The sequence below is a fragment of the Alcanivorax sp. genome, from assembly GCF_002733835.1.
Lineage (GTDB): Bacteria > Pseudomonadota > Gammaproteobacteria > Pseudomonadales > Alcanivoracaceae > Alcanivorax.
On record NZ_NVWY01000039.1, the window covers coordinates 1 to 47327 of the forward strand.

Below are 47327 nucleotides of genomic sequence, written 5' to 3' on the forward strand. Positions count from 1 at the left end.
CATATCGCCGATGGTAGTGTGGGGCTTCCCCATGTGAGAGTAGGTCATCGTCAGGCTCTTAAACCAAAAAAAAGACCCCCGCCACGAAAGTGACGGGGGTTTTTTGTATTCAGGGTTTGGACATCCCTGCTCAACCCCGCGCTATTACATTCAAAGCCTCCCTGTAATACGTTTGCCAAAAAGACCCGCCAGACTGCGCTGACGTTCAATGCTGCGGAGTCGCCATGTTGTTGTATACAGCTGTTGCTATCCCTTTTGTTGCCTTGTTCATTTATCGGTACCGCAAGCTGATGTATCACTTCCGCGTAGTGGAGTCCGGCAAGCTTTACCGTAGTGGCACTCTGGGGCCGGTTGGGTTACGTATCATGCACCGGGTGCTGAAAATCAACACTATCGTTAATTTGCGCCTGGAGTCTGAGTACAGCAAGAATGGGTGGTATGCACGGCAAGAGGCATACTGTCGTCGCCATGGGTTGAATCTGGTTAATATTCCAATGGCTCAGGACACTCCGCCAACAGAAGCGCAGATTCTGCAATTAATGGGGGAAATTGACCGCACGGGAAGCCGTTGCCTGGTGCACTGCGAGATGGGGGTTATCCGTACCGGCATGATGGTTGTGGCAGTAGCAACCCGCCGCTACGGGGTAAAGGATCTGGCGGTGTGGGAACACTTTCCCTTGTATGGCCACAAGCTGGATCAACGCCGGCAGAAAGTTCGCGAGTTTGTTCAGCGTTGTGGCGGCTCTCAGCAGGCATCAGCCTAACAGGGGGCTGCGCTCTGGCAGATACAGGCGCAATGCATTCGGAATGGCACGGATGCGAAAGGTGGTACTCTGTATGGGTTCGCCGTCCAGATTCAGGTTCATTGAGGTGGGGGTCTCAATGTGCATCTCACTGAGTCGGGTGCGTACAAAAAGGCCTTCCTGGCTTGGGTCTTGACGGGCCTCGCTGTCGAACAGTTCTTTTACGCCGGCGAGCAAGTCCATGTCGGCGGGCAAGATTGCCACATCGAACAGGCCATTATTAATCAGTGCATCGGGACATAACCGCTGTCCACCACCAGCTTGGCGGCCATTGCCCAGACCCAGGGCGAGGAATTCACCTTCCCATTCGAAGTCTTCACCCTTGAAGTGCCCTTTGGCTGATTCGATTTCCGGGAAGCGGGTTAGCCCGGTGAGCAGGTAGGCTGCACCACCAAGCATCTTTTTTAAATCTTCCGACGTCTGGGTCGTCACTTCTGTACCGAAACCGCCGGTAGCCATGTTGAGGAAATAATGGTCGTTAACCTGTATGACGTCGCAGGGCTGCGGAATATTCTCGAGCAAGGACAGGCTGGCTGCAGGTTCCACAGGGATCTCAGCAGCAGTCGCAAAATCGTTTGCTGTGCCGAGGGGGAGGATTGCCAGTTCCAGATCCTTTTGACCACTCTCCATCAACGCCTGGGTAATGTCGCGTACGGATCCGTCACCGCCCCCGGCAATGATGGTGGTAAAGCCGTTATTCAGCGCTTCGTGCACATAGCGTTCCGCGTCGCCGGCTTCCCAGGTGACTCGAACAGCCAGCTCATGGCCCTGATCACGCCAGTCCATAACCGCATCGCGAACTGTCTGATTAGCGGCTTGTTTGCCGTGGAGGATCAGTAAGGCTTTCTTGCTCATGATGTAAACCCTGTGGTTGGCGGATGCCATAGAGTAAAGCACTGCGCGTGACTGGCGCATGATTTAGGGGGCAAGTTAACAATCCTTGATAATCGCGTAGTGATAATGATTGCTATTAGCTATTGTTGAGATATAGGAATAGCATTTCTCTATAGGGATAGGGTTGGCGATGATAATCGAAAAGGAGGGCATGTTATGGCCAAGACAATCAGTTTCGGAGCAATGCATATTTCGGTGGCGTTTCTGGTCGTCTGGGCGATGACCGGTGACTGGCGTATCGGGGGTTTGACCGCGTTGGTGGAGCCATGTGTGAATACGGTGGCCTATCACTTTCACGAAAAGGTCTGGAAGCGCCACAGGAGTAGTGAGGGGGTGAGCGGAACGGTCATGGCTTAGGATAAACTCGGTGTTTACTCTGTGATGACCGTTGGTTAAGCTACCGCAAAGTATACATTGTAAGGGGTATTTGTCAGGTGCAGACAGGAAGCAGTGACATTGATGCGATTCGCCAAGTGGTGAATCAGGTGTTGGAAGTGCATGCCCGCGAAGAAGGGGGGCAACGCTCCCAGGCGCGGGCGGAGATCCTTATCCATTCCATGCAGGTTTTTGCCCAGCGCGGGTTGCAGCGCACGACAGTTCAACACCTGCTGGATGCTTCTGACGTGTCACGCCGTACTTTCTACAAGTACTTCCGCAACAAGATGGATGTGCTGGAAAGCATTTACCGTATTTTTGTGGATAACATGCTGCTGCACTTCCACAAAGAGGTGAAGCAGGCATCGTCTGCCAATGACATCATCCGCAACACTACCAAGGTGTATTTCGATTACCACGTGAGTATGGGGCCGGTGATCAAGCTGATGATGGAAGAGGCTCGCTCTTCTGATTCAGCCCTTGCGCCACACCGTACTCGCGCACAAACCCTGGCATCGGAAGTGCTTGCGGTACAGATTAACCGCTTTACCGGCAAGAACTACGAACCACTGGTTTTTCTGACCATGCTCTGGATGCTGGAAAACTACTCGTTGTACATCTTCGAGGACGGAGGGTTTTCCCAGGAGCGGCTGGATCAGTGTTTGCGCGTGGCGGTGGGGGTGGCTGAATCCCTGGTGCTGGGTGAGGTTACGCCGGGCATGCTGGAGCGCCCGGCGTCGTAAGGTTTCTGTCGAGCCGGGTTACTCAGGCTTGACGAATTTGAGTGTCATTCGGTCGCTCTCCCCAATCGCTTCATAAGTGTCCCGGTCCTTGTCGCCGAGCCTCAGGCTGGGGGGAAGAGTCCAGACCCCGGCAGGATGGTTGGCCTGATCCTTGGGGTTGGCGTTAATTTCCGATTGATCTACCAGTTTGAACCCGGCCTGTTCGGCCTGGGCAATCACATACCCTTCGCTCATGTATCCCGTTTCGATCTGCCTTTCCAGTGGCCGCACTTCCGGTGCGCGATGCTCAACCACGCCGAGAATGCCGCCGGGTTTGAGGGCCTGGTAAAAACTGGCAAACACGGCTTCGGTCTTGCCGGCCTTGGCCCAGTTATGCACGTTGCGAAAGGTTAGAACGCGGTCTACTGTGCCCGCCGGGGCGATAACGGTGTAGCTGGGAGGGTTGAGCGCGGTGACGCGGACGTGATCGTAGATCTCCGGGTGTTCTGCCAGTTTGGCCTTGAACTGGGTTACGGAGCGGCGATAGAAAGGGATGTCGCTGTCTTCAGGGAAGTGGGCGGCGTAATAAGTGCCGGACTTGTAAAGCCAGGGCGCGAGAATCGACGTGTACCAGCCGCCACCGGGCCATATTTCCACCACAGTCATGTCCTTTTGGACATCGAAGAAATTCAGGGTTGCTACCGGATGGCGGTATTCGTCACGGGCCTTTTCCTGCGGGGTGCGGTGGGGGGGCATCGGTCAGCTGACTCAGTGTTCCTGCGTGAATCAGGGTGGTGGAAAGCAACGCGGTGAAGATAACCATAAGGCGCATGATCTCGACTCTTCCTATCTGAGGCCGCGGATCAACACCTTCATGTAGTCTGCGGCTTGTTGTTCCAGGCTGCCCTCTCCTGTGAGGGCCCATGTATACGTGGTTCCGGTGACAAGGTTTACCATCATCAGAATCGTATCGCGAGTGGGAAGGGCAACGAAATAGCCGTCTTTGCGCAGCTCATTGAAAAACGCGTCAGCCAGCGGGAGGTTTTGTTCCATCAGGGCCAGGTACTGGCGCTGGATGTCGCCCATGAAATCACCTGCCTCCTGAATCAGTACCCGGGAAAAATCCTGATTCTGTTCCAGGTAGCGTGCCACTGCACGGCACAGGCTTTCGAGGCGCTCCAGTGGGGGCGAGACGCTGATCAGTTCGGAGAGGATCAGGTCGCGTATGGTATTCAGGTTTTCCTTCACAATGGTTAGCAGCAAGGCTTCCTTGGAAGGAAAGAATTTATAGATGGTGGCCTTGCCCACGCCGGCCCGCTCGGCGATGGTTTTCACCTCTGCACTGCGGAAGCCTTCGCTGGCGAAGACTTCCTGGGCGCAGGTGAGTATGCGGGCGCGGCGGGGATCATCCATGATGGCCGTCCTTACAGGTATTTGATTTTTTCCAGCTGCTCTTCGAGCTTGGCTAGCTGGGAGCGGTAGTCGTCCAGCTTGGCTTTTTCCTTGTCCACCACGGCTTGGGGGGCCTTGTCGACAAACTTGGGGTTCTTCAGCTTGCCTTCTGCGCGGCCCACTTCTTTGCGCAGCTTGTCGGTCTCTTTGGACAAGCGTTCGATCTCCGCTTCCTTGTCGATCAGCCCGGCCATGGGTACCAAAATCTCCATGTCGCCTACCAACGCGGTGGCGGAGGCAGGGGCGGAGTCTTCCGCTGCCAGCCAGGTAATGGATTCCAGTTTGGCCAGTTTACTCAGGAAGACGCGGTTGGCGTCCAGCAGGGCCTGGTCGGAGTCTTTGCCGTTATGCAGATAAATTGGCAACGCCTTGCCTAGCGGGATGCCCATCTCGCCGCGGATGTTGCGCACTGCAGTGATAACGGCCTTGACCCATTCCGCGCCGGTTTCCGCCTCTTCATCAATCTTGCTGGCGTCGCTGGCCGGGAAGGCTTGCAGCATGAGGGTGTTCCCGCTCTTGCCAGCCATGGGGCCAATCTTCTGCCAGATTTCTTCAGTGATGAAAGGCATGAAAGGGTGGGCCAGGCGCAGAATGGCTTCCAGCACCGTGACCAGAGTGCGGCGGGTGCCACGTTTCTGGGCAGCGGAGTACTCGTCACCCCAGAGCACCGGCTTGGAAAGCTCCAGATACCAGTCACAGTATTCATTCCAGATGAATTCATAGGCGGCATGGCTGGCCACGTCGAAACGGAAGTTGTCCAGTGCGTCGCTGACGTCCTGCTCGGCCCGTTGCAGGGTCGAGATAATCCAGCGGTCCGCCAGGGACAGCTCGATGTCGCTGTCAGCAGCGACGCCACAATCTTCCCCTTCGGTGTTCATCATCACATAGCGGGCGGCGTTCCAGATCTTGTTACAGAAGTTCCGGTAGCCTTCGATGCGGCCCATGTCCCACTTGATGTCCCGGCCGGTGGAGGCCAGTGACAGGAAGGTAAAACGCAGAGCATCGGTCCCGTAGGGATTAATCCCATCCGGGAAATCCTTGAGGGTGCGCTTGGTAATCTGCTTTTCTTTCTGCGGCTGCATCAGCCCTTTGGTGCGTTTGTCGATCAGCGCATCCAGGGTAATGCCGTCGATCATGTCCAGCGGGTCGAGCACATTGCCCTTGGACTTGGACATTTTCTGGCCGTCGTTGTCGCGCACCAGGCCGTGTACATAGACCTTCTTGAAGGGCACCTGATCGGTGAACTTCAGGGTCATCATGATCATCCGGGCAACCCAGAAGAAGATGATGTCGAAGCCGGTAACCAGCACATCGGTTGGGTGGAAGGTGCGCAGGGCATCGGTGTCTTCCGGCCAGCCCAGGGTGGAGAAGGTCCACAGGGCGGAGCTGAACCAGGTGTCGAGCACGTCGTCGTCCTGGCTCAATGGCGTGTCACCAAGATTGTGTTCGGCGCGGACTTCTTCCTCGCTGCGGCCCACATAGACATTGCCGTCAGCGTCGTACCAGGCCGGGATGCGGTGGCCCCACCACAGCTGGCGGGAAATACACCAGTCCTGCAGGTCACGCATCCAGGAGTAGTACATGTTTTCGTAGTTCTTGGGCACAAACTGGATGTCGCCGTTTTCCACCGCAGCGATGGCAGGCTTGGCCAGCTCTTCCACGGCCACGAACCACTGGTCGGTGAGGTAGGGTTCGATGACAACGCCGGAGCGGTCGCCACGGGGCACCTGCAGGGTGTGGTCGGCGACTTTTTCCAGCAGGCCCAGGGCGTCCAGATCGTCGACCACCTTCTTGCGTGCATCCACACGGTCCATGCCGCGATAGGCTTCCGGCACTTCGTCATTCAGCGCTGCATCAATGGTCAAGATGTTGATCATCGGCAGGTCGTGACGCTTGCCCACTTCATAGTCGTTGAAGTCATGGGCCGGGGTGATCTTCACACAGCCTGAGCCGAAGTCCGGGTCCACGTAATCGTCGGCGATGATGGGGATGTCGCGATCAGCCAGTGGCAGGCGAATGGTCTTGCCGATCATGTCCTTGTAGCGCGGGTCTTCCGGGTGCACGGCCACGGCGGTATCGCCGAGCATGGTCTCCGGGCGGGTGGTGGCGACCACCAGGTGGCCGGAGCCATCAGACAGCGGATAGCGGAAGTGCCACATGTGGCCCTGTTCTTCCACGTTCTCCACTTCCAGGTCGGAGATGGCGGTGTGCAGGGCAGGATCCCAGTTGACCAGCCGCTTGCCGCGGTAGATCAGGCCTTCCTTGTGCAGGCGCACAAAGACTTCGCGCACGGCGTTGGAGAGGCCGTCGTCCATGGTGAAGCGCTCGCGGGTCCAGTCCACGCTGGCGCCCATGCGGCGTAGCTGGCGGGTAATGGTGCCGCCGGATTCGCCTTTCCACTCCCAGACTTTCTCAAGGAATTTCTCACGGCCCAACTCGTGGCGGTTGGTGCCTTCGCCGGCCAGTTTGCGTTCCACCACCATCTGGGTGGCGATGCCGGCATGGTCGGTGCCCACCTGCCACAGGGTGTTGCGGCCCTGCATGCGGCGGTAGCGCACCAGGGTGTCCATGATGGTGTCCTGGAAGGCGTGACCCATGTGCAGGCTGCCGGTCACATTGGGGGGCGGGATCATGATGCAGAAGGAATCACCCTGGCCGCTCGGCTTGAAATGACCGGCCTTTTCCCAGTGTTCATACCAGGATTGCTCGATGCGATCGGGTTGGTAGGTTTTGTCCATGATCACCGCTTCTAAACAAGAAAAAATGAGGGCGAATTATAGCGAAGCGGGGCGGGTTCGTCGCGGGTTGTGAGAAAACGCCTGGCGCTGGGCGCCGGATGCCTGGCGAGGCAAACAGAAACGGCGGCTCACTTTCACAAAGGCGCCTGGGCTGAGGTGAGTCAGGCTTTCCGGCGCAGGGCCGCGCGCAGCTTCAGGCGCAGGGCCTTTTCGAGCTTGGGCAGGGCCTCGGCCACCAGTTCGTCAATGGCGGCGTCGATATCGCTGTTGGTCAGCGTCGGGCGCGGTGCCGGCGCTTGCTGTGGGGCAGGTGTGGGCACGGACGGTGCTGGAGACGCTTGCGGGTTGCCTGGTTCTGGGTGGCCAGACAGGAATGGATTGGCCCGTTCGCTGGCGAGCTGCCGGATCCGTTGAGAGTCCGGAGCTGAGGTGTCTGCTGAGGGTTTCAGCAGGGGCGGCTGAGTCGGGCTGTCAGCATCATCCAGCAGGGACTGAACATCATCCAGTTCCTTGAGTAGCGCGTGTTTTGCCGTCTCCTTGTTGTTGCTCATCGCCGTGTCGCTCGCAGTGGTCAGCCCAGTTCATGAGTGGTGACGGGAAAGCCCCGGTCCCGATAGAAGCGGAAGCGTTCGCGCCCCTTTTGTCGTTCGGTCTCGGCGCCGCTGATCATTTCCGCCACTCGCTGAAAACGTGACGAAAAGTCCGGAACCTGGTCGGTGAGGTTGATCAGTACATCGTGATGATGGCCGGGGTCGTCGCCGAACCCGAGCAATACTGGTGCCTGGCCTTCTCCGCCCAGGGCGTGGGGCAAGAAACCTGTTGCAGGAGATTGCCAGAATTGCGCGTCCACTTGCCGTGCATGGGCCTCATTCTGGCAATGCACATAGACCTGGCGGCCCTGTTTCAATGCTTTGTCGGCAATCCGCCAGGCCAGCGCCTGGCGCACACCGTCTCCGGCCTTGCTGCTGAGATAGAAGGTGACTTCGGTCATGGCAATAAGCCTGACGCTCGACGCCGGACGCCTGACGCGGGTGGTTTTGTCAGGCGTTCGGCATCAAGCATCAGGCGTTGTCCATCAAATAGCGGGTGAGCATGGGCACAGGGCGGCCGGTGGCGCCTTTGTTCATGCCGCCGCTGACCCAGGCGGTGCCAGCGATGTCCAGATGCGCCCATTTCACGTCTTTGGTGAAGCGGGACAGGAAGCACGCGGCGGTGATGGAGCCGGCCTTGGGGCCGCCAATGTTCTGCATGTCGGCGAAGGGACTGTCCAGCTGGCTTTGGTACTCGTCCCACAGGGGCATGGGCCAGCCGCGGTCGCCGGTTTCCTTGCCCGCGGTGAGCAGGGCTTCGCTGAGTGCATCATCGTTGGCGTAAACCGCCTGGGCATGGGCGCCCAGTGCCACCACGCAGGCGCCGGTGAGTGTGGCGATGTCGATGACGGTATGTGGCTTGTGCTTCTGCTGCACATAGGTCAGCGCATCACACAGCACCAGACGGCCTTCTGCATCGGTGTTGAGGATCTCCACGGTCTGCCCGGACAGGGTCTTGACGATGTCCCCGGGACGGGCGGCCCGCCCGTCCGGCATGTTTTCTGCGGCGGCCACGACGGCGACCAGATGGATCGGCAGGCCCAGCTCACACACGGTCTTTACGGAGCCGAAAACGCTGGCGGCACCGCCCATGTCGTATTTCATTTCATCCATGGTGGCACCGGGTTTCAGGGAGATGCCACCGGTGTCGAAGGTGATGCCTTTGCCCACCAGAGCAACGGGGCCTTGTTTGGTCGGTTTGGCGCCTTTGTACTCCATCACGATGATCTGGCCCTGGCGTTCGGACCCTTTGGCCACCGCATGGAAGGCGCCCATGCCCATTTTTTCCGCCTGTGCCTGGCTCAGCACTTTCACGGTAAGTTTTTCGTAGTCCTTGGCCATGTCGCGGGCCACGCCGCTCAGGTATTCCGGGTAGCAGTCATTGGGGGGCAGGTTGCCCAGATCCCGGGCCAGATTGACCCCAACACCGACCGCCTTGCCGGTTTTGTGTGCCTTGGCAAGCGCAGGTTCTTTACCCGCGTGACAAAAGGTCAGTTTGGCCAGTTTGCTGGCCGGTGCCGGATTGCTGCGGTAGGCGTCGAAACGGTAGGTGTTTTCTTCCACTACCCGACTGCCTTCGCGAACTTGCCATTCCTGTGTTTGGGGCAGGGAGTTATCCAACAGCCACAGGGCCTGTTTCACCGGGGCGGCGGTCAGGGTTTTGGTCGCTTTTTGTACCAGGGAGAGCCAGCCCTGGTCACTAAGCGGGCTATCGCCGGTGCCGACCAGCAGCAGGCGGGCCGCGTTGACGCCAGCGGGGGTATGCAGCCAACTCATTTGACCTTTGCTTGCGCTGAAATCGCCGGCCTTCATGAACTGGGCAATGTGTTCGCGGGTGCTGTCGGGCAGGGCTTCGGGAAGATCATTTTTCTTGCTCAGCAGTACGACCAGGGCGTCTGCCTTGCTTTTTTCCAGGGGCTTGTTGCTTACTGCGAAGTCCATGCTGTCTCCAGATCAAGAAAAGGGTGGGGCGCGGTTCACCCGATAAATAAAGGAAATAGTGGGCCGTCACGCGCGGAAACGCAATCCGTTCAGCGCTATCCACCGGTGGCCTTGTTCACACGGGATTATCACCTTGGTCGAGCACTCAGTTACACTAGGTGGCATTCACTGCTGCCGCAGGCGTTTTTGCCCGGCGGTGTGTGCCGGGCTGTGGGTTATTCACCTGCCGTTATTGTGCCCGGTGCGTTTTGCAGACAGCAATGAGTGGGCCTGCCCTTGATTCTTCATCGATATATTAACCGGCAAGTGTTCATGACCACGGTACTGGTCACCTTTATTCTGGTGATGGTGCTGGTCAGTGGGCGCTTTATCAAATACCTGGCGGAAGCCGCGGCCGGTGAAATTGCCGCCGATGCCTTGTTCCTGGTGATGGCGTTCCGCATGCCGGAATTCCTGCAGATGATCGTTCCTCTGAGCTTGTACATCGCCTTGCTGCTGGTGCTGGGGCGCATGCACATGGACAACGAAATGGTGGTGCTGCAGGCCGGTGGGCAGGGTAACGGCCGGGTGGTGCGTTCGCTGGTGGTGCCCATCTTGATGGCCACCACTCTGGTGGGCATGTTTTCTCTCTACGTCACGCCGCGCGGGGATGCAGAGGTAAACCGGATTTTTGAGGAGCAAAAGGACCGATCGGTGCTGGAGCTGCTTACCCCGGGGCGGTTTCACGTCAAAGGTTCCAGTGATTCCCAGCGCGCCACCTATGCGGAACACCTGAACCGGGAAAAGGGGGTTCTGGAAAGTGTATTCGTAGCCGATGCCCGTTTTGAAAGCCAGGGCGAGGCCGGTCGCTTGCTCACCGTCTGGGCGAAAAGCGGCAAGCTGGTGGTGGAAGAGGGCATCAGTTACCTGCTGCTGACGGACGGTTTCCAGTATCAGGGCAAGCCGGGCCAGCTGGACTACAAGGAAGTGGGCTTCAAGGAAGCCCGTGTGCGTATTGGTGGCGAAAAAACCGATAGTCGCCCCCCCAAAGTGCGGGGGCGCTCTACCCAGGAGCTGGTGGATCAGCGAGCCGACAACAAGGCGGCGCTGGCGGAGCTGCAGTGGCGCCTCTCGCTGATTCTCACCGTGCCGATCATGGCGCTGGCGGCGATTCCGCTGGCGCGGGTCAATCCGCGGCAAGGCCGCTTTTATCGTCTTATTCCCGCGGTACTGGGTTATATGTTGTACGTGGGCATGTTGCTGGTATGTCGCAGCGCCATTGAAGACCATAAAGGGGCGCTGCCCTGGTACCTGAGCATGATCTGGATCCACCTGAGCGCTGGGGCGGTGGTCTTCCTGCTCTACTTTGGCCGGCGCCTGTTCCGGCGGAGGGCGCGCTCATGAGATTGCTCAAGCGTTACTTCTGGCGGGCGGTGATGATTCCGACTCTGGCCATACTGTTTATTATTGTCGGGCTGGATTGTCTGTTCGGCTTTGTTTATGAGCTGGAGTTTCTCCGCGGCAATTATCAGGTCATGGAAGCGTTGCAGTTTATCCTGACTACCACGCCGCGACGCTTTTACGAGTACATGCCCATGGCCATTTTGCTGGGCACCCTGATTGGTCTGGGGCTGCTGGCCAATAGCGGTGAGCTGTCGGTGATTCGTGCGGCCGGGGTTTCCACCCTGAAAGTGAGCTGGCTGGTACTGCGCCCGGTGTTGATGCTGATCATCCTGTCGATTCCCCTGGGCGAATACCTGACGCCTTACAGCGAGCAGGTGGCGCAGAGTAACCGTTCCATGGCTGAGGGGGGCGGTGAAGCGTTGCGCTCCAAGTACGGCTACTGGCATCGGGAAGGGCCGGAATTTATTCATATCAATGCCGTGCAGCCCAATGGTGTGCTGCACGGTTTGACCCGCTATCGCTTCAGTGATGGCCAGAAACTGACAGAAACCCAATATGTGGAGCGGGCGATCTATCAAGGGGATTTCTGGTCGCTGGAGGGTATCCACGGCACCCGGCTGTTCGAGGATCACGCTGAAACCTACCAGAAAGATCAGGGCGAATGGCAAACAGAACTGACGCCGCAGCTGCTCAGCATCGTGGTGCTCAAGCCGGACAATCTGGCGCTGGTCAAGCTGCTGGAATATACCCGTTACCTGAAGCGTCAGGGTCTGGAAACCGCAGACTATATGCTTAGCTTCTGGCAGAAACTGTTCATGCCGCTGGCGACCATTGGCATGGTGCTGATCGCCATCTCCTTTGTGTTCGGCCCCTTGCGGGAAGTGACCATGGGCCTGCGGCTGACGGCGGGTATCGTCGCCGGGTTGATCTTCCATTACGGCCAGCAATTCTTCGGCCAGTTGTCGCTGGTCTTCCATACTGACCCGCTTCTGGCCGCCATCCTGCCGCCGTCCCTGTGTCTGGTGCTGGGTATCTGGCTACTGCAGCGAGTGCGATGAGATGAGCTGCTGGCGGGGGCTGGGACGCACCCATGCAGGCCGCCGGTCGGCCAATGAAGACGCGCTGGTGTGCCGTGACGGCGAGGGCCTGTGGGCCGTTATTGATGGCATGGGCGGGCATGATGCCGGCGACCTTGCCGCCACCATGATCCGTCATGCACTGGAAAATCTTGCCCTCGGGGGAGGTATTGCCCACCGGTTGCTGGCGGTGGATGCCGCCCTGCAAAGCGCCAACCATGCCATCCGTCACCACGCCGCCATGCACCTGGGAAGCAAGCCCATGGGGGCGACGGTTGTCGTGCTGCTGATTCATGATGGCGAGGCTGGGGTGCTGTGGGCCGGCGATGCCCGGCTTTACCGGCATGACCCGTCGCGCACCAGTGCCATCACCAAGGACCACACCCCTGTGCAGGCACTGGTGGACGCAGGTGAGCTCAACGAAGAAGAGGCCATGTGCCATCCCCGTAGCCACGTGATTTATCAGGCCATTGGTAATGGCGACAAGCTGAAACTGGAACAAATCCGGTTTGCGGTAGAGGCTGGCCAGCAATTCCTGCTGACCACCGATGGCGTGCATTCTGTGCTGCGGTTGCCTGAGATACATCAATTGCTGGTCGAGGGTGCCAGCGAGTCCGCCATTCTCAAGGCGGCCTTGAATGCGGGTAGCCGGGATAACGTGACCGCGATCAAAATTGCTTTCGGTTAACGTAAAGGCTGGAAAAGCCGTGAAGGGCTGGTATACTCGCGCCCCACTGCCAGAGTGGTGGAATTGGTAGACACGACGGATTCAAAATCCGTTGCCTTCACGGGCGTGCCGGTTCAAGTCCGGCCTCTGGTACCAAACAATAAAAGAGCCCGCTTCCAGCGGGCTTTTTTATGTCGGGCGTCTCCGGGCTCTCGATAGCTCAAACTCGTCTGTCCAGGAGAGTGTCATGACCGAATATGCCCCGCCCGCCGGTTTGCTTAAGCGCTTGATGGCGCTGGTCTATGATGGCTTTCTGGTGCTCGCCTTGTGGTTTGTGACTACGGGTATCTTCGTGCTGGTCTATCCCAAAACCGGGTTGCCGATGGAAGATATTAATGGCGTCACCCGCGCTGCGCCGGACTACCTGAAGGGGATTCTGCTGCCGCTGCTGCTGGTGGAAACCTGGTTGTTCTATGCCTGGTTCTGGATGCGTGGCGGCCAGACCCTTGGCATGCGTGCCTGGCGGTTGCAGGTGCGGGACTATCGCGGTGGGCCGGTTAAGCTCTGGCAGACCCTGGCTCGCTTTCTGGGTGCCTGCGTGTCGTGGGGCCTGTTCGGGGCCGGCTATCTGGTGGTGCTGATCGCGCCGCATCAAACGCTTCACGATCGCCTGTCCGCCACGGCCACCGTTCAACTGCCGAAACAGGCAAAAGGCAAGAAAACGGATTGACCACAGAGAGCACAGGGTTCACTGAGGGAAAAGCAGGGTTTTCTCTGTCCCTCTGTGCTCTCTGTGGAGAAACAGCTTTTGATCCTGCTTTCGCTGCCGGGTATCCTTGCTCTCCCTTGAACTTCCGTGCCGGTACAGTACGTGAACGTCGACGATTTTGATTTTGAGCTCCCCGACGGGTTGATTGCCCGCCATCCGCCTGCTGAGCGCCGTGATGCGCGCCTGTTGGCGCTTACCCGCGATGCGCTGCTGCATCAGCAGTTTCCTGATCTGCTTGCCCATGTGCACCCCGGCGATCTGTTGATCTTCAACGATACCCGCGTGATTCCTGCCCGGCTGTTTGGCCAGAAGGAAAGCGGTGGCAAGGTTGAAGTGTTGATCGAACGGGTGGTGGATGACCACGAGGCTCTCGCCCATGTGCGCGCCTCCAAATCACCCAAGCCGGGAACTTGGCTGGAATTTGATGAGGGCATTCGTGCCCAGGTGACGGGGCGTCGTGACGCCCTGTTCATTTTGCAGTTCTCGCTACCGGGCCAAGGCTGCGACACGCTGCTGGCGGCACTGGAGAAAATCGGTCATGTGCCGTTACCGCCGTATATCGACCGTCCGGATGAGGATGGCGATATGGAGCGCTACCAGACGGTCTATGCCCGCGAACCCGGCGCTGTGGCGGCCCCGACCGCCGGCTTGCATTTTGACGATGCGATGCTGGCGGCCCTGGAGCAGCACGGGGTTGATATCGGTTTTGTCACCCTCCATGTAGGAGCAGGGACGTTCCAGCCGGTGCGCGTGGACAAGGTGGAAGACCATCACATGCACAGTGAGCGTTACCAGATCCCCGATTCCCTGGTTGAGCAAGTGGCCCAGGCCCATGCCCGGGGCGGCCGGGTGGTGGCGGTTGGAACCACCGCGCTGCGGGCGCTGGAAGCGGCCAGCCAGTCCGGTGGTTTGCAAACCGGGCAGGGCGAGACGGATATCTTTATCTATCCGGGTTACCGGTTCCGGCTGGTGGATGCCCTGGTGACCAACTTCCACTTACCCAAATCGACGCTGCTGATGTTGATCAGTGCCTTTGCGGGTCGTGATCGGGTGATGAACGCCTATCAGGCGGCGATTGAGGCCCAGTACCGTTTTTTCAGCTACGGCGATGCCATGTTTATTGAGGGGATGCCGGAAGCCGGAAGCCGGAGGCTCGATGCCTGATGCTTTTGGTTCGGAGGAAGCGTAACGCCATGTGCTTTGTTACAAGCGTTTATGGTCCCGTTGGTTTTGATTTTTTAGCGTCAGGCGTCTTGCGTTTGGCGTTTGGCGAGTAATTTTCATGTCCCGAATGACCTTCCAGCTCAACGCCACCGATGGTGCCGCCCGCCGTGGTGAGATCACGTTTCCCCGGGGCACCATCCAGACGCCGGCGTTCATGCCGGTGGGGACCTACGGGACGGTAAAAAGCATGTTGCCCAGGGATCTGGCCGAGACCGGTGCCGAGATCTGTCTGGGGAATACTTTTCACCTGATGTTGCGCCCGGGTACCGAGGTCATCGAAGCCCACGGGTCCCTGCATGGCTTTATGCAGTGGGACAAGCCGATCCTGACTGATTCTGGCGGTTTTCAGGTGTTCAGCCTGGGCGATATGCGCAAGATTTCCGAGCAGGGGGTGGTGTTCAAAAATCCCATCAATGGCGACAAGGTGGAGTTGAGCCCGGAAAAGGCCATGCAGGTGCAGCGCTCACTGGGTAGTGATATCTGCATGATCTTTGACGAATGCACTCCGTTTCCGGCCACCGAGAAACAGGCCCGCGATTCCATGGAACTGTCCCTGCGCTGGGCGAAACGCTCAAAAGACGCCCACGAAGGCAATGATGCGGCCTGTTTCGGCATCGTTCAGGGCGGCATGTACGACGATTTGCGCCGCGAATCCCTGGCCGGGCTGGTGGATATCGGCTTTGACGGCTACGCCGTGGGCGGCCTGAGTGTGGGTGAGCCCCAGGACGAAATGTTGCGCACCCTGGGCAATCTGACCCCGCATATGCCGGAGGATCGCCCCCGTTACCTGATGGGTGTGGGCAAGCCGGACGACATCGTTGAGGCGGTGCGCCGTGGAGTGGATATGTTCGACTGCGTTATGCCCACCCGCAATGCCCGCAATGGCCACCTGTTCGTCGCCGAAGGGGTGGTGAAAATCCGAAATGCCCGACACCGTCATGATCTGGCTCCCCTGGAGGCGGATTGTGACTGTTATACCTGCCAGCATTTCTCCCGCAGCTATCTGCATCACCTGGATCGCTGCAACGAAATGCTAGGCTCCCAGCTCAATACCATCCATAACCTGCGTTACTATCAGCGGCTGATGGCTGGATTGCGGGGGGCCATTGAAGGGGGTACATTGTCCGCCTTTGTGGACGACTTCTATGCGGCGCGTGGCCAGACTACGCCAGCGCTGTAGCTATTTATCGATTGGAGTATTCAATGAACATCGCAATGCGTTCCCTGCTGGCCCTGTTGGCCACTGCCATGGTTTCTCCGGCGTTTGCAGCCCCTGCTGCCCCTGCCGGTCCGGGCGGTGTGGAGCTGATCATGCTGGTCGTGATGATGGTGGTTTTCTATTTTTTCCTGATTCGCCCGCAGCAGAAGCGTGCCAAGGAACACAAAAACCTGGTCCAGAGCCTGAGCAAGGGTGATGAAGTGGTCACCAGCGGTGGCATCCTGGGCAAGGTGGCGAAAGTCACCGATGATTTTGTGGTGGTGGAAATCAGCAACAACCTGGAAATCAAACTGCAGAAAAGCAGCGTCCAGGCCACTCTGCCCAAAGGCACCATCAAGTCGATCTAGAAGAATAGCAGCCCCGTCTTGAGCGGGGCTTTTGCTGTTGCAGTAACGCCAGCAAAACCCAATGTATCGAGCGGTTGATTAATCGTGCATGCCGGCCGCCTTTTTTCGGCGCTCCACGCACTGTCGCACTATTAAAAAACCGGCACTACCGGAAAGAACTATGACCCGCTATCCACGCTGGAAATTTTTCCTGCTTTTGGCTGCCCTCGTTGTTTGCGGCCTTTATGCGCTCCCTAATTTGTACCCGGATGCCCCCGCTATCCAGATCAGCCATTCCGAGGCGGGTGGTGAGGTGTCTGATGTGGCCAGGCAGCGAGTGCTCGGCGCTCTGGATGATGCTGGCCTGAGCCACGGTGACGGCGAAATCGTGGGGAGCTCACTGCTGGTGCGTATGGGCGATACCGAAGCGCAGCTGCGGGCCAAGGACATCGCTGCGGCGACACTGGGCGATAACTACGTGGTGGCTTTGAACCTGGCGGCCACCACGCCTCAGTGGCTGCGTGAGATCGGCGCCAGCCCCATGAACCTGGGCCTGGATTTGCGTGGCGGGGTGCACTTCCTGCTACAGGTGGACATGGACTCGGTGGTGAAGAGCCGCATGGAAGCCTGGGAAGGTACTGCCAAGCTGACTCTGCGTGACGCGGGGGTGCGTTACCGCGCGGTGTCTGTGGATGGCACCACCCTGACCGCCACCTTTGCCGACCAGGTGGCTGCGGACGCCGCCCGTGCGCCGCTGCGTCAGGCGCTGGACAAGCTGGCCATGCAGCCGGCCGGTGATAGCCCGAAAATTGTCATGACGCTGAACGAAACGGCCCTGAAGGAAATGCAGGATTACGCCGTGGACCAGAACCGTACCGCGCTGAACAAGCGGGTCAATGAATTGGGTGTGGCGGAAGCCGTGGTGCAGCGCCAGGGTGCAGACCGCATCGTGGTGCAGCTGCCGGGGATTCAGGATGCGGCCACCGCCCGCCGGATTCTGGGCCGCACCGCGACCCTGGAATTCCGTCTGGTAGACAACAGTGTGTCTTCTGCCCGCCTGCGTTCCGGCATGGCGCCTCCCGGCCTGGAATTCTTCCCGTTCAAGGGACAAGAGGGCCGTATCGTCGCGTTGAATAAATCCAGCATCGCCACCGGTGATCAGGTGATCGATGCCAAGATGGGCTTCGATCAGCAGAACGGTCAGCCGGAAGTGAATGTGACACTGGATTCCGATGGCGCCCGCCGCATGCAGCGTGTAACCGGCAAGAACGTGGGTAACCCCATGGGCGTGCTGTTTATTGAAACCAAGACCGACGTGAAAAAGGTGATCGACGAGGACGGCAACAGCGTTGATCAGATGACCAGCAGCACGGACAAGTATGTGATCAATGTGGCTACCATCCAGAGCACCTTGGGCAGCCGCTTCCGGATTACCGGGCTGGATAACCCCGCCGAAGCCTCCGAGTTGGCATTGCTGCTGCGGGCGGGTTCTCTGGCGGCGCCGGTGAGCATCGTGGAAGAGCGCACCGTGGGCCCGAGCCTGGGGGCGGAAAACATCGAAGCCGGCCTCAAGTCCATGGCGCTGGGTCTGTCGCTGGTGCTGGTCTTCATGATGATCTGGTACAAGCTGTTTGGCCTGATTGCCAACGTGGCCCTGTTGGGTAACCTGGTGATTATTGTCGGCGTCATGTCGTTGATCCCCGGTGCCACCATGACCTTGCCGGGGATCGCCGGTATCGTGCTGACCGTGGGGATGGCGGTGGATGCCAACGTACTGATCTTCGAGCGTATTCGTGAAGATTTGCGGCGGGGGCTCAGTCCGCGCCAGGCTATCGAAGAGGGTTACGCTCGTGCATTTACCACCATTCTTGATGCCAACATTACCACCCTGATTGTGGCGGTGATTCTATTTGCAGCCGGTACCGGTTCGGTGCAGGGCTTCGCGGTTACGCTGTTCATCGGCATCCTCACCTCCATGTTCACGGCGATTATCGGCACCCGTGCCATGGCAGAAATGATTTACGGTCGAGGCGCCCGCGCCCCGAGCAAACTGAGCATCTGAGGCGGTTATGAGCAAAGCACCCATGAACATCAATTTTATGGCCGCCCGCAAACCGCTGGGCATCCTGTCGCTGGCGCTGGTGATTATTTCCGTGGCGCTGTTGCTGACCCGAGGCCTGAACCTGGGGCTGGATTTCACCGGGGGGACTACCGTGGTAGTAAAAAGCCCGGTGGATGTGGAGCTGTCTCAGGCACGGGAAGATTTGGCGCAGGCAGGTTTCGGTGATGCCGTGGTACAGCACTACGGTTCCCCCAAGGAAGTGAATATCCGGGTCGCACCAAAGGATGACGTGGACGCGGACAAGGTGGGCCACAACGTCTTCAATGTGCTGAAAGAGCACAATGCGGATCTGGAACTGCTGAAAGTGGAATTTGTGGGCCCTCAGGTTGGTGACGAACTGCGTGACGAATCCGGTACCGCCATGTTGCTGGCGCTTGGCCTGATGATGGTCTATGTGTGGTTCCGCTTCTCCAACAAGTTTGGCGTGGCTACCGTACTCGCGCTGTTCCACGATGTAATCATCGTGCTGGGTCTGTTTTCGCTGGTGCAGTGGCCGTTCGACCTGACGGTGCTGGCGGCGGTGTTGGCATTGATCGGTTACTCGCTCAATGACTCCATTGTAGTGGCCGACCGCATTCGTGAAGATTTCCGCAATTCCCGGCAGACGGATCCGGTGGCTATTATCAATGGCGCGGTAAACCAGACGTTGACCCGCACGATCAATACTTCTGTGACGACCCTGTTGGTATTGGTGGCGTTGTACTTCTTTGGTGGTGAAGTCATGCGCGCTTTTTCGGAAGCTCTGCTGGTGGGTGTGGCGGTAGGTACCTACTCGTCGATTTATGTGGTTACGAATATTCTCTTCATGATGAAGGTCAGCAAGGAAGACTTCATGATTCCGGAACCGGAAGAAGTGGATGAAATGCCATAACGGCAATTGATCATTGATAGTGGTTAATTGATAGTAAAAGGCCGTGATTCGTCACGGCCTTTTTGCTTTTCAGGCTGGCGGTGTTGGCACCGCAATGTTGGAGATAATCATGAAAAAAATGCTGACCGTACTGCTGCTGTCTTTCCTGTCGGTAACCGCACAGGCATCGGAACAGGCGGACAAGACGGCTGCAGCCAAAGAGGTGCTGGAATCCAGTAATGCCAAAGCCATTTTCAGTGAAGCCCGGCGACAGATTGAAGGCATGACCGATCAGGCCCTGACGCAAACCATCCCGGCGGACAACAAGGCCATGATGGAGCGCTATACCTCGCGGGTGCAGACCATTCTGGAAGAGGGGCTGGACTGGGGTGCCATGGAAGAGCAGATGCTGGCGATTTATCAGCGTACCTTTTCCCTGCAGGAGCTGCGGGACATGGCGGAGTTTTATCAGTCGGAAAGTGGCCGGGCGATCATGAAAAAGATGCCCCAGGTAATGGCTGAATCGGTACAGATTTCCCAGCGCCAGATGCAGCATGTGATGCCGTCCTTGCAGCAGATGTTTTCCGATATGGAAGCGGAGCTGGCCCAGGCCGGCGCACAAAAAGATGCGCAGAAACCGTAATCGCAAAAACCGGTATGGGTCGTCGATCCAGGTGTAATCGTCATCCGGCGTTTGACTCAGGACGAGGCGGGCCGGTTGGGTGCTGTTAGGCCCAAGTCGACCCATTTTTTTATGGTTCATCGCTGAATTGAGTGATCAGCCGGCTTCAGAACTTGTCTCATTATCCCGCCTTGGCCGCCGCTGGACGCCGGATGCCTGACGGCGGACGCGGGCTTCAAAACCTGAAAACCTCGCCCGCCACACCCTCTGTGCAAAATGCATTACCCGGTTATTGCCTTAATGATGGCCCTGACAATTCCTCAAAATACCTCTCAAAAGCGATGCCGGAATAACGACAACGTCTCAGGCTATGGAGATTTACGTCAGGCATCCGGCGTCGAGCGTTTGGCAAAGTGCCGGGTATTCGGGATAAACCCGGCACATGGCGAGAAGCGTGTTATTTACCCTAATCCGCGCAGGACCTTTTCATGCGGCTCCTTAACTGAAGTTTTGTTTCTCCATCCAGGGAATGATCCGTTTGAAGGCTTCTTCGATCTGATCCAGCGAGGTGGAGTAGCTGATGCGCAGGGCATTGCGACCGGCGTCCCCAAAGGTGTCGCCGGAAATGGTGCAGACCCCGGTCTCGCGCAACAGTTTCAGCGCTACGTTGGCCCCGTCGACACCCTCTGGTAACGAGGGAAACAGATAGAAAGCGCCGTCCGGTTTGTAGCCGGTAAGGTGTGGCGTCTGTTCCACCAATTCCACCAGCCGATCCCGCCGGCGCTGATATTCCTCCACCATGTTGTCGATAAACTGGTTGCTGCCACGCAATGCGGCGACGCCGGCCCACTGGCAGGGCGTGTTGGCCACCGTGGTGGTGAACATGTGGTAGCGGCGCAGTTTCTTGATGGCCCCCTGGCTGCCAATCAGCCAGCCGACACGCATACCGGCCATGGAAAAGGTTTTCGAGAAACTGCTGATCACCATGACGTGGTCCAGGTCCGGGCAGCTGGACAGTACGCTGGGGTAATGCTTTCCGTCGTAGATCAGGTGGTCATAGACCTCGTCGCTGATCACATGGATGCCGCGATAGGCCGCTTCTTCGACAATGGCTTCGATGGTTTCTCGTGGGTAGATGGTGCCGGTGGGATTGCTGGGGGAGTTGAGAATCACCGCGAAGGTATTGGGCCCCATGGCATCAATCACTTCCTGGGGATCCAGCTGATGGTTGTTCTCGGCGCGGGTGGCAATGTTGCGCACGATGCCACCGTTCATGCGGATCAGTGGACCGTAGAGCATGAAAGACGGGTCCGGCACGATGAATTCCCGGCCGGGGGCCGAGGTGGCCGTCAACGCCAGATACAGGGCTTCGGTGGCGCCCGTGGTCACCATGAAGTTTTCCGGCACCAGGGTGCGTTGATAGCGTTTGCTGTAGTACTCCGCCAGCGATTCCAGCAGCTCCGGCAGGCCGGCGTCCATGGTGTAACCGGTCTGGCCAGCGTAGAGCGCATCCACCCCGGCCTGAATCACGTGCTCAGGCGGTTTGAAGTCGGGCTGGCCGATGGACAGATGAATCACATCGTCCAGGTCTGCAGCCAGGTTCACCATGCGGCGGATACCCGGCACCGGAATGGTCAACAGCGCCGGGTTCCAGATCGGGTCTTCGCTTTCGTAAAAATCCGTGTCCAGATTACTGTTTCCCATAACTTGTCTCCTTTTCTCAGGCGCCTTTGAGCAGTTCATCCAGCATGGGGGGCAGGTGTGCAAACGGCTGGGCCTGTTCAAAGGCGTGGCCAGCGGCGAGCACCCGGGCATCGTCGAAACGGGCACCGACAATTTGTAGCGCCATGGGCAGGCCGTTGCTGCTGAGCCCCAATGGCACAGACAGTGCCGGCTGGCCGGTCAGGTTGAAGGGGTAGGTGAAGGGCGTCCAGGTGGGCCAGCGAGTGCTGGGCCAGTCAACGGGGACTTCCCGGTTGGTGTCGAAAGCCTCGATGGGCAAGCAGGGGGTGATCAGCAGATCGTACTTGGTGTGGAATACGGCCATACGTTCACTCACCGCCATGCGTTCGTTCATGGCGCCCAGGTAGTCCAGCATGCTCAGTTTTTCTGCCTTGGCGGCTACTTCCACCAGTGCCGGGTCCATCAGGCTGCGCTGGCGTTCGCCCAGGTCGCGCATGGCATTGGCGGCGCCGCTGTAGAACAGGTGGCTGAATGCGGCCAGCGGGTTGCTGAAGCCCGGGTCGACTTCGCTGACGGTGGCGCCCAGTGACTCGAAAACCCGGGCGGCTTCGCGGGTGGCTTTCTCGATTTCCGGGTTCACATCGGCATAACCCAGCGTGGTGCTCAGGGCGATGCGCAGGCCTTTGATGGGCTGTTGCAGGGCGGCCACATAATCAATGCCACGGCGTGGCGCGGCCAGACTGTCGCGGGCATCGGCTTCGCTCATGACGGTCATCATCAGCGCGGCGTCAGCCACGGAGCGAGTCATGGGCCCGGCGTGGGCCAGGGTGCCGAAGGGGCTGGCTGGCCAGTGGGGGACTTCGCTGAAAGTGGGCTTGTGGCCGACGATGCCGCAGAACCCGGCGGGAATGCGGATGGAGCCGCCCGCGTCGGTGCCCAGTGCCATGGGCGCCATGCCGGCAGATACGGCGGCCGCGCTGCCGCCGCTGCTGCCCCCGGCGGTTTTGCTCGGGTCCCAGGGGTTGTTGGTGGGGCCGCACAGAGGGCTGTCGGTGATCCCTTTCCAGCCAAACTCGGGGGTGGTGGTCTTGCCCAGCGGCACATAACCGTGGCGCTCCAGGGCGGCGACGGCCGGGGAACGTTTCTCCAGGGTGCTGGCAGGATCGATAGTTTTTGATCCTTTCAGGGTGGGCCACATGGGGGTAAGGAAGACGTCTTTGACCGCAACCGGAACCCCTTCAAGCAGGCCGTTGGCAGTGCCGTTCTGGTACCGCTGTTCGGCTTCTCGGGCCCAGTTCAGGGTGGTGTCACGGTCGATCAGACACCAAGCGTTGAGCGCATCATCATGGCGCTCCACATGATCCAGCAGGGTGTTGCACACCTCCACGGGCGACAGGGCGCCGGTTTGGTAGGCGGCTTTCAGCGCCTGGGCGCTCATGGTCAGTAATTCCTTACTCATCGACGATCCTCCTGGGGTGGCCTGTCGCGGCGGGCTCACCGGTTGGTTACATAGCCGTGTTCCTTGCTGACGGGGTTGTCCAGTGGCTGACCCCGGCGCCAGCGGTGGAAGTTATCGACAAATTGCTGGCCCAGTGCCTGGCGCCAGCCAATGAAGTCCCCGGCCATGTGGGCCGAGATCATCACCTTGGGGTGATTCCATAATGGGTGATTGGCGGGCAGCGGTTCCTCCTCGAACACATCCAGAGCCGCGCCAGCCAGCCGGCCCTGTTGCAGGGCCTGCACCAGGGCATCGGTGCACACGATGGGCCCGCGCCCCACGTTAACGAGAGCCGCTCCGGGCTTCATCTGCCGGAAGGTGGCGGCATCGAACAGGCCGTTGGTGTCTGGCGTTAGCGGTGCGGTGATTACCACGTAATCTGCATCGCCGAGCAGAGCAGGCAAATCCTGTTGCCGGTGGACCCGGTCAAAGGCACTGTCCTGGCGTGCATGGCGGGCGGTGCCGATCACTTTCATGCCCATGGCGCGAAGTACCGTGGCCACTTCCCGGCCAATAGAGCCGGCGCCTACAATCAATGCATTGGCGCCGCGCAGCATGCGGGTTTCCCGGTGTTGCCAGCGGTGCTGCTCTTTCAGTGCCAGGTTGCCGAGCGTGTCCTTGGCGAACATCAGCAGGGCGCCCAGCACGTATTCGGCGATGCCGCGGTCGAAAATGCCGCGGGCGTTGGTGACCACGATGTCACTGTGTTTGATCGGGTCGATCATCAGCGCATCCACGCCGGCACTGGTGGCATGGACCCAGCGCACCGGGCAGTTATCCGGCCACACTTCCTCCAGCAGGTCGGTGCGGAAATCGGTGACCACCAGAATGTCGGTCTCCGGTAGCGCGCTTTTTAACTGTGCCGGTGTCCGCGCTTCCTGAACCCGTGCCAGGCCGTCCAGAGACTCCAGACCGGGCAGGGCGGGTTCGTCTTCGGCCAGCAGGACGGTGATGGTGGTGTCTGTCATCGAATCTCCTTAAATTCAGCGGCTAGCTATTAGCTTCTAGTTACTCCGCACTGGCAAGAGTGCGCAGTGAAAGCCTTGATGCAACTACTGCTTCGAAACGCGTTGTTGTAGCTAGCAGCTAGTAGCTCGAAGCTGCTCTTCACGTCTCTTTCAGTGCGGCATCAAACAGTTCTACCGCTTTTTCGATTTCCGCTTCGGTGACGGTGAGCGGTGGCAACCAGCGTACCACCTGGCCCTGGGTGCCGCAGCGCAACATCAGCATGCCGTTATTCTCACAATGCTTGAGCAGCTTGCCGGCGCGGTCGCCATCCGGGGTGTGGGGGGCGCTGACAATTTCCAGGCCCAGCATGAGCCCCATGCCGCGAATTTCATCAATGCAGTCATGCTGTTTTTGCAGGCCCTGCAAGTGAGTAAGAAGCTGCTGGCCGAGCTTGTCGGCACGGGGCACCAGCTGCTCTTCCTCAATGACGTCCAGGGTGGCCAGGGCCGCCGCGCAGGCCACCGCGTTGGCGCCGTAGGTGCCGCCCTGGGAGCCGGGGTAGCCGTGGGTCATCAGGTCACGGCTGGCGGCAATGGCGGATAGCGGATAACCACTGGCCAGCCCTTTGGCGGTGATAATAATGTCGGGTTTTACATCGAAATGTTCGTGGCTCCAGAACTTGCCGGTGCGGCCGAAACCGGCCTGGATTTCATCAGCAATCAGCAGGATGCCATGTTTGTCGCAGCGCTCGCGCAGGCCTTTCATGAAGGCGGCCGAGGCGGGGTAATAGCCGTACTCGCCCTGCACCGGTTCGATAATCATGGCGGCGGTGTCGGCCGGGTTGCACTCGGTGGCGAAGATATGGTCCAGCTCGTTGAGGCAGTCAGTGACACACTGATCCATGTCCTGCTTATAGCGATAGGCATGGGGGAACGGCGCAATGCTGACCCCGGCCATCAGCGGTTGCCAGCCGGTACGCACCTTGCTGGTAGAGGTGGTCAGCGAGGCCGCAGCCAGGGTGCGGCCGTGGAAGCCTCCACGGAAGGCGATCAAATTGGTGCGGCCGGTGGCCTGGCGCGCCAGGCGAATAGCCGCCTCAACGGACTCGCTGCCGGAGTTGGAAAACGCTACCGCATCAAGCCCTTTGGGCAGGTGTTCGTAGAGTCGGTCGGTGAGGGCCAGCATGTTGGGGTGTGTGACGGTGGCGTACTGTGCATGAACCAGTTTGGCGACCTGCGCCTGGGTGGCCGCGACCACTTTGGGGTGGCAGTGGCCGGTGGAGGTCACGCCGATGCCGGAGGTGAAATCCAGCCAGCGGTTGCCTTTTTCATCGTAGAGCCAGCTACCTTCGCCGCGCTCCGCGCAAATCTCGCTGGACTGAACCAGCAAGGGGGACAAATGACTCATGGTGCCTCCTTTCTCATCGCTCATTGCCGTCGTTGCCTGCTGCGGTATTGCCGGTGAGACGCTTGCCGTTCACCTGTGCAGCTTGATGCCAGCGGGGAGTGAGAATACGCCGCGCTGGTGAATTGGCGTTACCGGCTGATTCTACGAAGCCAGCAATGCATAAAGCCGTTGTCCTGTTTCCCGAGTGCCGCTCATCCGAGCGCCCTGTGGCCTGTGTTCAGGCGTTCCGCTTTCCCTGGCCAGATCCGCCTTCACGGTGTCATGCAGATGTTGTGCCGCATTGCCCAGGGCCGGGTGATGCGGGGCGAGCCATTCCAGGGTCATGGCCAGGCTGAGCAGGGTGGCACGGGGGTCGGCCAGATTCTGCCCGGCGATGTCCGGTGCGCTGCCGTGAACCGGTTCAAATAGCGCGGGAATGCTGCTGTCGGCCGGATTCAGGTTGGCGGATGGGGCGAGCCCGGGGCCGCCGCAGAGCACCGCCGCCAAGTCGGTGAGAATGTCGCCGTGCAGGTTGCTGGCCACCACCACATCGAAACGCCAGGGGCACTGGACAAATTTCATGCAGGCCGCATCCACCAGTTCGTGGTGGGTGTCCACATCCGGATACTCCTGGGCCACGCGCAGGAAGGTTTCGGTGTACAGGTCGCCCCAGAAAGGCTGGGCATTACGTTTGGTGATCAGGCAGACCTGTGAGGCTTTTTCGTTTTTGAACTGGCGCGGCCGATGACGTTGGGTCGCCCGCTGGCGGGCCCGTTCAAAGGCATGGCGGATCAGCCGTTCGGTGGCTGAGGCAGTGAACACTTCCACTTGGGTGGCCACTTCGTGGGGCGTGCCGGCTCGCAGGCGACCGCCCTGGTTGCTGTATTCCCCTTCGCTGTTTTCGCGAATCACCAGCATGTCCACATCGTTGGCGCGGGGATCGCTGAGGTACTGGGGCGCGCCGGGCTGCCAGCGGGCTGGCCGTTCACAGGCCCACAGGTCCAGTTGTTTGCGCAGTGCCAGCAGCGGCGAGAGAGAAATGCTGTCGGGCAGCACAAAACGGTCCGGATCATCCAGTGGCCCCGGATCGCCCAGGGCGCCCAACAAAATGGCATCAAAGGCGCGTAACTGGTCCACGCCATCATCCGGCATCATCTGCCCGTGTTGCTGGTGCCAGGCATGAGATGGCCAAGGGAAAGCGTTAAAGGACAGCGGCAACTGAAAGCGGTCGATCAGCAGTGTCAGTGCTTGTTCGGCCACGGCCATGACTTCAGGGCCGATGCCGTCGCCGGGGAGCAGGGCGATGTTTAGCGTTTGTCCCATTCCGCCTCCTTTCTGACTAAGCCACTGCAGGCCAGAACCGGCAAGATACGAGTAACGAGATGTGAGTCGCGAAAGGCGATACGGGCCCGGGTTTGATTTTCGTTACTCGCGTCTCGTTACTTACTCCGTATCATTCGCGCCTCAAGCGGCGCTCCTACAGCGATTTTTGTGTCCTTCAGCTGCCCATGCACAGGTATTTGGTTTCCAGGTACTCTTCCATGCCCTGGTGGGAGCCTTCGCGGCCCAGGCCGGATTCCTTGACCCCGCCAAACGGGGCGGTGGCATTGGAAATCAACCCTTCGTTGACGCCGACCATGCCGCTTTCCAGTGCCTCTGCCACGCGCCAGCAGCGGTGGATATTGTCGCTGTAGAAGTACGCAGCCAGCCCATAGGGGGTGTCGTTGGCGATGCGGATGGCGTCTTCTTCCGTTTTAAAGGGAATGATGGCTGCCAGCGGCCCGAAGGTTTCGTCCTGGCAGAGTTGGGCATCGGTGGAAACGCCGGTGATCAGCGTGGGCTGAACGAAGCTGCCGCCCCGTTCGTGGCGCTGGCCACCGGTGATAACCCGGGCGCCCTTGCCCAGTGCATCTTCCAGATGCTCCATGACTTTATCGGAAGCACCCCGGTTGATCAGGGCAGCCTGGGAAACGCCTTCTTCAAAGCCGTCACCCACTTTCATTGCCTCAATGGCAACCTTGAACTTCTCCACAAAGGCATCGTGGATACTTTCCTGTACCAGAAAGCGGTTCACGCACACGCAGGTCTGGCCGGTGTTGCGAAACTTGCTGGCCATGGCGCCTTCAACCGCTTTATCCAGGTTGGCATCGTCGAACACCAGGAAAGGGGCGTTGCCACCCAGCTCCAGTGACACTTTCTGGATGTGCTTGGCGCACTGGGCCATCAGCTGGCTGCCCACTTCGGTGGAGCCGGTGAAGCTCAGTTTACGGACAATGGGGGAGTCGGTGATTGCCGTGGATATGGCGCCGGCGCTGCCAGTGATAACGTTGAAAACCCCGGCAGGAATGCCGGCACGCTCGGCCAGTTCGGCCAGCGCCAGGGCTGAGTAGGGAGTGGCGCTGGCTGGTTTGACCACCATGGTGCAGCCTGCGGCCAGAGCGGCGCCGGCTTTGCGGGTAATCATGGAGGAGGGGAAGTTCCAGGGCGTGATCGCGGCGGTGACCCCAATGGGTTGCTTGATCACCACGATCTGCTGGCCGGGTTTGGATGCGGGAATGGTATCGCCATAGGCCCGGCGCGCTTCTTCGGCAAACCATTTCAGGAAAGAGGCGGAATAGGCGATTTCCCCTTTGGCCTCGGGCAGAGGCTTGCCCTGTTCCAGGGTCATCAGGCGGCCCAGGTCCTCCTGGTGCTCCATCATCAGATCGTGCCAGGCCATCAGCAGGTTGGCCCGCTCGGCGGCAGTTTTATCACGCCAGCCAGGGAAGGCCTGATGAGCGGCGTCGATGGCGCGGCGGGTTTCGGCTTCGCCCATGCGCGGAGAGGTGCCGATGTCTTCTCCGTTGGCCGGGTTGTCGACCGCAAAGGTGGCGCCGTCATCAGCATCACACCATTGGCCATTGATGTAGCACTGCTGGCGGAACAGCGCGTTGTCTGTGAGAGAAACCGTTGCCATGAAGCGTCTCCTTGCTGAACCGTTATATCTGACACGCTAGCAAAGCGTGCCGAGATGTCCATGCCGCAGACAGCACTTTCGTATTGAAGTCTAAGGAGTTTTTACAAAACAGGATGGCGGTGGGGCAGGAAAAACCCTTCCTCCGCAGCGGGAGGAAGGGAGCAAAGCCAGGCTATGCGGGGGTTAGCGCTTCAGGCTGTCGTTCAGGTGGGGTTTGATTTTTTGCAGCAAGCCCTTAAAGACTTTCGGGCTGCCGGCCACGATGCCGCCGCTTTCCAGGTATTTGTGGCCGCCACTCAGGTCACCAACCAGGCCACCGGCTTCGGTAATCAGCAGTACGCCAGCGGCCATGTCCCATTCGGCCAGGCCGAATTCAAAGAAGCCGTCCAGCCGGCCGGCGGCCAGCCAGGCCAGGTCCAGGGCGGCGGAACCGGGGCGACGCAGGCCGGCGGTGGAGGCGGCGATATCCGCGAACATGCCCAGATAGGCGTCCATGTGCGGGGCCTGGTCCTTGCGGAACGGGAAACCCGTACCGATCAGGCAGCCTTCCAGGCTGGCTCGATTGGTACAGCGAATACGGCGGCCATTGAGAGCGGCGCCACGGCCACGGCTGGCGGTGAATTCTTCGTCGCGGTTGGGATCGTAAATGACCGCATGCTCGATTTTGCCTTTGAATTTGAGGGCAATGGAGACGCAGTACTGGGGGAAGCCATGGATGAAGTTGGTCGTGCCGTCCAGTGGGTCGATGATCCACTGGTAGTCTTTACCGTCGCCACTGCCTTCGATAACACCGGATTCCTCAGCCAGAATGCTGTGGTCCGGGTAGGCCTTGCGAATCACATCGATGATGCGCGCTTCCGCAGCGCGATCCACTTCGGTGACGAAGTCGTTCATGCCCTTTTTCGTGACAGACACGGGATCACTGCTTTCAGCAGCTCTGCGAATCAGATTTCCCGCCTGACGGGCGGCTCGCAGGGCGATATTCACTTGCGGCGCATGCATGGCATCTATCCTCAATATGACGTGTGGCGTAACAGCTAGGAGCCTGTGAAGAACGCCTTGTGTGCTCAGCGTGGTCTGAAGCGTGCAGTTGTTGTGTCTTGTCTCGACGGGCAGGGTGGTTCCCTTCCCTAGAGGCAAGGCGCAGCAAATGGGCGCTTCAGACCACGCCCTCCGGGTCATCCAGGCTGGCCCGCACTCGTTGTTGCCCTTTTTCGATGGATCGACATACACCTTCAAAAGTGCGCCTAGATTGCGGGCCAGCCTGAAAGACTGAGCGCGCAAGGCGTTCTTCAGAGGCTCCTTTAAAGAGCGCGGGGCAGGGAAGCTCGGGGTTCCCGTTCCGGGGCGCGGATTGTAGCAGAGCCCGCGCGATCAGGGCAGCCGCCGTGTTAAGATTAGCGCCTTTTTAAACGAGAGGCCTCCCATGTTGGAAAATGTGCGCATTGTGATGGTGGAAACCTCCCATCCCGGCAATATCGGCGCGGCTGCCCGGGCCATGAAAACCATGGGCCTGTCGGATCTGCGTCTGGTGCAGCCGCAGGCCTACCCCAGCGTGGAGGCGACGGCGCGGGCCTCCGGTGCCGGCGATGTGCTGGAAGCTGCACAGGTATGCAACAGCGTGGACGAGGCCCTGGAAGGCGCCACTCTGGTGATAGGCACCAGTGCCCGTCAGCGGCGCATTCCGTGGCCTTGCCTGACTCCACGTCAGTTGGCGGCACAGCTGTCCCATGATTTGGCCAATGCGCCGCAGGATACCCGCATTGCGGTGTTGTTCGGTCGTGAAGATCGGGGGCTGACCAACGACGAGCTGCGCCGCTGCAACCTTCATGTGAGCGTGCCCACCAATCCCGAGTATGGGGTCTTGAATGTGGCGTCGGCGGTCCAATTAATCAGTTACGAGCTGCGCCTGGCGTTGCTGGGGGACGACTTTGAGCTGCAGGAATCCCGTTCCCGTCGCGAAGTGATGCCGTTGCCGGAAATGTTCTGGGATGAGCCGCCGGCCACCAACGAAGCGGTATCCGGTTTTCTGGACCACCTGGAAAAGGTGATGGCACAGAGTGGATTCCTGAATCCGGAGCAGCCCGGCCAGGTGATGACGCGCATGCGCCGTTTGTTTATGCGCGCCCGACCGGACAAAATGGAAATGAGCATTTTGCGGGGCGTATTGGTGGCGTTGGAGAAAAAAATGCCGCGAGATGATGGCTGATGTGCCGTAACAAACGGTTATTGGCGTCATCCTAACGGGCCCAGGCCCAAGGCTTCGAAGTTGAGGTGGTTATGTTTGATCAAGTGCGCGAGGACATCCGTTCGGTCTTTCACCGGGACCCGGCGGCCCGCAATACGCTGGAAGTGTTGCTCAACTATCCCGGTTTGCACGCGGTGCTTTTCCATCGGTTGGCCCATGGGCTATGGATGCGCAACTTCAAACAACTGGCGCGGCTACTATCCACGTTTTCGCGCTGGCTCACCGGTATCGAAATTCACCCCGGTGCCAAAATCGGCCGGCGTTTCTTTATTGATCACGGCATGGGTGTGGTGATCGGTGAAACCGCAGAAATCGGTGATGACGTGACGCTGTATCACGGTGTTACCCTGGGAGGCACCAGCTGGAGCAAGGGCAAGCGCCACCCGACTCTGGAAGACGGTGTGGTGGTTGGTGCGGGAGCCAAGGTGCTGGGGCCGTTTACGGTGCACAAGAATGCCAAGATCGGCTCCAATTCCGTGGTCACCAAGGAAGTCCCGGAAGGGGCGACGGTGGTCGGTATCCCGGGCCGGGTGATTAGCCATCCTCTGACCGAGAAAGAAAAGACTCGCCAGGAAATGGCCGAGAAGATCGGCTTCCAGGCCTATGGTGTCAGCAACGACATGCCAGACCCGGTGGCCGAAGCGATTCACTTGCTGCTGGATCACATGCACGCCGTGGACAACAAGCTGGATAGGGTCTGCACCAACCTGAAAAAGCAGGGCATTCAGGGATGCGATGAGAAGCTGCCGGAGCTGAAAGATGAAGACTTCGAGCCGGTGAATGCGGGCGGAACAGACTGAAAAGCAGTTGAAGGTTGATAGTGGACAGTTGACAGCGCAAATAAAAAGGCCGCCCCGGAAGGGCGGCCTTTTTATTTGGCGTGTTGCATGAAGCGTGGTGCGTGCAGCGCTCTTATACGTTAAACCGGAAATGCACCACGTCACCATCCTTGACGATGTATTCCTTGCCTTCCAGGCGCCACTTGCCGGCTTCCTTGGCTCCCTGTTCGCCGTTGTTGTCGATGTAATCATCGTAGCCGGTGACTTCGGCACGAATGAAACCTTTCTCGAAATCCGTATGAATCACGCCGGCAGCCTGGGGCGCGGTGGCGCCGACCTTGACGGTCCAGGCGCGGACTTCTTTTACGCCTGCGGTGAAATAGGTTTGCAGGCCGAGAAGGTTAAAGCCGGCGCGGATGACCCGGTTCAGGCCGGGCTCTTCCATGCCCAGGTCGGCGAGGAAGTCGGCTTTTTCTTCGTCGTCCAGTTCGGCAATCTCGGATTCGATTTTGGCGCAGATGGGTACCACGGAAGAGTTTTCTGTTTCGGCCAGCTCGCGCACGGCGTCCAGCAAGGCGTTGTCCTCAAAGCCGCCTTCGTCCACGTTGGCAATGTACATGGTGGGCTTCAGGGTCAGCAGGTTCAGGCTCTTGATGGCTTTGCGTTCATCGTCATTCAGGTCTACGGAGCGTGCCGGGTTGCCTTCGTTCAGGGCGGGCAGCACCTTGTCCAGTACCGGCAGCAAGCCTTTGGCATCCTTGTCCTGGCCCTTGGCGGCCTTGGTGGCGCGCAGATGGGCTTTTTCTACCGTGTCCAGGTCGGCCAGGGCCAGCTCGGTGTTGATCACGGCGATATCGTCCAGCGGCGATACCTTGCCGGATACGTGGATCACGTTTTCATCGTCGAAGCAGCGCACCACGTGAGCGATGGCATCGGTCTCACGGATGTTGGCCAGGAACTTGTTGCCCAGGCCTTCACCCTTGGACGCCCCGGCCACCAGGCCGGCGATATCCACGAATTCCATGGTGGCGGGCATGATCCGCTCCGGGCTGACGATGGCGGAGAGTTTGTCCAGACGGGGGTCCGGTACTGGCACCACGCCGGTGTTGGGTTCAATGGTGCAGAACGGGAAGTTCTCGGCATCAATACCCGCTTTGGTCAGCGCGTTGAACAGGGTGGATTTGCCCACGTTGGGCAGACCGACGATACCGCATTTGAAACCCATGACAGACCTCCATTTTTCGAGGCCGCAATGCTACTGAAGCCGGGCTGAAAAAGCGACCACCGCAGAGCGGAAACAGCGGCGAGCTATGAGCTGCGAGCCTCGAGAAAAAGCAAAGACGGTATCGTTTGGGGTGGGGCTAATCCTGAAAGCCGGAAGCCGGAAGCCGGAAGCCGGAAGCCGGAAGCCAGAAGCTATCTTTACGCCTTGAACCCGTTGAGTTGGTTCATGGCGCCGTTCAGGTCGCCGCGGAGCATATCGGCGGTGTGGTGGACGGCTTCATCGATGGCGCGATCGATCAGGTCCCGATCGGCGCTGGAGGGTTTGTTCAGCACGTGGGGGGTAACCCGGTCTGCAGAGCCGGGGTGGCCGATGCCCAGGCGCAGCCGATAAAAGTCGCGGCTATTGCCATGTCGGCTGATGATGTCGCGCAGACCATTGTGGCCTCCGTGGCCGCCGCCTAGCTTGAAGCGGGCACAGCCGGGGGGCAGGTCGAGCTCGTCGTGAGCAACCAGCATCTGCGTAACGGGAATCTTGAAGAAGTTTGCCAGTGCGGCGGTGGCCTGACCACTGCGGTTCATGAAGGTGGTCGGTACCAGCAGGCGGATGGTTTCGCCTTCAAAGGAAAAGGTGGCGGTGAGGCCGAAATATTTCTTGTCTTCGGTAAGGAAGACGCCCTGGCGTCGGGCCAGGGCGTCTACATACCAGACGCCGGCATTGTGGCGGGTGTCTTCGTATTCGCGGCCTGGATTGCCCAGGCCTACGATCAGTCGAACCGGTTCCGCCACGGTGCGTCTTATTCCTCGCCTGAGGCTTCTTCGCCTGCCGCTTCGTCGGCATCGTCATCAGCGGACGCACGGACTTTCGGCTGGTGAACCGCGGCCACCGGCTGGTCGTGGTCTTCGCCCAGTGCGAGCTGGGTCAGTTCCACGCCTTTCGGCAGTTTCAGGTCGGACAGGTGGATCACGGTGTCCATTTCAGCGTTAGCCATGTCCACTTCGATGAACTCGGGCAGGTGCTGGGGCAGACAGCTCACTTCCACTTCTGCGAAGTTGTGCTGGATCTCGCCGCCTTGCTTCTTCACGCCGATAGAGCTTTCTTCGTTGATGAAGTGCAGGGGCACGTTCATGGTGATCTTGTGGGTCTTGTCGACGCGCAGCAGATCCACGTGCAGCGGGTGGCCCTTGGCCGGATGACGCTGCATGTCACGCAGTACGGCCTGTACACTGGCACCGTCCAGCTTCAGCGTGAGGATGTGGCTGTAGAACGCTTCGTTTTCCAGGGCTTTTTTCAGCTCGCGCAGCTCAACGCTGATCATCTGCGGCTCGGCTTCGCCGCCGTAGAGGATGCCGGGAACACGTTCTTGCAGACGACGCAGGCGGCGGCTCGCACCTTTCCCTGTATCGCTGCGGCTTTCTGCATTCAGCAGGAATTCATTGGACATGGTCTGTCTCCAGTATGCTCTCGGGCTTCCCGCGACCAGGTCGGCCAGAGAGGTTGATAAAGCCACGGAGGATTCCGCGGGGGCGCGATTATGCATGAAAAGCACGCCAGACGCCAGACGCCTGATGACGGACGCGCCAAAAAGCAAAAACCCGCTCTAAGAGCGGGTTTCAGCGTCAGGCGTCGAGCATCTGGCGTCTGGCGTTCTATACCAGCTCCAGCCGGTCGAACATGGCGCTCAGGGATTCTTCGTTGTTCACCCGGCGTACCGTTTCGGCGAGCATGGGCGCCAGGCTTAGGACGCGAATGTTGGCGCAGGCGCGGCCGGCTTCGGACAGGGGAATGGTGTCGGTGACGACCAGTTCGTCCAGGGCGCTGCTGGCAATGTTGTCGATGGCCGGGCCGGACAGGATCGGGTGGGTGATGTAGGCAATCACCTTGGCGGCGCCGTGGTCTTTCAGGGCCTGGGCGGCTTTGCACAGGGTGCCGGCGGTATCGACCATGTCGTCCACCAGTACACAGGTGCGGCCTTCCACTTCACCGATGATATGCATCACCTGGGACACATTGGCCTTGGGGCGGCGCTTGTCGATGATGGCCAGGTCGGCGTCGTTGAGCTGCTTGGCCAAGGCGCGGGCACGGACGACGCCGCCCACGTCCGGGGAGACGACCATCAGGTCGTCATGGTTTTGGCGTTCGATGTCCGCCACGATCAACGGGGTGGCGTAGACGTTGTCTACCGGGATATCGAAGAAGCCCTGAATCTGGTCGGCGTGCAGGTCTACGGTGACCACGCGATCAATGCCGACGGCGGTGATCATGTCGGCGACCACTTTGGCGGTAATCGGCACGCGGGCGGAGCGCACGCGGCGATCCTGGCGGGCATAACCAAAGTAGGGAACAACGGCGGTGATGCGGCCTGCGGAGGAGCGACGCAGGGCGTCGGCCATGACCAGCAGTTCCATCAGGTTGTTGTTGGTCGGGTTGCAGGTGGATTGCACGATAAAGACGTCTTTGCCGCGCACGTTTTCCTGGATTTCCACGGCAACTTCGCCATCGCTGAACGTGCCCACATCGGCATTGCCGATCGGCAGGTTCAGGTTGTTGACCATGGCTTTGGCCAGTTCGGGATTTGCGTTACCGGTGAAAACGACGAGCTTGGACACTGGCGCCCCCTGGGGTCTTGCGTCGTGAATTTGGGAACCACTAAGGGGAAGGGTAAGAGGTTCCTCAGAAGAAAATGGCTGGGGTACCAGGACTCGAACCTGGGAATAACGGGATCAAAACCCGCTGCCTTACCAACTTGGCTATACCCCAACACTCGGTCTCAGGCCCGCTTAGGCGGGTTTGCCTGAATTCTTTGTCTCTCGAAACTTCGCCAGTGTCTCTCCCAGAATCTGGTGGAGAGGAGAAGTATTACAGCTTCGAGCGACGAAACCTGTCCAGTGTTGTGGCAACTGTTGCAGCAATTGCTGCCCCTGTTGCAGTCCGGCCAGGCGGGAAAAACAGCAAGCGCCTGTGCCGGTCATACGGGCGTTACCCGTATGTTGCTTGAGCCAGTCCAGCGTTTTTCCGATTTCCGGAAAATGCCGGGTTGCCACCGCTTCACAGTCGTTGTGAAAGTCGCGGGTCAGCACCGCCTCAAGCGAGGCCGGTAATTTACTGATGGGTGTATCCCTTGTCAATTGCCGGTCGCCGAAAATTCGAGCAGTTGATACATGAATTCCGGGGTGAACGACCAAAAAAGCGTCATTTGGTAGTGTGACGGGGGAAATTTGTTCGCCGACGCCTTCTGCCCAGGCACTGTGCCCCAGCACAAAGACGGGCACATCGGCGCCCAGCGCCAGGCCGATATCGGCCAGCTCTGGCAGTGTCAGGCCCAGCTCCCAGAGTTGGTTCAGACCCAGCAGGGCGGTGGCCGCGTCGGAGGAGCCGCCACCCACGCCGCCGCCCAGTGGCAGGCGTTTGGTCAGGGTGATCGCCGCCCCCTTGTTGCTGCCGGTGTGCGCCTGCAGTGCTCTGGCGGCTTGCAGAATCAGGTTGCTGTCATCCGTGGGGAGGGCGTCCTGGTTGTTTTCCGTGTGGCATTGCAGTGACAGGGCGTCTGCCGGGGAGAATGCCAGGGTGTCGCCATGGTCGAGCAGGGCGAACACGGTCTGCAGTTGATGGTAGCCATCATCGCGGCGGCCAGTGATGTGCAGGAACAGATTGAGCTTGGCCGGGGCCGGCAATGTCAGGGTCACGGGGTGCTGCTGCCGGGCTGCCAGTCCTTGATCAGCAGGGTGAAACGGTTGCTGTTCTGCTGGGCCTTGATGCGGTAGGGCAGGGCGACGCCGGCGATGGGCGCGTAGCGATCGAAGGTGAGCGACCAGCCCAGTTGTTCCAGTGAGATCAGGCGCTGCTGATCATCGTATTCGGCATCCGCTGGCGCGCCGGGCCAGGGCAGGCCACGGGCCCAGTATTGCAGGGCGGACACGGGCAGCCAGAAGCCGGTGAGGTGCCAGGCCAGTTCCCCGGGGCTGCGGGCCTGGTAGGTTTCCTTGGCGGTGATCAGTTCGGCGCGGCCGCTATCCCAACGGAGGTCGGCGCTGCCAAAGCCCAGTGGCCCGGAAAAATGGATGTCGCCCCGCTGGGGTTGTTGGCGCCAGTCAAAGGTGGCGCTACCGCCGTCGTTGGCGGTGCGGTAGCCGAGCTTGCCGCTCATCTGCCATTGCTGGATCTGGCCGGGGTGTTCGAACTGGGCGGTGGTGGTGGGGCGTAGCTGGCAGGCGCTCAACGCCAGGGCCATCAGCGCCAGGCTAATAATGCGGGTAAGGCTCAGGGTCACAGGCGAGCTCCGAGTTTTTCCATGACTTCACGGATGTGGGGGGCGTCCGGGTCGCTTTCCAGGGTGTCACGCCAGACCTGGCGGGCCTGGTTCTGGGCGCCCAGAACCCACAGGACTTCACCATAATGCGCGGCGACTTCCGGGTCGGGGAATTTTTCATAGGCCCGGCGCAGGTAGTCCCGGGCGGCTTCCGTCTCCCCGCGCTTGTAGAGCACCCAGCCCATGGAGTCGAGAATGGCCGGGTCGTCGGGGCGCAGTTCCAGTGCCCGGGAGACGTATTGATAGGCCTCGTCCAGGCGGTCGGTGCGGTTGCCAAGGGTGTACCCCAGGGCGTTGAGAGCGCTGGCATCGTCCGGGTCCAGGGCGATGATGCGCTTCAGGTCTTTTTCCAGCTGCGCCAGGTTGCCCACTTTTTCGGCCGTCATGGCGCGGCTGTAGAGCAGGTCGGTATTGTCGGGCTGGTCACGCAGGGCGTTATTGATCAGGGCGATGGCGCCTTGTGGATCGCCGTTGTTGCTGCGCATTTCTGCTTCGGTGATGGTGAGGCTGTCCTGCAGTTCCGGCTGTTGCTGGGCCAGGCTGTGCATCAGTGCGTGGGCCTGGCTGGTGTTGCCTTGCTGGTATAGCAGGCGCGCAGCCTGTACCCGCGCACGGATGGCCTGGGGGCCGCCGACTTTCAGGTAGTGATCGATGGCGCCGTCCATGTCCAGCTTCTGTTCGGCAGCCTGGGCCAGATAAAGATGAATATCGTCTGGGCGATAGTTCCGGGCGAGCAGGACGTTGAGTTGGGTCTCGGCGGCTTCACTGGCGCCGGCTTCCAGGGCAAGCAGGGCCAGCGAGAAGCGCAGGTCCAGATCCTGTGGATTTTGCTCCGCCATCACGGTGAGCTGCTCGCCAGCCTGTTCCAGCTGGCCGGTGGCCAGCAGCATGCGAACGTAGGCGATGCGGGGGCGGCGCGCTTGCGGGTATTTGCGGACCAGTTTTTTCAGGTGACGCAGGGCCTTTTTCGGTTCGCCGGTTTCGTAGAGCAGCTGCGCCTTGAGGAGCAGGGCATCTTCATGGCGCGGCATTAACTTGAGGGCGCGCTCGGTGGCGTCCAGGGCCGGTTCGGGCTGCTTCTCATGTTCAAGCCACAGGGCGCGGGCGTACCAGAGGGGCGCCTGATCCGGGTAGCGATCGGTGAGCTGGGCCAGGGCTTCGACCAGTTGCAGGTTGCCCTGTGCGTCCAGGCCGCGGGCCTGAGTCACCAGGCGACCCAAGGCTTCTTCGCCGTGGGCGCTGAGTAACTGGTCCAGATGCCGGCTGGCCGCTGCCGTGTTGCCCAGGCGGATTTCCGAGAGGATGGCGACTTGCAGGGCTTCTTCGCTGTCCGGCGTGGTTTCCAGCCAGAGTTCGCTCATGGCCAGAGCTTGCTGCGGATCTTCCAGATAGTGGGCCAGTTGGGCGGCCTGGCTGATGACGGCCGGGTCACGAGTGCTTTCTGCCGCCCGGCTGTAGTAGCCGAGGGTGACGCCCAGGGACTGGCGCTGGGCTGCCACTTCCGCCACCAGCAGGTCGGACAGTGTTTCACTGTCATAATTCGGGGCGCTGGCCACCGGCGCCGTGGGTTCCGGGGCGGGCTCAGGGGCCGGGGTCTGGCTGGCGCAGCCGTGGATCAGGAGTGCGCCGCAGAGCGGCAGAATCGCGTAACGGGTCATTAAGGTCGGTATGCCTGTTTCTGTTTAGGCTATCATGGCACAGCGATTGGCCATTGCCCAAGCCATGAAGTGGTGTGCGCTACCATACCGGTTTGCTCTTCGGGCTGACATTGTTTTGGCAGGCGCTTTCGCGCAAAATGCCACACCCTTGCGCCCCGGCTTTTTCGGGGTTTACGGGCTGGCCACGGCCGCCCGCTGTCACTGTCGCGCACAGGAATGTATGAATCTAGTCGCTGTTGGCGTCAATCACACCACCGCGGATGTGGAGCTACGCGAACGTCTGGCGTTCTCAACGCAGCAGGCGGAAGCGGCGCTGGCCAGCTTGCGTGAGATGCCCGGTGTGCGCGAGGCTGCCTTGCTGTCTACCTGTAATCGCACCGAGCTGTATTGCCTCACCGACGACACTGCCCCTGACTTTACCCAATGGCTGGCATCCAGCCGGCACTTGTCTGCGGAGCGTTTGTCCACGGTGCTGTATCAGCACTCCGGGGAGCAGGCGCTGGAGCACATGATGCGGGTGGCGGGCGGCCTGGATTCGCTGGTGCTGGGCGAGCCCCAGATTTTGGGTCAGATGCGTGAAGCCTATGCCCGTGCCCACGAAGCGGGTCTGCTCAATGGCGAACTGTCGCGCCTGTTCCAGGAAGTCTTTTCGGTGGCCAAACGCATTCGCACGGAAACCGGCATCGGCGCCAATCCGGTATCGGTGGCCTATGCGGCGGTATCCTTTGCCCGCCACATCTTTGCGGACCTGAAAAAAAGCCGGGCATTGTTGATCGGTGCCGGTGAAATGATCGAGTTGGTGGCCCGTCACCTGGGCGAGCAACAGGTGCAGGAAATTACCATTGCCAACCGCACCCAGGAACGGGCGAGCGAGCTGGCAGCGGCCGTGGGCGGCCGGGGCATCAGCCTGGAAGAATTGCCGGTGGCGCTGGAAAGTGCCGATATCCTGATTTCCTGTACTGCCGCCCCGTTGCCGATTCTGGGCAAAGGCATGGTAGAGCGGGCCCTGAAAAAACGTCGCCACCGGCCCATGTTCATGGTGGATATCGCCGTGCCTCGGGATATCGAACCGGAAGTGGGTGAGCTGGACGACGTTTACCTGTACACGGTGGATCACCTGCAGGAAGCCATTCAGGAGAATGTCCGTGCCCGTCAGCAGGCGGCCCAGGAAGCCTCGGAATTGATTCGTGACGCCATCGTGCGGCATCGCCGTCAGCGTCGTGAGCAGGATGCCGTCAGGGTGTTGCGCGACTACCGTGAGCAACGCACCAGCATGGCGGAGAGTGAACTGGAAAAAGCCCTTCAGCAGTTACGCAATGGCGGGGATGCGGAACAGGTGCTGCGCAAGTTTCAGCATTCGCTGGTGAACAAGTGGCTGCATACGCCCAGTGTGACCTTGCGAAAAATGGCGGCTGATGGTCGCGCCGAAGCCCTGTTGCTGGCCCGCGAGCTGTTGCTCGACAATCCGGGTTCCTCGTCCGAAGAAAACGAATAGCCCGCCCGAATACACCCCTGAATAAAGCGCTGTGCTTTAGAGGATTCTATGAAAGCGTCATTGCAAGGCAAGCTGGACAAGCTCGCAGACCGGTTCGAAGAGCTGGCGGGGCTGCTGTCTGACCCGGATGTGATCGGCAATCAGAACCAGTTTCGTGATTTGTCCCGGGAATACGCGGAAATCGATCCGGTGGTGAAATGCTATCAGGAGTATCAGCAGGCGGCGGAAAACCTGGATGCGGCCAAAGCCATGCAGGACGACAGCGATCCGGATATGCGCGAAATGGGGGCGGAAGAAGCCCGCGATGCCCAGGCGCGCATGGAGGCGCTTGCCGAAGAACTGCAGAAACTGATGTTGCCGAAAGATCCCCGTGACGGCGCCAACGTGTTCCTCGAAGTCCGCGCCGGCACCGGTGGCGACGAAGCGGCCCTTTTTGCCGGCGACCTGTTCCGCATGTATTCCAAGTATGCGGATCAACGCGGTTGGAAGGTGGAAATGGTCAGCGCCAGTGAGGGCGAGCACGGTGGGTACAAGGAGGTGATTGCGCGGGTGATCGGTGAGGGCGTCTATTCGCGCATGAAATTCGAATCCGGGGCCCACCGGGTGCAGCGGGTGCCGGCTACGGAATCCCAAGGGCGGATCCATACCTCCGCCTGTACGGTGGCAATCATGGCGGAAGCCGAGCAGCTGGGCGATATCATCATTCGCAACGAAGACCTGCGCATCGATACCTACCGCTCCTCCGGCGCCGGTGGCCAGCACGTCAACACCACCGATTCTGCCGTGCGCATTACGCACCTGCCCACCGGCGTGGTGGTGGAATGTCAGGACGAGCGCAGCCAGCACAAGAACAAGGCCCGCGCCATGAGCCTGCTCAGCGCCAAACTCTATGATGCCCAGCAGAACGCGGCCCACGCGGAGCAGGCGGCGGAGCGCAAATCCCTGGTAGGCTCCGGTGACCGCTCCGAGCGCATCCGTACCTACAACTACCCGCAGGGCCGGGTGTCCGACCACCGCATCAACCTGACCCTGTATCGCCTGAGCGAGCTGATGGAAGGGGATATGGATGAATTGCTCGGCGCCTTGCTGGCCGAGTACCAGGCCGATCAACTGGCCGCGCTGGGCGAGAGCTGATCGCCATGCGCATTGACGCGGCCCTGCGCGATGCGCGTAGCCGGTTGAGCGATTCCCCGAGCGCCGCACTGGATGCGGACCTGCTGTTGTGTCACGTGCTGGGCAAGCCGCGCAGCTACCTGTTTACCTGGCCCGAACGCGAACTGAGCACTGCGCAGCAGGCCGACTTTACGTCCCTGCTTGGCCGCCGGGTGGCGGGCGAGCCAGTGGCGCACTTGGTCGGCGAGCGGGAATTTTTCGGCCACTTGTTTCGGGTGACCGCCGATACCCTGATTCCCCGCCCGGATACGGAAACCCTGGTGGAAAAGGCCCTGTCACTGGATGTGCCCGCCGAGGCGCAGGTGGTGGATCTGGGGACGGGGACCGGAGCCATCGGCGTTTCCCTGGCGCTGGCGCGGCCGGAGTGGCATGTCACCCTGGTAGATCTGAGTGAGGCCGCCTTGCAGGTGGCCGCTGACAACGCTCATCGGCTGGGGGCCGCGGTGACCTGTTTGCAGGGCAGCTGGCTGTCGCCCTGCCCGGGGCCGTTTGATCTGATCATTAGCAACCCGCCTTATATCGAGGAAAGCGACCACCATCTGGATGAAGGGGATGTGCGTTTCGAGCCCCGCTCGGCGCTGGTGGCGCCCAACAAGGGGTTGGCGGATCTGTCTGCCATTACTCAGCAAGCCGCTGGCAAACTTGTTGCCGGCGGTTGGCTGTTGCTGGAGCATGGCTTTGAGCAGGGTGAGGCAGTGCGTACCCTGTTGACGCAGGCCGGCTTCGTGCAGGTGGGTACGGTACAGGATCTGGGCGGCAACGACCGGGTCACCTTTGGGCAGCACCCGGTGTAGGCGAAAGCCTGCTTGCGATCTTCAGGCTTGCGCCGTCACTTTCATAGACCAGCTTTGCGTGTCAGCGTGAAGCGTGTTGCATGCAGCGAGTCTTTTCATGTTTAACGACGAGCAACTCAATCGCTACAGCCGCCAATTGATGGTGAATGAACTGGATCTGGACGGGCAGGAGGCGCTGGCAGCCGCCCGGGTATTGATCGTCGGTTGCGGTGGCCTGGCCAATCCGGCGGCGTTATATCTTGCGGGCGCCGGTGTCGGGCAGCTGGTGCTGGCGGACGACGACCGGGTGGAACTGAGCAACCTGCACCGGCAGGTGGCGTTTCGCGGTGACCAGGTGAGTCAGCCCAAGGCCGAGGCACTGCGTGATCAACTGCAACTATTGAACGCGGATGTGGATGTGCGCTCGGCAGTGGCGCGCGTGGACGATGCCTGGCTGGATGACGCCGTTGCGGAGGCGACTCTGGTGCTTGATTGCACCGACAACTTCGTCACTCGACAGGCTATCAATCGCGCCTGCGTGGCCCATGCCAAACCTCTGGTCAGTGGTGCGGCTATTCGCATGGATGGCCAATTGGCAGTGTTTGATTTGCGCGCCGCAGACAGCCCCTGCTACGCCTGTGTGTACGGGGACGGCACGGACGGTGATCTGGCCTGTAGCGAGGCGGGGATTCTCGGCCCAGTGGTCGGTGTGGTGGGAACCTTGCAGGCCCTGGCGGCCATGCGAACACTGTCCGGTGCCTCGGTGGCATCGGTGCTGCATTTGTTTGACGGCCGGACGCTGGGCTGGCGTCAGGTGGCGATTCCCCGCGACCCCCAGTGTCCGGTTTGCGCGGCGCGTCAGTTGCCGGGTTGATTGTCCGTGGTGACCGGTGTGTCCTGCATGCCTTCGGCCATGATCGGCGGGTCCTCCGCCATGACGCCAATCAGAACCAGAACGATGACCACAATCAGAAACGCCCATCCGATAAGATGTTTCATGGTGAGCCGCCCTCCCTGGGTGGTGGCTGAGGTTATGCTTTCTGGCCTGGAGGCGATCGCCGTCGGATCAGGCCGACAGCTCCACCACCTGGCCATTCAATGATTTTACCTGCCGGGCCATGTCCGTCAGCAGGCTGTGGATCATGCCCGGGTTGGTGCGGATCAGGTTCTTGAACTGGTGCTTGGGGACCTTGACCACCGAGCAGCGTGATTTGGCCCGCACCGTGGCGCTGCGTGGGGAATGCGTGAGCAGGGCGATGGCGCCGAGCACTTCTCCTTCGCTGACATGACCGACGACCACATTATCCACCAGCACATCCGCTTCACCTTCGAACAGGCTGAATACATAGTCGGCGGGTTCGCCCTGGTGAATGATGATATTGCCGGGCTCAAAATAGGCGAAGCCCGGTGTGGTGTGGTGCTCTTCGGGCACATGGGCGGCCAGCAGCCGTGTCAGCATGCCTTGCTGGGTGGTAAGAATCCGGGTCCACAGCCGCGCCATGTGTTCGTCGGCGAGAACCGCATCCACCAGTTCGACAGTGGGGTAGGCCCCGAGCAGCACGGAGCTTTCCGCGTAATAGGTAATTTCATCGTTGCCGGCGTCGGGGAGAATCAGGTCGCCCTCATCCCAGGTGAACAGCTTGCGGTCCTGACAGCGCATACCCAGCATACCGCCTTTCACCACGTAGGTGGTGTCGCGGCACATGCCGTACTTCAGGGCATCGTCCGTGGGCGCCAGCGGCAGGGTTTGTGGCTGCAGCGGTAGCTGACCGATCAGTTCGTTGACGAGACGTTTGTACAGGCGGGTCAGGGCGGAAAAGCCGCCGCTGGCTTCGGCTACAGAAATCATGCGCTGCCTCAATAATGGTCGGTTTCTGCATTGAGTATGCCGCAAGATCCCGAGAGGAAACAGGGCTCGCTTGGCAGATTGATGAGGAGGGAAAGGCACCGGGGCAAGGCGCCCCGGTGTGTGCGAATCGGTTCAGTAATCCCGTTCGCGAGGCCCGAATGTTGGCGCTTCTTTTTTCATGTTGGCCTGCATGGCGCGGCGCTGGTTTTTGCTGCGCAGCATTTTGAATTGCAGTTTGCTTTCCACGTCGAAAGCCTGGGCTTCCGGTACGTTCCAGCTTTGCTGGAACAGGGCCTTGCTGGCGCTGATGGCATCCGGTGAGCGGGTCTTGATCGCCTGTGCCAGTTTTTCAGCTTCTTCCAGGGGGTTGGTCGCCACGCGGGTGACCAGGTTCATGGTTTTGGCTTCGTCACCGTTGAACAATCGCCCGGTCATGGTCAGTTCCTTGGCCACGTCCATGGGCACCAGTTCACGCAGGGTCACGGTGCCTGTCATGTCGGGAATCATGCCCCACTTGATTTCCATGATGGACATTTCGCAGTCCGGTGTGGTGATGCGAAAATCCGCTGCCAGCGCAATCTGCATGCCGCCGCCGTAGCAATAGCCGTGCAGCACGGCGATCACCGGGATGGGCAGTTCGCGCCAGCACCAGCACACTTCCTGAAAAAGGTTGGTTTTCTTGATGCCGTATTTGGTGAAGCTGCGCAGCAGTTTTACCGGCTGCTTCATGACGGTGCCGAAATCCAGCCCGGCACAGAACGCCTTGCCGTCGCCCTGAAGAATGACGGCGCGTAATTCACGGTCCTTGCGAATCAGGCGGGCGGTTTCCACCAGCCCTTCCATCATCGGGAAATCCAGGCCGTTATATTTATCGGCCCGGCTCAGGGTGACGTAGGCGATGGCATTTTTCTTTTCCAGGGTGACGCGGTTCTGGAAGGTTTGCGTGGTCATGGTTGGATCCTGTTAGGGGCCGCACGTCGGAAGTCTGACGTCGGACGCAAAGTCAAAACCCGGCGCGGCAGGGTTTGCAGTGAACGCATTGCTGCCGTACGGATTGTTTTTCAGGCGTCAGACGTCCGACTTCAGACGTCCGACCCATCATCATTTACCCTAGCTTTTCCCTGAGCAACTGGTTGAGTTGTTGCGGGTTGGCTTTGCCCTGTGTGGCCTTCATGGCCTGGCCGACAAAGAAACCGATTTTTTTCTTTTTCTTGGCGTCATCAGAGTTGCGGTAATCGTCCACCTGGGCGGCGTTGTTGGCGATGATGTCATCGACAATTTTTTCCAGTTCGCCGGTGTCGCTCATCTGTTTGAGGCCCTTGGCTTCAATGATGTCGTCCGGGTTTCCTTCGCCGGCCCAGCAGGCTTCGAATACCTGTTTGGCAATTTTCGAACTGATGGTGCCGTCTTTCAGGCGGGCAATCAGCTGGCCCAGCTGTTCCGCACTAACCGGGCTGTCGGCAATATCTTTTTCTTCGGCGTTCAGTTTGGCGGCCAGTTCACCCATGACCCAGTTGGCGGCCAGCTTGGCGTCACCGCCGGCTTTGGCGGCTGCTTCGAAGAACGCGGCAGTGGCGATGGAGCCGGACAGCAGGTCTGCATCGTACTCTGACAGCTGATAGTCGTTGATGAAGCGTGCCTTGCGAGAATCCGGCAACTCGGGCATGGCCGCTTTCAGTTCTTCGATGTCGGCATCGGTAATTGCGACGGGCAACAGGTCCGGGCAGGGGAAGTAACGGTAGTCGTTGGCGTCTTCCTTGCTGCGCATGGAGCGGGCGGTGTGCGTGTCGCCATTGTACAGGCGGGTTTCCTGAACGATTTCGCCGCCATCTTCCAGAACGTCAATCTGCCGTTCTACTTCCAGCGCGATGGCCTTTTCCATGAAGCGGAAAGAGTTGAGGTTTTTGGTTTCGGTGCGGGTGCCCAGTGGCTCGCCGGGTTTGCGAACGGAAATGTTCACATCGAAGCGCATGTTGCCCTGGGACATGTCGCCATCGCAGATGCCGATGGAGGTGACGATGGCGTGCAACTTGCGGGCAAAGGCCACGGCTTCTTCGGCGTTTGCCATATCGGGCTCGCTGACGATTTCAATCAGCGGCGTGCCGGCCCGGTTCAGGTCGATGCCGGTCATGCCATGGAAGTCCTCGTGTAAAGACTTCCCGGCATCTTCTTCCAGGTGCGCATGATGGATGCGAACAATTTTTTTCTCACCGTTTTCAAGTTGGATCTCAACGGTGCCTGCACCGACAACCGGCTCGGCCAGCTGCGTGGTTTGATAGCCCTTGGGCAGGTCCGGGTAAAAATAATTTTTCCGTTCAAAAATACTGTGGCGGCAAATGTCGGCATTGATGGCCAGGCCAAACAGGGCCGCCTTGCGCACCGCTTCCCGGTTGACCACCGGCAGGGTGCCAGGCAGGCCCAAATCAACCAGTGAGGCCTGGGTGTTCGGTGCTGCGCCGGTGGACAGCTTGCTGCCGGAGAACAGTTTGCTGGCGGTGTTGAGCTGGACGTGCACTTCCAGACCGATAACCACTTCCCAACTCATTGTGCACCTCCAAACGCTGGCGCTTGCTTGTGCCAGTCAGTGGCCTGCTGATATTTGTGGGCCACGTTGAGAATCTGCCCTTCACGGAAATAATTGCCGATGATCTGGGTGCCAGTGGGCAGGCCATTGATAAAACCGGTGGGCATGGACAGCGCCGGCAGGCCGGCCAGGTTGACGCCAATGGTGAAGACGTCGGCCATATACATGCTGACCGGATCGTCCTTTTTGGCGCCGAGTTTGAAGGCGGTTTCCGGCGCCGTGGGGCCCATCAGCACGTCCACTTTTTCAAAGGCGCGGGCGAAGTCGTCGCGGATCAGGCGACGGACTTGCTGGGCGCGGCGGTAGTAGGCGTCGTAGTAACCGGCGGACAAGGCGTAGGCGCCGACCAGGATGCGGCGTTTTACTTCGTCGCCAAACCCTTCGGAGCGGGAGCGTTTGTACAGGTCTTCCAAATCTTTCGGGTCGTCACAGCGATGGCCGAAACGCACGCCGTCAAAGCGGCTGAGGTTGGCGCTGGCTTCTGCCGGGGCAATCACATAGTAGGCCGGCACCGACAGCTTGATGCTGGGCAGGGACACGGACACCACCTTGGCGCCGAGTTTTTCCAGCTCGCGAATGGCGTCACGGCTGTTATCGGCGATGGCGCCATCCAGGGTGTTCGGGAAAAATTCTTCCGGGATGCCGATGGTCAGGCCGCTGATATCGTCTTTCAGGGCGCCCAGATAATCGCCCACCTTTTCGTTGAGGCTGGTGGAGTCGCGAGAATCGTGACCGGCCATGGCCTGCAGCATCAGCGCACAGTCTTCGGCGCTCTGTGCCATGGGGCCGGCCTGATCCAGGCTGGATGCAAAGGCAATCATGCCCCAGCGGGAGACGCGACCGTAGGTGGGCTTGAGGCCGGTGATGTTGTTCAGCCCCGCCGGTTGGCGGATGGAGCCGCCGGTGTCGGTGCCGGTGGCGCCAGGGGCCAGGCGGGCGCCCAGATAATCGCCCACCTTTTCGTTGAGGCTGGTGGAGTCGCGAGAATCGTGA

Annotated in this window: 45 protein-coding genes and 2 tRNA genes; 20 read left to right on the forward strand and 27 right to left on the reverse strand. The window is 59.9% G+C overall.

Annotation, left to right across the window (positions count from 1 at the left end):
- Nucleotides 1-224 precede the first annotated feature (224 nt).
- Nucleotides 225-764, forward strand: a complete 540-nt coding sequence (locus COA55_RS14110; protein WP_063521136.1) for a tyrosine-protein phosphatase — start codon at nt 225-227, stop codon at nt 762-764.
- Here COA55_RS14110 and yegS read toward each other — a convergent pair.
- Nucleotides 756-1658, reverse strand: coding sequence for a lipid kinase YegS (gene yegS / locus COA55_RS14115; RefSeq protein ID WP_290502665.1), 903 nt, complete (start codon nt 1656-1658; stop codon nt 756-758). The genes COA55_RS14110 and yegS overlap by 9 nt on opposite strands.
- Before the next feature lie 195 nt (nt 1659-1853).
- Between yegS and COA55_RS14120 the strand changes: the two genes are divergently transcribed.
- Both COA55_RS14120 and COA55_RS14125 read left to right on the forward strand, forming a co-directional pair.
- Nucleotides 1854-2054 (forward strand): DUF2061 domain-containing protein, encoded by a 201-nt coding sequence (locus COA55_RS14120; RefSeq protein ID WP_290502666.1) that lies wholly within the window; start codon nt 1854-1856, stop codon nt 2052-2054.
- 77 nt (nt 2055-2131) lie between these two features.
- Nucleotides 2132-2815, forward strand: coding sequence for a TetR/AcrR family transcriptional regulator (locus COA55_RS14125; RefSeq protein WP_063521139.1), 684 nt, complete (start codon nt 2132-2134; stop codon nt 2813-2815).
- A gap of 18 nt (nt 2816-2833) precedes the next feature.
- Here the strand turns inward: COA55_RS14125 and COA55_RS14130 are convergent, their stop codons facing one another.
- From COA55_RS14130 to COA55_RS14155, 6 genes are all read right to left on the reverse strand, one after another.
- On the reverse strand, nt 2834-3550 hold the full coding sequence (locus COA55_RS14130) for a methyltransferase (protein ID WP_290502667.1): 717 nt from the start codon (nt 3548-3550) through the stop codon (nt 2834-2836).
- Nucleotides 3551-3640: 90 nt separating this feature from the next.
- Nucleotides 3641-4207, reverse strand: a complete 567-nt coding sequence (locus COA55_RS14135) for a TetR/AcrR family transcriptional regulator (protein WP_063521141.1) — start codon at nt 4205-4207, stop codon at nt 3641-3643.
- Nucleotides 4208-4218: 11 nt separating this feature from the next.
- A complete protein-coding gene (locus COA55_RS14140; protein WP_290502668.1) occupies nt 4219-6984 on the reverse strand; it encodes a valine--tRNA ligase in 2766 nt (921 codons plus the stop codon).
- 161 nt (nt 6985-7145) lie between these two features.
- The gene (locus COA55_RS14145) at nt 7146-7535 is read right to left on the reverse strand and encodes a hypothetical protein (RefSeq protein WP_290502669.1); all 390 of its coding nucleotides are present in this window, start codon (nt 7533-7535) and stop codon (nt 7146-7148) included.
- Between the two features lie 20 nt (nt 7536-7555).
- Nucleotides 7556-7975, reverse strand: a complete 420-nt coding sequence (locus COA55_RS14150) for a DNA polymerase III subunit chi (protein WP_063521144.1) — start codon at nt 7973-7975, stop codon at nt 7556-7558.
- Between the two features lie 70 nt (nt 7976-8045).
- Nucleotides 8046-9515, reverse strand: coding sequence for a leucyl aminopeptidase (locus COA55_RS14155; protein WP_290502670.1), 1470 nt, complete (start codon nt 9513-9515; stop codon nt 8046-8048).
- A gap of 264 nt (nt 9516-9779) precedes the next feature.
- On the opposite strand from COA55_RS14155, the gene lptF reads away from it, so the two are divergent.
- The 11 genes from lptF to COA55_RS14210 all read left to right on the forward strand — a co-directional run bounded on the left by lptF (nt 9780) and on the right by COA55_RS14210 (nt 19794).
- Nucleotides 9780-10898: an LPS export ABC transporter permease LptF gene (gene lptF / locus COA55_RS14160; protein ID WP_290502671.1), complete on the forward strand. Its 1119-nt coding sequence runs from the start codon at nt 9780-9782 to the stop codon at nt 10896-10898.
- Entirely contained in the window at nt 10895-11956 is a 1062-nt protein-coding gene (gene lptG, locus COA55_RS14165) for an LPS export ABC transporter permease LptG (RefSeq protein WP_290502672.1), read from the forward strand. Before lptF ends, lptG begins: the two co-directional genes overlap by 4 nt.
- Before the next feature lies 1 nt (nt 11957).
- On the forward strand, nt 11958-12662 hold the full coding sequence (locus COA55_RS14170) for a protein phosphatase 2C domain-containing protein (protein ID WP_290502673.1): 705 nt from the start codon (nt 11958-11960) through the stop codon (nt 12660-12662).
- A 48-nt stretch (nt 12663-12710) separates the two neighbouring features.
- Nucleotides 12711-12797 (forward strand) — tRNA-Leu (locus COA55_RS14175).
- A gap of 91 nt (nt 12798-12888) precedes the next feature.
- Entirely contained in the window at nt 12889-13371 is a 483-nt protein-coding gene (locus COA55_RS14180; protein ID WP_063518852.1) for an RDD family protein, read from the forward strand.
- 141 nt (nt 13372-13512) lie between these two features.
- A complete protein-coding gene (gene queA, locus COA55_RS14185; RefSeq protein WP_063520452.1) occupies nt 13513-14574 on the forward strand; it encodes a tRNA preQ1(34) S-adenosylmethionine ribosyltransferase-isomerase QueA in 1062 nt (353 codons plus the stop codon).
- Nucleotides 14575-14701: 127 nt separating this feature from the next.
- The gene (gene tgt, locus COA55_RS14190) at nt 14702-15814 is read left to right on the forward strand and encodes a tRNA guanosine(34) transglycosylase Tgt (protein WP_063519871.1); all 1113 of its coding nucleotides are present in this window, start codon (nt 14702-14704) and stop codon (nt 15812-15814) included.
- A gap of 68 nt (nt 15815-15882) precedes the next feature.
- Entirely contained in the window at nt 15883-16200 is a 318-nt protein-coding gene (yajC, locus tag COA55_RS14195) for a preprotein translocase subunit YajC (protein WP_231483477.1), read from the forward strand.
- A gap of 160 nt (nt 16201-16360) precedes the next feature.
- Nucleotides 16361-18241: a protein translocase subunit SecD gene (secD, locus tag COA55_RS14200; RefSeq protein ID WP_290502674.1), complete on the forward strand. Its 1881-nt coding sequence runs from the start codon at nt 16361-16363 to the stop codon at nt 18239-18241.
- Nucleotides 18242-18248: 7 nt separating this feature from the next.
- On the forward strand, nt 18249-19172 hold the full coding sequence (secF, locus tag COA55_RS14205; RefSeq protein ID WP_063521067.1) for a protein translocase subunit SecF: 924 nt from the start codon (nt 18249-18251) through the stop codon (nt 19170-19172).
- Nucleotides 19173-19281: 109 nt separating this feature from the next.
- A complete protein-coding gene (locus COA55_RS14210) occupies nt 19282-19794 on the forward strand; it encodes a DUF2059 domain-containing protein (RefSeq protein WP_063521066.1) in 513 nt (170 codons plus the stop codon).
- Between the two features lie 477 nt (nt 19795-20271).
- Here the strand turns inward: COA55_RS14210 and COA55_RS14215 are convergent, their stop codons facing one another.
- The 7 genes from COA55_RS14215 to suhB form a co-directional block, all read right to left on the reverse strand.
- Nucleotides 20272-21477: a pyridoxal phosphate-dependent aminotransferase gene (locus COA55_RS14215; protein ID WP_063538271.1), complete on the reverse strand. Its 1206-nt coding sequence runs from the start codon at nt 21475-21477 to the stop codon at nt 20272-20274.
- A gap of 16 nt (nt 21478-21493) precedes the next feature.
- Entirely contained in the window at nt 21494-22915 is a 1422-nt protein-coding gene (locus COA55_RS14220) for an amidase (RefSeq protein WP_290502675.1), read from the reverse strand.
- Between the two features lie 35 nt (nt 22916-22950).
- Complete coding sequence (locus COA55_RS14225) at nt 22951-23922, reverse strand: D-2-hydroxyacid dehydrogenase (protein ID WP_290502676.1); 972 nt, start codon at nt 23920-23922, stop codon at nt 22951-22953.
- Between the two features lie 139 nt (nt 23923-24061).
- Nucleotides 24062-25309, reverse strand: coding sequence for an aspartate aminotransferase family protein (locus tag COA55_RS14230; protein WP_290502677.1), 1248 nt, complete (start codon nt 25307-25309; stop codon nt 24062-24064).
- Nucleotides 25310-25450: 141 nt separating this feature from the next.
- Complete coding sequence (locus COA55_RS14235; RefSeq protein WP_290502678.1) at nt 25451-26611, reverse strand: isocitrate/isopropylmalate family dehydrogenase; 1161 nt, start codon at nt 26609-26611, stop codon at nt 25451-25453.
- A gap of 175 nt (nt 26612-26786) precedes the next feature.
- On the reverse strand, nt 26787-28244 hold the full coding sequence (locus COA55_RS14240; RefSeq protein WP_290502679.1) for an NAD-dependent succinate-semialdehyde dehydrogenase: 1458 nt from the start codon (nt 28242-28244) through the stop codon (nt 26787-26789).
- A gap of 183 nt (nt 28245-28427) precedes the next feature.
- A complete protein-coding gene (suhB, locus tag COA55_RS14245; protein ID WP_063519191.1) occupies nt 28428-29246 on the reverse strand; it encodes an inositol-1-monophosphatase in 819 nt (272 codons plus the stop codon).
- Between the two features lie 424 nt (nt 29247-29670).
- On the opposite strand from suhB, the gene COA55_RS14250 reads away from it, so the two are divergent.
- Together COA55_RS14250 and cysE are read left to right on the forward strand one after the other, a co-directional pair.
- Complete coding sequence (locus tag COA55_RS14250) at nt 29671-30453, forward strand: RNA methyltransferase (protein WP_155133425.1); 783 nt, start codon at nt 29671-29673, stop codon at nt 30451-30453.
- A 71-nt stretch (nt 30454-30524) separates the two neighbouring features.
- The gene (cysE, locus tag COA55_RS14255; RefSeq protein WP_290502680.1) at nt 30525-31292 is read left to right on the forward strand and encodes a serine O-acetyltransferase; all 768 of its coding nucleotides are present in this window, start codon (nt 30525-30527) and stop codon (nt 31290-31292) included.
- 112 nt (nt 31293-31404) lie between these two features.
- Here cysE and ychF read toward each other — a convergent pair whose 3' ends face one another.
- From ychF to COA55_RS14295, 8 genes are all read right to left on the reverse strand, one after another.
- A complete protein-coding gene (ychF, locus tag COA55_RS14260) occupies nt 31405-32496 on the reverse strand; it encodes a redox-regulated ATPase YchF (RefSeq protein WP_290502681.1) in 1092 nt (363 codons plus the stop codon).
- A gap of 197 nt (nt 32497-32693) precedes the next feature.
- Nucleotides 32694-33281, reverse strand: a complete 588-nt coding sequence (gene pth / locus COA55_RS14265; protein WP_290502682.1) for an aminoacyl-tRNA hydrolase — start codon at nt 33279-33281, stop codon at nt 32694-32696.
- Nucleotides 33282-33289: 8 nt separating this feature from the next.
- Entirely contained in the window at nt 33290-33937 is a 648-nt protein-coding gene (locus tag COA55_RS14270) for a 50S ribosomal protein L25/general stress protein Ctc (protein WP_063521359.1), read from the reverse strand.
- A 205-nt stretch (nt 33938-34142) separates the two neighbouring features.
- Nucleotides 34143-35102 (reverse strand): ribose-phosphate diphosphokinase, encoded by a 960-nt coding sequence (locus COA55_RS14275; RefSeq protein ID WP_007149324.1) that lies wholly within the window; start codon nt 35100-35102, stop codon nt 34143-34145.
- A gap of 75 nt (nt 35103-35177) precedes the next feature.
- A tRNA-Gln gene (locus COA55_RS14280) sits at nt 35178-35253 on the reverse strand.
- A 20-nt stretch (nt 35254-35273) separates the two neighbouring features.
- Nucleotides 35274-36179 carry a 4-(cytidine 5'-diphospho)-2-C-methyl-D-erythritol kinase gene (gene ispE, locus COA55_RS14285; RefSeq protein ID WP_290502683.1) on the reverse strand — a complete coding sequence of 302 codons (906 nt, stop codon included), beginning with the start codon at nt 36177-36179 and terminating at the stop codon, nt 35274-35276.
- Nucleotides 36176-36763, reverse strand: coding sequence for a lipoprotein insertase outer membrane protein LolB (lolB, locus tag COA55_RS14290; RefSeq protein ID WP_290502684.1), 588 nt, complete (start codon nt 36761-36763; stop codon nt 36176-36178). Before lolB ends, ispE begins: the two co-directional genes overlap by 4 nt.
- Nucleotides 36760-38460: a tetratricopeptide repeat protein gene (locus COA55_RS14295; protein WP_290502685.1), complete on the reverse strand. Its 1701-nt coding sequence runs from the start codon at nt 38458-38460 to the stop codon at nt 36760-36762. The genes lolB and COA55_RS14295 overlap by 4 nt, the downstream gene beginning before the upstream one ends.
- A 220-nt stretch (nt 38461-38680) precedes the next feature.
- On the opposite strand from COA55_RS14295, the gene hemA reads away from it, so the two are divergent.
- From hemA to moeB, 4 genes are all read left to right on the forward strand, one after another.
- The gene (gene hemA, locus COA55_RS14300; protein WP_290502686.1) at nt 38681-39955 is read left to right on the forward strand and encodes a glutamyl-tRNA reductase; all 1275 of its coding nucleotides are present in this window, start codon (nt 38681-38683) and stop codon (nt 39953-39955) included.
- Between the two features lie 48 nt (nt 39956-40003).
- Nucleotides 40004-41089: a peptide chain release factor 1 gene (gene prfA / locus COA55_RS14305; RefSeq protein ID WP_290502687.1), complete on the forward strand. Its 1086-nt coding sequence runs from the start codon at nt 40004-40006 to the stop codon at nt 41087-41089.
- 5 nt (nt 41090-41094) lie between these two features.
- A complete protein-coding gene (gene prmC, locus COA55_RS14310; protein ID WP_290502688.1) occupies nt 41095-41922 on the forward strand; it encodes a peptide chain release factor N(5)-glutamine methyltransferase in 828 nt (275 codons plus the stop codon).
- A gap of 97 nt (nt 41923-42019) precedes the next feature.
- Nucleotides 42020-42775, forward strand: a complete 756-nt coding sequence (gene moeB / locus COA55_RS14315; RefSeq protein WP_290502689.1) for a molybdopterin-synthase adenylyltransferase MoeB — start codon at nt 42020-42022, stop codon at nt 42773-42775.
- Here the strand turns inward: moeB and COA55_RS14320 are convergent.
- The 5 genes from COA55_RS14320 to COA55_RS14340 all read right to left on the reverse strand — a co-directional run.
- Nucleotides 42760-42900 (reverse strand): hypothetical protein, encoded by a 141-nt coding sequence (locus COA55_RS14320; RefSeq protein WP_156497061.1) that lies wholly within the window; start codon nt 42898-42900, stop codon nt 42760-42762. The two genes, moeB and COA55_RS14320, sit on opposite strands and share 16 nt — an antisense overlap.
- A gap of 67 nt (nt 42901-42967) precedes the next feature.
- Nucleotides 42968-43750, reverse strand: a complete 783-nt coding sequence (locus COA55_RS14325; protein WP_063520787.1) for a cyclic nucleotide-binding domain-containing protein — start codon at nt 43748-43750, stop codon at nt 42968-42970.
- A gap of 132 nt (nt 43751-43882) precedes the next feature.
- Nucleotides 43883-44701: a crotonase/enoyl-CoA hydratase family protein gene (locus COA55_RS14330; protein ID WP_063520786.1), complete on the reverse strand. Its 819-nt coding sequence runs from the start codon at nt 44699-44701 to the stop codon at nt 43883-43885.
- Between the two features lie 154 nt (nt 44702-44855).
- Entirely contained in the window at nt 44856-46295 is a 1440-nt protein-coding gene (gene gatB, locus COA55_RS14335) for an Asp-tRNA(Asn)/Glu-tRNA(Gln) amidotransferase subunit GatB (protein ID WP_290502690.1), read from the reverse strand.
- Nucleotides 46292-47327, reverse strand: a 1036-nt coding sequence (locus COA55_RS14340) for an amidase family protein (RefSeq protein ID WP_290502691.1), incomplete at its 5' end; no start/stop codon positions are given. The genes COA55_RS14340 and gatB, both read right to left, overlap by 4 nt.

Coding starts and splice junctions, on each gene's coding strand:
- COA55_RS14270 (WP_063521359.1), bottom strand. CDS start 33,937: ATGTCCAATGAATTCCTGCTGAATGCAGAAAGCCGCAGCGATACAGGG.
- yegS (WP_290502665.1), bottom strand. CDS start 1,658: ATGAGCAAGAAAGCCTTACTGATCCTCCACGGCAAACAAGCCGCTAAT.
- COA55_RS14180 (WP_063518852.1), top strand. CDS start 12,889: ATGACCGAATATGCCCCGCCCGCCGGTTTGCTTAAGCGCTTGATGGCG.
- COA55_RS14120 (WP_290502666.1), top strand. CDS start 1,854: ATGGCCAAGACAATCAGTTTCGGAGCAATGCATATTTCGGTGGCGTTT.
- COA55_RS14145 (WP_290502669.1), bottom strand. CDS start 7,535: ATGAGCAACAACAAGGAGACGGCAAAACACGCGCTACTCAAGGAACTG.
- moeB (WP_290502689.1), top strand. CDS start 42,020: ATGTTTAACGACGAGCAACTCAATCGCTACAGCCGCCAATTGATGGTG.
- secF (WP_063521067.1), top strand. CDS start 18,249: ATGAGCAAAGCACCCATGAACATCAATTTTATGGCCGCCCGCAAACCG.
- COA55_RS14295 (WP_290502685.1), bottom strand. CDS start 38,460: ATGACCCGTTACGCGATTCTGCCGCTCTGCGGCGCACTCCTGATCCAC.
- yajC (WP_231483477.1), top strand. CDS start 15,883: ATGGTTTCTCCGGCGTTTGCAGCCCCTGCTGCCCCTGCCGGTCCGGGC.
- COA55_RS14150 (WP_063521144.1), bottom strand. CDS start 7,975: ATGACCGAAGTCACCTTCTATCTCAGCAGCAAGGCCGGAGACGGTGTG.
- COA55_RS14250 (WP_155133425.1), top strand. CDS start 29,671: ATGTTGGAAAATGTGCGCATTGTGATGGTGGAAACCTCCCATCCCGGC.
- COA55_RS14235 (WP_290502678.1), bottom strand. CDS start 26,611: ATGGGACAAACGCTAAACATCGCCCTGCTCCCCGGCGACGGCATCGGC.
- COA55_RS14210 (WP_063521066.1), top strand. CDS start 19,282: ATGAAAAAAATGCTGACCGTACTGCTGCTGTCTTTCCTGTCGGTAACC.
- COA55_RS14220 (WP_290502675.1), bottom strand. CDS start 22,915: ATGAGTAAGGAATTACTGACCATGAGCGCCCAGGCGCTGAAAGCCGCC.
- COA55_RS14320 (WP_156497061.1), bottom strand. CDS start 42,900: ATGAAACATCTTATCGGATGGGCGTTTCTGATTGTGGTCATCGTTCTG.
- COA55_RS14215 (WP_063538271.1), bottom strand. CDS start 21,477: ATGGGAAACAGTAATCTGGACACGGATTTTTACGAAAGCGAAGACCCG.
- COA55_RS14135 (WP_063521141.1), bottom strand. CDS start 4,207: ATGGATGATCCCCGCCGCGCCCGCATACTCACCTGCGCCCAGGAAGTC.
- prfA (WP_290502687.1), top strand. CDS start 40,004: ATGAAAGCGTCATTGCAAGGCAAGCTGGACAAGCTCGCAGACCGGTTC.
- COA55_RS14240 (WP_290502679.1), bottom strand. CDS start 28,244: ATGGCAACGGTTTCTCTCACAGACAACGCGCTGTTCCGCCAGCAGTGC.
- lptG (WP_290502672.1), top strand. CDS start 10,895: ATGAGATTGCTCAAGCGTTACTTCTGGCGGGCGGTGATGATTCCGACT.
- COA55_RS14225 (WP_290502676.1), bottom strand. CDS start 23,922: ATGACAGACACCACCATCACCGTCCTGCTGGCCGAAGACGAACCCGCC.
- secD (WP_290502674.1), top strand. CDS start 16,361: ATGACCCGCTATCCACGCTGGAAATTTTTCCTGCTTTTGGCTGCCCTC.
- ychF (WP_290502681.1), bottom strand. CDS start 32,496: ATGGGTTTCAAATGCGGTATCGTCGGTCTGCCCAACGTGGGCAAATCC.
- gatB (WP_290502690.1), bottom strand. CDS start 46,295: ATGAGTTGGGAAGTGGTTATCGGTCTGGAAGTGCACGTCCAGCTCAAC.
- COA55_RS14325 (WP_063520787.1), bottom strand. CDS start 43,750: ATGATTTCTGTAGCCGAAGCCAGCGGCGGCTTTTCCGCCCTGACCCGC.
- prmC (WP_290502688.1), top strand. CDS start 41,095: ATGCGCATTGACGCGGCCCTGCGCGATGCGCGTAGCCGGTTGAGCGAT.
- COA55_RS14155 (WP_290502670.1), bottom strand. CDS start 9,515: ATGGACTTCGCAGTAAGCAACAAGCCCCTGGAAAAAAGCAAGGCAGAC.
- hemA (WP_290502686.1), top strand. CDS start 38,681: ATGAATCTAGTCGCTGTTGGCGTCAATCACACCACCGCGGATGTGGAG.
- cysE (WP_290502680.1), top strand. CDS start 30,525: ATGTTTGATCAAGTGCGCGAGGACATCCGTTCGGTCTTTCACCGGGAC.
- suhB (WP_063519191.1), bottom strand. CDS start 29,246: ATGCATGCGCCGCAAGTGAATATCGCCCTGCGAGCCGCCCGTCAGGCG.
- COA55_RS14130 (WP_290502667.1), bottom strand. CDS start 3,550: ATGCCCCCCCACCGCACCCCGCAGGAAAAGGCCCGTGACGAATACCGC.
- tgt (WP_063519871.1), top strand. CDS start 14,702: ATGACCTTCCAGCTCAACGCCACCGATGGTGCCGCCCGCCGTGGTGAG.
- COA55_RS14140 (WP_290502668.1), bottom strand. CDS start 6,984: ATGGACAAAACCTACCAACCCGATCGCATCGAGCAATCCTGGTATGAA.
- COA55_RS14330 (WP_063520786.1), bottom strand. CDS start 44,701: ATGACCACGCAAACCTTCCAGAACCGCGTCACCCTGGAAAAGAAAAAT.
- COA55_RS14110 (WP_063521136.1), top strand. CDS start 225: ATGTTGTTGTATACAGCTGTTGCTATCCCTTTTGTTGCCTTGTTCATT.
- COA55_RS14170 (WP_290502673.1), top strand. CDS start 11,958: ATGAGCTGCTGGCGGGGGCTGGGACGCACCCATGCAGGCCGCCGGTCG.
- COA55_RS14230 (WP_290502677.1), bottom strand. CDS start 25,309: ATGAGTCATTTGTCCCCCTTGCTGGTTCAGTCCAGCGAGATTTGCGCG.